Origin of the sequence: Paraburkholderia sp. GAS82 (assembly GCF_050436285.1) — a bacterium.
Taxonomy (GTDB): domain Bacteria; phylum Pseudomonadota; class Gammaproteobacteria; order Burkholderiales; family Burkholderiaceae; genus Paraburkholderia; species Paraburkholderia phenazinium_B.
In genome coordinates this window covers 1-55,222 of record NZ_JBNDLX010000015.1, presented here as the reverse complement: position 1 = coordinate 55,222, position 55,222 = coordinate 1, and the positions used below count along the sequence as shown (strand labels likewise).

Below are 55,222 nucleotides of genomic sequence, written 5' to 3'. Positions count from 1 at the left end.
GCCGATGCACCGTAAAGAGCGCGTGGAAGACTTCGCCAAGCGGCGTGTGGTCACGCGTGCGCAGACGCAAGCGGGTGAGCGGCTCGTCCATCGGCGGATGTCCGGCGCGGCGGAAGCGCGCTTCAATGTTCTCGACGATCGTGGTGGCTTCCGGCGCTTCACCGTGTGTGAGCAGCCAGCGCGGGCTTTCCGGCACCCAGACGCGCATCGGCAGAATCGCGAGCGCGAGCACCGCGCCGATTAAAAAGCACGCGCGCCAGCCCCAGTCGGCGGGTAGCAGATGTGGATCGAGCAACACGAGCGAGCCGGCCGCGCCGATTCCCGCGCCCACCCAGAATGTCCCGTTGATGCCGAGGTCGGTCCAGCCGCGTACACGCGCCGGCGTGAATTCCTGGATCGTCGAATTGATCGCCGTGTATTCGCCGCCGATTCCCGCGCCAGTCAGAAAGCGAAACAACAGGAAGCTCACCAGATTCCACGACAGCGCAGTGGCCGCGGTAGCTGTCAGATACAGCGCGAGCGTGATGAAGAACAGCTTGCGCCGGCCAAGCCGGTCAGTGAGCCAGCCGAAGCCGAGCGCACCGAGCACGGCGCCCGCGATATAGGCACTTCCGGCCAGACCTACGTCGCTGTTGGTAAAGTGCAGCGTTGGACTTGTCTTCAGCGCGCTGGCGACGGCGCCGGCCAGCGTCACTTCGAGCCCGTCGAGCAGCCAGGTGATGCCCAACGCGACCACGATCAGGGAATGAAACTGACCCCAAGGCAGACGATCGAGGCGCGACGGCAGATCGGTTTCGATCACGTTGCGCGGTTTTTCCTGCACTGCGGCGCTGACAGGCTCGGTCATTGCGGCAAGTCTCCACGTATGGGGTAATTTGAATGGCGTATCCTTCGCCAATGAGCAATTTCCGTTCCGTTGAACCCGTCCGTAGGGACCCGGTTGATACCCGCCGCGCTTTCGTGATACAAAGCCGGTCCACTTTCTGTCCGCGCCAGCCGTGAGCGGCGATTTACTGCCATGACCTATTGCGCGATTGACTTTGGCACATCGAATTCGGCCGTCGCCGTGCCCGACGGCGCGGCGCTGCGGCTTGCGCCGGTCGAAGGTGCCTACACGACGCTGCCCACTGCAGTGTTCTTCAATACGGACGAAAACACCCGCGACTTCGGCCGCGCGGCGCTCGAAGCGTATATAGACGGCTTCGACGGCCGCCTGATGCGCTCGATGAAAAGCATTCTCGGCTCGGCACTGGCGGAAAACTCGACCGACCTCGGCGACGGCTCGGCGATCAAATACACCGAGGTCATCGCGATCTTCGTCGATCACCTGAAGCGCTCCGCGGAAGCCAGCGCCGGTAGCTCAATCAGCCGCGCGGTGCTGGGCCGCCCGGTGTTCTTCGTCGACGATGATCCGCGCGCCGACCAGCTTGCGCAACAGCAACTGGAGGCGGCGGCGCGTTCGGTGGGCCTGCGGGAGATTCATTTCCAGTACGAGCCGATCGCCGCGGCGTTCGATTATGAGTCGCATCTGACCGAAGAGGGGCTCGTGCTGGTGGCCGACATCGGCGGGGGCACGTCTGACTTCTCGCTGGTGCGGGTCGGGCCGGATCGCATGAAGCGGGTCGAACGCAAGGACGACGTGCTGGCGCATCACGGCGTGCACGTGGCGGGCACGGACTTCGACCGCCGTGTCGAACTTGCCACCATTCTGCGCGAACTGGGTTATCAGACGCTCGATCCGGAAGGACGCGAGATTCCGAACCGCATTTACTTCGACCTTGCCACGTGGCACCTGATCAACACCGTCTACGGGCCCAAGCGGGTCAGCGAACTGACGCTGATGCGGCACCTGTTCACTGACGTGAAGCACCATGACCGCCTCACACGGGTCGTCGACCGGCGTCTGGGGCATGCCCTGGCGGCGCACGCGGAAGAGGCGAAGATCGGCGTTGCGGCCGGCGGCGAGACGATGATCGATCTGGAGCTGGTGGAAGACGACCTGCGCCTCGCCTTCGACGAAACGCAGCTCATCAAGGCGGGGCACGACGAGACGCTGCGTATCGTGCAGGCCGCGCGCGATACCGTGCAGGCGGCCGGCGTGGCGCCGCGCAACGTGGGCGCGATTTACTTCACCGGCGGTTCAACGGGTTTGGCATTTCTCTCCAGCGCGCTGTCCGCGGCCTTTCCGGACGCCCGGCCGGTATTCGGCGATCGCCTCGCCAGCGTGGCCACGGGCCTTGGCATTCACGCGCGGCGGCTATTCGGATAAACGCCGGTCGTCACGCGTATTACCGACAGACGTAAAAAAACCCCGCCTTGGCGGGGTTTTTTCTTTGCGTCCAGAAGGAAGCGTGCGCTTACACCGGCTTGATGTTAGCTGCTTGCTTGCCCTTCGGGCCCGTCTTCACTTCAAACGTAACCTTTTGGTTTTCTTGCAGCGTCTTGAAGCCTTCCGTGCGGATTTCCGAGAAATGCGCGAACAGATCTTCACCGCCGCCGTCGGGAGTGATGAAGCCGAAGCCCTTTGCGTCATTGAACCACTTGACGGTACCGGTTTCCATATTACTTGTTCCTAAAGATGGTAGATAAGGCCGAAGCCCGTTGGGTGCATGAAAATCAAGGAAGGGGGTAATGGGACCAACCGGAGTACCGTTGATGGGCGAACTACGAAAGACCAATTCACTCGCCGCTTGAAATCCTGCCCGAACGTTATACGGCGATTTCGAGAGAAGGTCAACACTCTCAGCACATCTTTACAAGGTTTTAGGGCCAGGCGCGACGGGCGCTTACGAAACTTGCGCTCCCCTTAATTTCTCGCTAGGGATAACCCTAGCTTCGCCTGCATTCTTTCGGTGCAACCGTTAAACTACGCGCCGCGCCAGGGTTGCACCTGATCCCAGGTATAAGCCTGCGCCCATCATGCCCGTCACCCCGTCTCCAGCGTCAAAGCATTGCCGCGGTGCCGACATGTTTTGACCTGACCGCATTCGCATGGGACCGGAGTGAGCGCTGAAGCGCGCTTACTCCGGTCGACCGCAACAAGTTGCATGGGGCCAGAGTAGGCGCTAAAGCGCCTACTCTGGTCGACAATAGGAGAAGACGTGAAAAGTTCTATTCAACGGAACATTGGCCCGTTCGCGCTGATGCTGACCGGCCTCGGCTCGATCATCGGATCGGGCTGGCTGTTCGGTGCGTGGAAGGCGGCAAAAATTGCAGGCCCCGCAGCGATCTGCGCCTGGATAATCGGCGCGGTGGTGATTCTGGCGATCGCACTCACCTATGCTGAACTTGGCGCGATGTTCCCGGAGTCGGGCGGCATGGTGCGTTACGCGCGCTATTCGCACGGCGCGCTGGTCGGTTTTGTTAGCGCATGGGCTAACTGGATCGCGATCGTGTCGGTGATTCCAATCGAAGCCGAAGCGTCGATTCAATACATGAGCACATGGCCATATCCATGGGCTCATGCATTGTTCGTGAATGGGTCATTAACCACGAATGGGTTATTGCTCTCTGCGATCCTCGTGATTATCTATTTCATGCTCAATTATTGGGGCGTGAAGCTGTTTGCACGCGCTAATACGACTATCACGATCTTCAAGTTCGTGATTCCCGCGGCAACGATCGCTGGTCTGATGGCGGCAGGTTTCCATCACGAGAACTTCGGCGAGGCGAGCACGTTTGCGCCGTATGGCTGGTCGGCAGTGTTCACGGCGGTGGCGACGAGCGGTATCGTGTTCGCGTTCAACGGCTTCCAGAGCCCGATCAACCTCGCGGGCGAAGCGCGCAACCCGGCGAAGAGCGTGCCGTTCGCGGTGATCGGCTCGATCCTGCTGGCACTGGTGATCTATGTGCTGCTGCAGATTGCCTATATCGGCGCGGTAAACCCGGCTGACGTGATGAAGGGCTGGAGCCACTTCAGCTTCGCGTCGCCGTTCGCTGAACTGGCGCTTGCACTGAACCTCAACTGGCTGGCGTTCCTGCTGTACGTCGATGCGTTCGTCAGCCCGAGCGGCACAGGTACGACCTATATGGCGACGACGAGCCGCATGATCTACGCCATGGAGCGCAACAACACGATGCCGAAGATGTTCGGCAACGTGCACCCTATCTACGGCGTGCCGCGTCAGGCGATGTGGTTCAACCTGCTGGTTTCGTTCATCTTCCTGTTCTTCTTCCGCGGCTGGAGTTCGCTCGCGGCAGTGATTTCGGTTGCGACCGTGATTTCGTACCTGACGGGCCCGATCAGCCTGATGGCACTGCGCCGCGCGGCGACGGATCTGGATCGTCCGCTGCATATCCCGGGCATGAAGATCATTGCGCCGTTTGCGTTCGTTTGCGCATCGCTGGTGCTGTACTGGGCGAAGTGGCCGCTGACCGGCGAAATCATCCTGCTGATGATCGTCGCGCTGCCGGTGTACTTCTACTTCCAGGCGAAGTCAGGCTTCAGCGGCTACGAGCGCGATCTGAAGGCGGCATGGTGGCTGGTGGCGTACCTGCCGGTGATGGCGGTGCTTTCGTTGATCGGCAGCAAGCAGTTCGGCGGTCACGACGTTCTGCCGTATGGCTGGGACATGCTGACCGTGATCGTCTTCGCGCTGATTTTCTATTACTGGGGCGTGCACACCGGTTATCGCACCGACTACCTCGATGAGCGCGATGTCCACGACGAAGTGCTCGAAGGGATGGGCGCGCATTGATCGTCCGCGCTGCTTGATGCCGGTCTGAATGCTGCGGTTGTGTTGCCCGCCGCGGGATTCCGGGACAAAAAAGCCGCCTGAGTTTCCTGCTCGTACCACAGAGGTGTTGGCGAACGGGCAGGCCTGGTTGGCGATTACGGCGAGCCTCTTCGGAGGCTCGCTTTTTTAGGCGCATTGAAAGCCTATACGGGCCTTGGCCATGCGAAAGCACGGGGTGCCGATACGCTTCACTATATGGCATCAAATTTCTCATAATTGCTTCATTTTAAGGAAGCAATTGTCTTGGATCTGATGCACAGCAAGCCATTGATTGCGAGGCAATTTGCTTCGAACGGCGCTCGCCCAGCCCGATATTGCCGGCAAGAAAAAGACCCGCAATCCCTCCAGGACGCGGGTCTCAGCGCTAATTAGCCCAAAAACCCGACACCGTTGTAGTCCGGATAGCTGAGTCTCCTCAGACGGGCTTTTACTATTCGGCGTGGCCGGCGCGGCGCATCGACGCTTACGCCGTGCCGCATTGACGCTTACGCCGTGCCGAATACGTAGTTCGTCATCGCCAGCGACTTCTGGAACGTCCCGAGCGACTGGATCGCGAGCGTGTAGTCGTCATCTGCCGCGCCGAGCGCAGCGAATACCGGCAACAGGTGCTCGTCGGTTGGGTGCATATACGTGGCGTGCGGCGCCTGGCGGCGATAGTCGAGCAGCGCGTCGATATCGTGCCCGGCCAGCTTCGTTTCGAACCAGTCGGTGAATTCGGTCACGCGCGGATCAGCGTCTTCCGGGCGCGCGGAGAAATCGGCGGCGCGCAGATTGTGCGTGATCTGGCCAGAGCCTGTCACCATCACGCCCTCGTCCCTCAGCGCCCGCAGCGCGCGGCCGAGTCGGAAGTGGTGGGTGGCGTCCATGTGCGGCTGGATCGACAACTGCGCCACCGGGACGTCGGCGTTCGGAAACATCAGCAGCATCGGTACCCAGGCGCCGTGATCGAGGCCGTGCGACTGCGTATCGGCGAGCAGGCCGTGCTCATTGAGCAGCGCGGCGGCGCGTCGTGCGATATCCGGCGCGCCCGGCGCGGGGTACTGGATATCGTATAACTGACGCGGAAAGCCGTAGAAATCGTGGATTGTCTCTGGATGCTCAGCGGTGCTCGCCAGCGGTTGAGCGGTGCCCCAGTGGGCCGACAGCATCAGGATGGCCTCCGGACGAGGCAACTGGGCCGACAGCGTGCCGAACTCGGCAGACGGCATCGAAGGGTCGATCGGCAACGTTGGCGCGCCGTGGGACAGGAAAAGCGACGGCATACGGTTCATGGCAGCGAAGTCCGCAGCAAGTGCGGCTCGTAAGTTGGGTTGCTACCAATATAAGGCCGCACTCCCGTTTGATAAACGGGTGAATCCGGATTTGATTGCGTCGCGCGGGTTGTCAATCGGCACGCTTCCCGCATGCCGCGCCGCAGATGAGCTATTCCGCTTGCGAGTTACGCAGCCCCACCCAGGCGGGCGAAAGCGAAGGCCCCAGCGCAAAAAGATCCAGCACGCGCGCTACCGTGTGATCGACCATCTCGTCGATCGAGGCAGGCTGGTTATAGAAGGCCGGCAGCGGCGGAAAGATCACGCCGCCCATCTCGGTGACGGCGGTCATATTGCGCAGATGCGCGAGGTTTAGCGGCGTTTCGCGCACCATCAGCACGAGGCGGCGTCGTTCCTTGAGCGTAACGTCGGCGGCGCGGGTGATCAGGTTGTCCGAGAGACCGTGGGCGATGCTCGCTAGCGTCTTCATGGAGCAGGGCGCGACGATCATGCCGTCGGTCGAGAACGAGCCGGATGCAATGCTCGCACCCACGTCGCGCACCGAATGGACGACATCCGCCAGCGGATGCACGTCTTCTTTGCTTAACTGGAGTTCGTGCTGGATATTAAGCCAGCCGGCGCTGGAAATCAGCAGATGGGATTCCACGCCGCCCAACCTGCGCAGCGTTTCAAGCAACCGGATGCCGTAGACGGCGCCGGTCGCGCCGGTGATCGCGATGATCAGCCGGCGAGGCGCCGCAGCGCGTGTTTCCATGGCTGGCGGCACCTGAGGTTCAGCTTCTGAAACGGCAGGCGGCGATCAGGCTGCAGCAAACAGCTGCTGCAGTTCGCCGTTCTGATACATCTCCATCATGATGTCCGAGCCGCCGATGAACTCGCCCTTCACGTAGAGCTGGGGAATGGTCGGCCAGTTGGAGAATTCCTTGATGCCCTGGCGCACTTCGTCGTCCTCGAGGACGTTAACGGTCTTGGGCGCGTCGACGCCGCAGGCCTTCAGGATCTGGATGGCGCGGCCCGAAAAGCCGCACATCGGAAACTGCGCGGTGCCCTTCATGAAGAGCACGACGGCGTTGTCGTCGACGATTTGCTTGATGCGTTGTTGCGTATCCATGGCTGACCTTGCGGTTCCGGAATGTGGTGGAGATAGAGTGAAATGATAGCGGATTTCGTTGCGACGGGCTGACGGCGGTGTTGGCGCGGATCTCGCGCAATCTTCGTTTATACGCCCGCTCGCCACTCGCCGCCGCTGATGCGTTCGATCCCGGCAAGATCGCATTCCGAGCGCACGGCTGCGAAACCGGCTTGAACCAGCAGCATGCGCACGGCTGCGGCCTGATCGTAGCCGTGTTCGAGCCAAAGCACGCCGCCGCGTTGTTCGTCGAAGCGAGTGTGCGCGCCGGCGATGATGGCGCGGATCGCGCTGAGGCCGTCCGCCTCATCGGTCAAGGCACCGCGCGGTTCGAAGCGCAAGTCGCCTTCCGTCAGATGCGGGTCGCCGCTGGCAATATACGGTGGATTACTAACGATCACGTCAAAGCGCAGCGCGCGCTCGAGCGCATCGTACCAGTCGCTGCGCACTAGCTGCACAGGGCCGCCGGGGCGCGCCGCGTCCAGCAGCCGGGCGGCATTGCGAGCGGCGACGGCCAACGCTTCACCTGAACGGTCGACGGCCCAGACCTGCGCATCGGGCCTGACCGAGGCGATGGCGACTGCGATCGCGCCGGTGCCCGTGCCGAGATCGAGCATACGCGGCCGCGCGATCCCGTCCAGCGCTGCCAGCGCGGTTTCGACCAGCAGTTCGGTTTCCGGCCGCGGGATCAGCACATCCGGCGTCACTTCGAAATCGAGCCCGAAGAATTCGCGCGCGCCGATCAGCTGCGCCACCGGTTCACCGGCGACACGCCGTGCCTCTAATGCCTGAAAACGCGCCACGGGTTCGGCGTCGAGCGGCTCGTCGCTGCGCGTGATCAACTCGGTGCGGCGCCAGCCGAGCGCGTGCCCGAGCAGGATCCGCGCTTCGAGCGGCGGCAGAGCCGAGGTGCGCAGCAGGGCGGCGACGTTATTCATGGGCATGGCGGTGGTTTCGCATCCAGCCAATGCGCTTAGTCCGCATCGCCGAGCGACGCCAGCAACTCAGCCTGATGCTCGCTGACCAGCGCGGCGATCAGTTCGTCGAGATCGCCGTCCATGATCGACTCGAGGCGGTACAGTGTCAGGTTGATACGGTGATCGGTGAGACGCCCCTGGGGGAAGTTGTAGGTACGGATGCGCTCCGAGCGGTCGCCCGAGCCGATCAGACTCTTACGGGTCGCGGCTTCCTTGGCGTGCTGCTCGTGATACTGCTTGTCCTTGATACGAGCGGCCAGCACCTTCAGCGCGCGATCCTTGTTCTTGTGCTGCGAGCGATCGTCCTGGCACTCCACGACGATGCCGGTCGGCAGGTGGGTCACCCGCACGGCCGAATCGGTCTTGTTGATGTGCTGACCGCCGGCACCCGACGCGCGGAACGTATCGATACGCAGATCGGCTGGATTGATCTCCACTTCGCCGATCTCATCGGCTTCCGGCATCACCGCGACCGTACATGCCGAAGTGTGGATGCGCCCTTGGGTTTCAGTCGCTGGAACGCGTTGCACGCGGTGGCCGCCAGACTCGAACTTGAGCTTCGAATAAGCCGCTTCCCCGGCGATACGCACGATCACTTCCTTATAGCCGCCCAGATCCGATTCGCTGGCCGACATCATTTCGACCTGCCAACGGTTGCGTTCGGCGAAGCGCAGATACATCCGCAGCAGATCACCCGCGAACAGCGCAGACTCGTCGCCGCCCGTGCCGGCGCGGATTTCGAGGAAGATGTTGCGATCGTCGTTGGGGTCTTTCGGCAGCAGCATTTTCTGCAGCTCGGCGCCGAGTTGCTCCATCCGCTCGCGGGCCGCGCGGATCTCTTCTTCGGCGAAATCGCGCATTCCCGCGTCCGCCAGCAGTTCCTGCGCGGTGATTGCGTCGTTGCTGGCCTGGCGCCACAGCGCGTAGTGCTCGACCACCGGCCCGAGCTCGGCGTGTTCACGCGTCAGCTTGCGGTATTGGTCGAGATTCGAGGTGACGTCCTCGCGGCTCAACAGATCGTTCAGTTCGGCCAGCCGGGTGGTGAGCTGGTCGAGCTTGCTTTGCATGCTCGTTTTCATCGGACGGTACGGAGCGGGCTCCGGAAAGGATGGCGTAACTGGGGAGGCGGGCGCAAGCCCTGGAGGTTGGCGCCGGCCTGCCTAAGCGAACTCACATGGCGAGGCGGCGCGCGGCGGCAGCGCCGCTAACGTTCCGAAGACCCGGAATGTTTGTAGAAACCGCCCATCAGTTCGATGAGCTTATCGCGATTCTCGCTGCTGGCGCGATTGAGTGCGTGCGTCGGACCATGGATCAGCTTGTTGGTCAGCGCCTGCGACAGCGCCTCGATCACGGCAGCCGGATCCTCGCCGCGCGCGAGCGCCTTTTGCGCGCGTTCGACTTCGGCCCGGCGCAGCAGATCCGCTTGCGTATGCATATGACGGATCACCGGCACGATGCTGCGCGCGTCGAGCCACTGCATGAAATTCTGCACCCGGGTTTCGATGATCGCTTCGGCCTGCGCGACCGCCGCCTGACGCGAGGCGTTGCCTTCACGCACGATGGCGCCGAGATCGTCGACGGTGTAGAGGAACACGTCCTGAAGCTTGCCGACTTCCGGCTCGATGTCACGCGGCACCGCCAGGTCGACCATGAAAATAGGCCGGTGGCGGCGCGCTTTCACCGCGCGCTCGACCGCGCCCAGACCGATGATCGGCAACGTGGAAGCAGTACACGAGACGATGATGTCGAACTCGTGCATCCGCGTGGGCAGTTCAGATAGCGGGATGGCCCGGCCGTTGAAGCGCTCGGCGAGTCGCGTGCCGCGCTCCGCGGTGCGGTTCGCCACCACCAACTCGCGCGGCTGCTGTGCCGCGAAGTGCGTCGCGCACAGCTCGATCATTTCTCCCGCGCCGATGAACAGCACGCGCTGGTTCGACACCTTGTCGAAGATGCGCTGCGCGAGCCGCACGGCTGCTGCTGCCATCGAAACCGATTGCGCCCCGATTTCGGTAGTGCTGCGGACTTCCTTCGCCACCGCGAAGGTGCGCTGGAACAACTGGTTCAGATAGGTGCCCAGGGCGCCGGCTTCCGAAGCCGTGCGCACGGCGTCCTTCATTTGCCCGACGATCTGCGTCTCGCCCAGCACCATCGAATCGAGCCCCGACGCGACCCGGAACGCGTGACGCACGGCTTCCGACTGCGGCAGTGCGTACACGTGCGGCGCCAGTTCACTGACCGACAGCTTGTGATACTGCGAAAACCACTGGATAGCTGCCTCGCGGACCGCATGATCGTCGGTCGCGCAATAGAGCTCGGTGCGGTTGCAGGTGGAGAGAATGGCTGCTTCAGGCGCGCTCCGGGCGGCGGGGCCGAGCCAGATGTCCTTGAAGGTTGCCAATGCAGGTTTGATCTGTTCGAGCGGAAACGCCACGCGTTCGCGCAAGGCGACGGGCGCGGTGTGGTGATTGATTCCGATCGTTAGAAGCTGCATGTGCGGGACTATGGTTTAGCCCAATATTATAGCGTTTTCGCATTTCTTTCAGTTCTACGGCCGCTTCAGGCTCCCACGGCGCGTTCCGGCGGGACTGCGTCGAGCTGGTAACCATAGCCGTAGAGCGGGGTCAGCAAATAGCCATGCTCAGGCCGCAACTGCAGTTTGGTGCGCACCCGCGACGCGTGCGTGTCGAGCGTACGCGATCTTACGTCACGCCTGCGGCCCCAGACCGTTTCGAGAATGTGCACACGCGATACCGGCCGCGACACATTAATAAACAGTAGAAGCGCGAAACGGAATTCCTTGGGGGTTAGTGCCACTGTCTGTTCAAGGAATGTAACGGTAAAGTGCGCGGCGTCGAATGCATAACCGCCGAACACATCGAGCCGGCGGTTGGGCGGACGGCGCAGTCCGGCGCGTCGCAGCAGCGCCTCGACACGGGCTAGCATTTCCGGCCCACGTACCGGTTTAACCAGACAATCGTCGGCGCCGGCATGAAGTGCTGCGACAATCTCACTTTCGCGCGGCGCCGACATCAGCATGATGACCGGCAAGCCTGGCAGAACGCTGCGCGCCCGAGGGATGACATCTTCGGCAGAGCGGTCGCCTGCCCAACTATCGGTCAACAGGAGATCGAAGAACTGGCTGGCCGCGTGCGCCAGGAACGGCTCGCTGGCGATGAAGTGTTGGCAGCCGTGGCCGCCGGCGAAGATCAGCCGGTCGACCAGTTCCGCGTGGCGCGGGTCAGGCTCGATGAGAGCGATTCGCATAGAACGCGATTTCAGCGTGGCGGGCGTGGGCGGCATTCCTTTCGGCTTGCCTAAATGTGACCCCGGCCCCTAAACTCGACCGCTATGCGGGAAGCGCCGTGCTGACCTTTATAATTAACGAGAGAAAAATGCTAGCTGTCCGAACGCTTTACGCATATGGGAAGAGTCCGAAAGTGAGTGAGGTCCCCTACTGATGGGTTGGCCTGGTATCGTGTTGCTGGGCGTGGCCGTCGGCCTTGCGGGCTGGTGGTTCCATCCGCTGCGGCGCGCGAGTCGGGCACGTATCTGGGTGGCGTTGCTGATGGGTGTGCTGGGCGCAGTGTTCGCCAGCCTGGCCGGCAACGTGACTGGTCTCTTCCATGATGGTGATACGCTCGAATGGCCGGTGTGTACGGCTGTTGCGTTGATTGCCGTTGCCGTGACGGTCGGCTTGTTCTCCCGTCGCTGAACTTTGCAGGTGAATCTGATGAATGCCCGACTTCCCGAAACCTCTTCCGTTCCCGAGCGGATCGCCCACCTGCGTGGCGCGATGACGCGCGAGGGCCTCGCGGCCTATCTGGTTCCGTCTGCCGATCCTCACCTGTCCGAGTATCTGCCGGGACGCTGGCAGGGTCGCCAATGGCTATCGGGTTTCACCGGCTCGGCCGGCACGCTGGTCGTGACAGACAGCTTTGCCGGCTTGTGGACCGATAGCCGTTATTGGGAGCAGGCCGAAGCGCAACTGGCCGGCACCGGCGTCGAGTTGATGAAGATGTTCGGCGGCCAGCAGTCGCAGCCGCACTTCGAATGGATGGCGCAAAACCTGCCGGCTGGCGCGACCGTCGGTGTCGACGGTGCGGTGCTGGGGCTGGCCGCCGCACGCTCGCTGACGCACGCGCTGAGCGCGTACGGCGTAAAGCTGCGCACCGACGTCGATCTGTTCGATGCCATCTGGCTCCAGCGGCCGGCGCTGCCCACCGAAAAGGTGTTCGAGCACACCGCGCCGCACGCCACCGTGGCCCGTTCCGAGAAGCTCGACCAGATTCGCCGTGCGATGCAGGACAAGGGCGCGCAATGGCACTTCATTTCGACGCTCGACGATCTCGCGTGGCTGTTCAACCTGCGCGGCGCCGACGTCAGCTACAACCCGGTATTCGTTGCGCATGCGCTGATCGGACTGGACCGCGTCTCGCTGTTCGTGGCCGACGGCAAGGTGCCGCGGGCGCTGGCTGAAGCGCTGGCGCGCGACGGCATCCATGTCGAATCGTATGGCAAGGCCGCCGCGGCCCTCGCGGGGTTGCCTGGCGGTGCGAGCCTGCTGATCGATCCGCGCCGGATCACGTATGGCCTGCTGCAGTCGGTGCCGACGACGGTGAACATCGTCGAGGCAGTGAATCCGTCCACCTTCCTTAAATCGCGCAAGACCGAGGCGGATGCCGAGCACGTACGCGCGACGATGGAGCAGGACGGCGCGGCGCTCACCGAATTCTTCGCTTGGTTCGAAGGCGCGCAGGGTCGCGAAACGATCACCGAGCTGACCGTGGACGAACGTCTGACGGCCGCTCGTGCCCGTCGTCCGGATTTCATTTCGCTGAGCTTTGCGACCATCGCCGGCTTCAACGCCAACGGCGCGATGCCGCACTATCGCGCGAGCGCGGCGTCGCATTCGACCATCGAAGGCAACGGCCTGCTGCTGATCGACTCGGGCGCCCAGTATCTGACGGGCACGACGGATATCACGCGGGTCGTGCCGGTCGGCACGCTGAGCGACGCGCAGCGACGCGATTGCACAGTGGTGCTGAAGGGGGTGATGGCGCTGTCGCGGGCGCGGTTTCCGCGCGGCATCCGCTCGCCGATGCTCGACTCGATCGCGCGCGCGCCGATCTGGGAAGCCGGGGCCGATTACGGTCACGGTACCGGGCATGGTGTCGGCTACTTCCTGAATGTGCACGAAGGCCCGCAGATCATTTCGCACTACGCGCCGGCCGAACCGTTCACGGCAATGGAAGAGGGCATGATCACCTCGGTCGAACCGGGTATTTACCGGCCGGGCAAGTGGGGCGTGCGGATCGAGAACCTCGTGCTGAACCGCGCGGCCGAGAAAACCGAGTTCGGCGATTTCCTCAAGTTCGAGACGCTGACGCTGTGTCCGATCGATACGCGCTGCTTCGACCTGTCGATGCTGCGCGAGGACGAGCGTGCATGGCTGAACGCGTATCACGAGATGGTGCGCACGCGGATTTCGCCGCATGTGTCGGGCGAAGCGAAGGCGTGGCTGGAGACGCGAACGCAGGCCGTCTAGGCGACGTGCGGGAGATAGCGCGTCGCGCGCCGTTGCGGTTCGATTCGATTACGAGGAGTGCTACAGATGACGGGCGTGGCAGTAGTGGTGATCGATGTGCAATATGCGTTCTTCTCCGGCCCGAACGCCGCGTATCGCGGCGCTGAGGTGATCGACGGCATCAACCGTCTGACGGCGGCGGCGCGCGCAGCGGGCGCGCCGGTCTTCATCGTCCAGCACGATGAAGAGGGCGACGAGGAAGTCGAGTACGGTAGCGAGGGCTGGCAACTGCCAGCCGACCTCGTGCGCACCGGCGGCGACACGCTCATCAGGAAATCGGTTGGCGATTCGTTTCACGAGACTCCGCTTAAAGCGCACCTGGACCGGCTCGGCATCGACCGTCTCGTGATCTGCGGTTACGCCACCGAGTTTTGCATCGACACCGGCGCGCGCCGCGCTGCCTTGCTCGGCTACCGGACGACAGTCGTCTCCGATCTTCACACCACCCAGCAGACTTCACAGCTCACGCCCGAACAGATCGTCGCGCACTACAACCGCGTGTGGGAGCATTCCTCACTGCAGGGCAACCGCGTCTCGGTTCGCCCGCTCGCCGACGTTCTCGCCACGGAGTTCGCATGAGCATCAAGGCGGTGGTGTTCGACTTCGGCGGCGTGCTGATCGACTGGAGCCCTGAATATCTGTTTGGCGAACTGATCCCGGACGAGACCGAGCGCCGCTGGTTTCTGACGCACGTCTGTTCGATGGAGTGGATCCTTCGTCAGGATGGCGGTCAGACGATCGCGGATGGCACGGCCGAACTGATCGCGCAGTTTCCCGATCATGAGCCGCTGATCCGCGCGTTCTACGAGCGCTGGCACGAGATGATCCGCGGCGTGCTCGAGGACACCGTGACGGTCCTCGACAAGCTCGATGCAGCGGGCGTGCCGCTGTTCGGTCTCACCAACTGGTCCGACGAGACGTTTCCGTATGCGTGGGAGAACTTCCCGGTGCTACGGCGCTTCCGCGACGTCGTGGTGTCAGGCCGCGTCAAAATGGTCAAGCCCGATCCGGCGATCTTTGCTGAAATGCAGCGGCGCATCGAGGTTCAACTGCCCGGCATCGAAGCGCAGGAACTGGTGTTTATCGACGATGTCACGAGGAACGTCGCGGCCGCGACTGCGCTCGGCTGGAACGCCATCCATCACACGTCTGCAGCGCAGACAGAAGCGAAGCTGCGCGAGCTCGGTTTGCCGGTTTAACCCAGCCGGCGCCGGGTAGCGCGCTGGCGCTCGCCTGATATCGGCCGCCGCTTACGCCACCAGATACCCGCCGTCGACCGGCACGATCGTGCCGGTGATAAACGCCGCAGCGGGCGAGCACAAGAACACCACCGCTTGCGCCACGTCCTCCGGCTCGCCCCAACGCCCGAGCGGCGTACGCTCCAGAATCGCCTGCGAGCGGCCTTCGTCGTCCTGTAGCGCCTGCGTGAGCGGTGTTGCGATCCAGCCGGGCGCGACTGCGTTCACGCGAATCCCGTCCTGCGCGTACGCCAGCGCGAGCGACTTGGTCAATTGCGCGACACCGCCTTTGCTCGCGCTATATGCCGGCACCAGACCGCCGCCAAAAAAGCTCAGCATCGACGCCGTGTTGACGATCGCCCCGCGGCTTTTGCCCAGCAGAGCGCGTGCTGCCGAGCAGGCGCGCATCGTTCCCGTCAGGTTCACATTAATGACCTGTTCGAACACGTCGAGCTGATGCTCCTCGACACGGCGGATCATTCCCGCGCAGTTGACCAGGATGTCGAGCGAGGCGAGTGGCGCGAACAGCGCGGCGACCTCGTCGTTCGAGCCGACGTCGAGCGCGGCCACTTCGATGTCGGCTCCGAGGGCGCTACGCTGCGCATCCGTTGGCGCGAGCCCTGCTGCAATCACGCGAGCGCCAAGCGCGGCGAGCTGGCGCGCGATTCCCGCCCCGATGCCTTGCGTGCCACCCGTCACCACAGCGGTTTTGCCTTGAAAAAGATCCTGCTGAAACGTCATGGCCAATGCTTCTCCGAGTGGGTGAAGGTTTCAGGGAACGTGCTCACGCGAGCGTAGCCGCCGCCGCGGTATCGGCGCGCTCGGCAATCGGCGCGCGCACCACGAACATGTAGACGAGCGCAGCCGCGAACGACACACCCGCGCTGATCAGAAACGCGTCGACGAACGAATGGGTCTGATCGACCACCACGCCCGTAATGAACGGCGCAAACGACCCGCCGAAATAACCGCCGAAGTTCTGGATGCTGCCGAGCGATGCCACCAGGTGCCGCGGCGCGGCCACGCTGACGAGCGCCCAGGCGCCGCCGCTCGCCATGTTGATGAAGTACATCGCGAGGCACAGATAGACGATGGCAAGCGTGGTATTTGGCGTATAGGCCGCCGGCACCGTGAACACGGCCGCGAAAATCAGCCCGGTGCAGATTGGCCACTTGCGGCTGCGGATCGGCGCGACGCCATGCGCCATCAGTCCATCGGCGACGAACCCGCTCGACAGCATGCCAAGCGTGCCGAACAGATACGGAATCGACACGATCCAGCCAGTCTTCGCAATCGACAGATGCCGTTCGTGTTCGAGATATGCAGGCAGCCAGGTCAGATACAGCCACACCATGTAGATCACGCCCATGAAGCCGAAGATCATGCCCCATGTGGTGCGCGACGCAAACAGCCCGCGCCATTCGGCCCCCGTCATGCGGCGCTCGGCGCGCATCTGCGGCTCCTCCTCGGTCAGGTGCGTGACCTCGTCCGCATTGAGTGTGACTTCGCCGCGATTGCGATACACGATGTACCAGCTGATCGACACCACAATGCCCATCACGCCCATCACGACGAACATCCAGCGCCAGCCGAACGCGAGCAGCAGGCCGGTGAGAATGGGTGGTGCGAGGCCCGGGCCGATCGTCGATGAGGTGGTAAAAATACCGGTGGGTCGACCGCGCTCGCGTAGCGCGTACCATTCGCTGACGACTTTCGCGCCCGCGGGAAACTGCGGCGCTTCGCCAATGCCGAGGCAGATCCGCGCAATCAGGAACTGCTGCAAGGTCTGCACGAGGCCGCCGAAGAACTGCGCCACCGACCAGACGAACATGCCGACGCCCAGCATCAGCCGCGCGCCGAAGCGATCGAGCAGCGCGCCCATCGGCAATTGCGCGAACGCGTACGAGAACGAGAATGCGGACAGCAGCAGACCCATCTGCGAGGCGGAGAGCCCCAGTTCGCCGCTCACCGAGTGATTGGCGATCGACAGCGTGCTGCGGTCGAGATAATTGACGAGGCCCGCGAGCGTCAGAAACGTCACTGCGACACATTGGATGCGCCGTAAGCGCGGTGTTTTTGCCTGCATGGTTTGTGTCTCCTCCTATGCTCTTTTTTGAAATAGCCTTGAGCGTCTATGGACGGAATGCTGCAACTGCCTGAGGCCCTGAAGGCCTACGCTACCTCACGAACTGGTCCACATAACTCGCGCCGAGCCCGACTTTTTCGAAGTGTGCGCGGCACATCTCCAGCTTGGTGAAGACGTCTTCGTACCCGGTGAAATTGCCGTACGGGTCGCAGTAGTACATCACGCCGTTCACCTGGAAGTAGGTGATCATTTCCTCGACGTCTTCCGGGACATACAGCGTATGGGTTTCGCCCGGCGGCTCGAAGACGTAGCTGCCTTCGGTGGCGATCCAGTCGTGTTCGAGATAGCGCCATTTGCCTTTGAGCACAAATCCGTGCACGGCGGCCGGATGACGGTGACGGCTCAACACCCCCGACTTGCGCACGCGCAGCAGATTCATCCAGTAGCCGGTGGAGACGTTCAGGCACAACGGCCGGAACCACACGTTATCGGCTTGCGGCACCCACAGGCGCTCGTCTTGAGGTATGGCCGATTCGACCACGATCTCGCGCAGCGCCTCGGGCGGGTTGGGGAGCTGATACGGCGTCATCGCGTCGGCGGCAGCGGTGGGTGCTGGCATGGCGTCTCCTTGATTGTCGAGTCTATGGACTTTACGGCTTACTGCCCAAGCAGGTTCTTCAATGCGTTGCCCAAACCTTTGACGGTGTCGCCTGCACCTTTCGCCACCCCTTCGACGCTGACGCCCATCGCCTGTGCGAAGCCAGTACCCAGCTTGGTCAGCAGATTTTCGTTCACCGAGAATTTCGGATCGCGCAAGTTGCCGTCCAGCACGAAATGCACGGTGATGTCACCGTTGCGCGTCTTCAACGCCGCGACCGCGGCCTTGGTGGGAATCGACAGGAAGGTGTCGAGCGGGTTGCCGTTGTCGGCCAGTTGCAGGTGGTGCAGGGTGATCGTGCCCGGCGCATGCAGATGATAGCTCGCGACCGTGGACTCCACCGTCAGGTCGACCGTGCCCCCGGCAATCTGGGTCTTGGCGCCGGCCTTCTTGAGCAGATACGGATCGAGCATGGCCACATCGACGCCGCGCAGCGTGCTGGTGGTCTGCGAATCCTTGCTGGCGATCTTGATCCAGCCGCCGAACGAGACCGTGCCGGTGTGCGCCGGACCGACGATCGATCCATTCACCGCGACGTTCGTCGGCTCCGTAAGCGCGGGCAGATGCAGGTGATCGACGGTGGCGCTCGCGTTGGTGACGGCCACCTTATAGGCCGGCTTGCTGACGGTCAAATCGTAGAACTCGAATGTGCCTTGCTGGAAGGCGATGTGATCGATGAGTTTCTCCTGCTGCACGGACACGTCGCCGACGCTCGCGCCGGTATCCGGCCGGCTCATCGATTCCTTGAGATTGGGTAACAGTTGCAACGTGCCATCTGCTTTGCGCACAACCGAAAGGTCGAAGCCGGTTACGACCGCCGAGCGGATATGTACCCGCTTCTGGAGCAGTTCGCGGACGTCGGGAACGATCGTGATCTGGTCGGCCCGCAGCGAGTCGGGCGCGGGCCAGCCTGGCGGCCCCTTGAGGCGGACGTTGGTCAGGCGTACGGAGGTCAGACCCACATCGATGCTATCAGCGCTGCCGAGCGGTCCGAGCACGGAGATGATCCGCTGTTTGACTTCGTATTGCGCGAAATAAAAACCGCCCAGGGCGATAACGAGCAGCACCAGAACGATACCGGCGACGGCAATGGCCACACGTCTTGCAGTCGACATCGCCATGCTTGCCTCCTCGTGGTCGCGCGACGCGCGGCCGGCCGTTTAAAGGTGAGCAAACCTCATGCCGCGCCGCCTGCCGGTTACCGGGCACAAACCGTGCAATGCACGGCCTGGCCGATAACCGGGACGTATGCGGCGAACGTCTTAACGCGCGATCGGTTTATAGCGCAGACGCTTCGGCCGGGCGGCTTCCTCACCCAGACGGTTGCGCTTGTCCGCTTCGTATTCCTGGTAGTTGCCGTCGAAGAACGTCACTTGCGAATCGCCTTCGAATGCCAGGATATGCGTCGCGATGCGGTCGAGGAACCAGCGATCGTGCGAGATCACCATCACGGAGCCGGCGAATTCGAGCAGGGCATCTTCGAGCGCGCGCAGCGTTTCGACATCGAGGTCGTTCGACGGTTCATCCAGCAGCAGGACGTTGCCGCCCGCGATCAGCGTCTTGGCCAGATGCAGACGGCCGCGCTCACCACCCGAAAGGTTGGAGACGATCTTCTGCTGGTCGCCGCCCTTGAAGTTGAAGCGGCCAATATAGGCCCGCGACGGCGTTTCATACTTGCCGACCGTCAGCACGTCGGCGCCGCCGGAAATCTCTGCGAACACCGTCTTCGAACCGTCGAGCGCATCGCGGCTTTGATCCACGTAGGCGAGCTTGACCGTCGGCCCTTGCACGATCTCGCCCGAATCCGGCTGTTCCTTGCCCGTGAGCATGCGGAACAGCGTCGACTTGCCGGCGCCGTTCGGCCCGATGATGCCGACGATCGCCCCCGCCGGAATCTTGAAGCTGACGTTGTCGAGCAGCAGACGATCGCCGTAGGCCTTCGACACATTCTTGAACTCGATCACTTCATTGCCGAGACGGTCGCCGACCGGGATGAAGATTTCCGAGGTTTCGTTGCGCTTCTGGTAGTCCTGGCTGTTCAGTTCCTCGAAGCGGGCGATACGTGCCTTCGACTTCGCCTGACGGCCCTTCGGGTTCTGGCGCACCCACTCCAGTTCCTTCTTGATTGCCTTCTGGCGTGCCGATTCCGACGCTTCTTCCTGCTTCAGGCGCTCTTCCTTCTGATCGAGCCAGCTGCTGTAATTGCCCTTCCAAGGAATGCCGTGGCCGCGGTCGAGTTCGAGAATCCACTCGGCGGCGTTGTCGAGGAAGTAGCGATCGTGGGTCACGGCGACCACTGTCCCCGGGAAGCGTGTCAGGAACTGCTCGAGCCAGTCGACCGATTCGGCGTCCAGGTGGTTGGTCGGTTCGTCGAGCAGCAGCATGTCCGGTTTTTCGAGCAGCAGCTTGCACAGCGCGACGCGGCGCTTTTCACCGCCCGACAGATGTTCGATTTTCGCGTCCCATGCCGGCAGACGCAGTGCATCCGCGGCGATTTCGATCTGCTGTTCGGCGCTGCCATCCGCGGTGGCGAGGATCGCTTCGTACTTGGCCTGCTCGGCGGCGAGCGCATCGAAATCCGCGTCCGGCTCGGCATACGCGGCGTAGATTTCGTCGAGCTTCTTCTGCGCGCCGAACACTTCGCCCAGACCCTCTTCGACCGCTTCACGCACCGTCTTTTGCGGATCGAGTTGCGGTTCCTGCGGCAGGTAGCCGATGTTCAGGTTGGGCATCGGCGTGGCTTCGCCTTCGATGTCCTTGTCGACGCCCGCCATGATGCGGATCAGCGTCGACTTGCCCGAGCCGTTCAGGCCGAGCAGACCGATTTTCGCGCCGGGGAAGAATGACAGGGAGATGTCTTTCAGGATTTGACGCTTGGGCGGCACGATCTTGCCGACCCGGTTCATGGTGAAGACGTATTGGGCCATTTTGCTTGCAGTAGGCGTTGACGCCGCCGGCCGCACAGAGGGCGGGCGGTCGTGGGTGGATGGGAATTCGGTGCCGCTGGTTTCCGGCCGGTGCGGCGTGAGCGTCGGTCGATCCTTACGATCGAAGCTTTCGGCATGAGAGCGCGCACGGCGGGAGAGGTGTCATTGTACTTCGGGGCGGGCGGCGCGGGCGTGCAGGGCGTGGCCTGGCGGAATCCGCCGGATAAGAGGGAGAGGTTTGCACGGCGCGGAGCGTGCGGTGACGGCGCACTGCAGGGGAAAGGTGTGCGCGCAGAAGCGCACGTATGACGGATGACTGGCCGCAGGCGCGATCCCTGTGGCCAGTCGTGCGTGGACCTGAGTCAGGCTATTTGGCGCCCGGCTGTTCCCTCCAGCGATACTGCTGCTTCCACCCAAGCAGGCGCTTCAGCTTTTCATTGCTCAACAGCGTTTCGAACTCGCCCAGCTGCTTTTTCACCGGCACGTTCGGATAGAAGCGTTTGAGCAGTTCCGCGGTCGGCAGATCTGAAGACACATCATCCGCGGCGACGTTCATCACCTCGAAGCCCAGACCATCCTTCTCGATGCCGAGGCGGCAGGCCGTCGCCAGATCGCGGCCGTCGATATAGCTCCACGCAATGCGCTTGCGGAGGATCGGATCCTTCAGCCAGGTGGGGAATTTCGCATAGTCGGCCGGATCGAGCACATTGCCGATCCGGAAGCAGTAAATGTCCGCTCCGGTGCGCGCATGAAACGCCTTGCCGGTCACTTCGTTGATGACCTTCGACGTCGCGTAGCTGTCCATCGGATCGACTGGATACTCTTCATCCAGCGGGAAATAGGCCGGGTCGCGGTGACGATGCGCGAACACCACCCCATAGGTCGTTTCGCTCGACGCGAGAATCACCTTCTTGATGCCGTACTTCGAGGCCGCGTCGAGCACGTTGTACGTCGCCATTACGTTGATGCGGAACACCTCGTTGTCGGTCGTGACGAGAATCCGCGGAATGGCCGCAAAGTGCACGATCGCGTCGATCGGCTTCGGCTCGATGTCGTCGTCGAACTCCTTCGAGGTCGTGCTCGAGGCAAGCGCGTTGAACACCTGGCCCGCGTCGGTCAGGTCTGTAATGAGGGTGCGGGCGGTTTGCTTTGCCATCGGCACGCGGTCGAGGTTCAGCACTTCATAACCGTGCGCGACCAGGTCTTCGACCACCCACTTGCCGGCCAGTCCGCTACCGCCGGTGACAATCACTCGCTTCGTCATCTGCCTTGCTCCTTGTCAGGTTCAGGTGAATCAGGGGGTTAAAACATCATAGACGTTTCCTGCCATGCGTTTCTGTGACGAACGTCATAGTCACGGGGCCGCATCCAGGCACTTCGGGAGAACCCCAATACGTATGTATGACTTTCGTCACAGTTTCCTGTGGCGCTCTGATCCTATGATCGGTGCCAGTCCCAAGGTGCGGCGCGTTGGCAGCAAGGCGCAGTCGTGCTCGAAACGCCGCGGGGTAAAAGCCGCTGGGCCGCAATGATCTGCATGGAGACGCCCTTTGAGAGCCATCTCGACCAAGACAGGGGAGCCGGCGCACGCCGGCGTGCTGGATACGATGCGCAACTGGCTGAAAATCCGCGAGCTCAACATCCTGTCGGTGCTGATCCTGGTCGGCATCGTCATCAGTATTTTCTCTCCGTACTTCCTGACGACGAACAATCTGATGGGGGTGTTCCGCTCGTTTTCGCTGGTCGGCATCATGTCGATCGGAATGATGCTCGTGATCATCACCGGTGGCATCGATCTGTCGGTCGGCTCGGTGATGGGACTGTCGTCGCTGATGACCGCGCTCGCCTTCCAGCACGGTTGGGGACCGCTGCCCGCGGTGCTGGCGGGCTTGTGCGCCGGATTGATTGTCGGCGCTTTCAACGGTGTCCTGATCACGTGGATCCAGTTGCCGCCGTTTATCGCGACGCTCGGCACGCTCAGCATCGGTCGCGGCCTGATGTACATCATCACCAAGGGCGTGCCGCTCACGCCCGATGTTCCCGACAGCTTCACGTTCATCGGCCAGGGCTATTTCGGCTTCGTGCCGGTGCCCGTCGTGATCATGCTGTTGCTGACCGTGTGTTTCTCCATCCTGATGCGGCGTACGCGCTTTGGCCGTCACGTCTATGCGACGGGCGGCAACGAAGTCGCGGCGCGGCTGAGCGGCGTGCGCACCCACCGCGTCAAGTTCACGGTCTATGCGTTGTCGGGTTTGATCGCCGCGCTTGCGGGCGTCGTCAGCTTTTCGCGTTTCGTGTCGGCGGAACCGGCGTCGGGTTTCGGCGCTGAACTCGACGTCATTGCGGCTGCCGCGATTGGCGGCGCGAGTCTCTCGGGCGGCGTAGGCAGCGTCGAAGGCGCGATCATCGGCGCGGCGCTCGCCGGGATCATCACCAATGGCGTCGTGCTGCTCAACATCGACACCTACGCGCAGCAGGCCATTACCGGCTGCGTGATCCTGATCGCGGTCAGCATCGATATCTGGCGTGTGCGGCGCAAAGGCCGCTAGACCGGAGATTTTCGTCACAAGCATCACTTCGCTAACACAAGAAAACAAGGAGACAACGTCATGAACACGAATGCTATGCCCCGCCTGCTGGCAGGCAGCCTGGCCGCAGTTGTACTGATGATGGGATACGGCGCCGCGCAGGCGAAGGATCCAAAGGACATCACGGTGGCGGTGATCCCGAAGGTGGCCGTGCCGTTCTTCGACGATTGCAACAACGGCGCGAAAGCGGCCGCCGAGAAGGCGGGCGTCGGCTATCAATGGGTCGTGCCGCAAAACACCCAGGGCTCGACCCAGGTGCAGATCATCGAGGATCTGATTTCGAAGCACGTCGACGGCATTGCGATTTCGGTCAATGAGCCGAAGTCGGTCGAAGGTGTGATGAAGCGGGCCGAACAGAGCGGCATCAAGGTACTGACGTACGACTCCGATTCGCCGAACAGCGGCCGTTCGATGTATATCGGCACCAACAACGAATCGGCTGGCGCGACGATGGCCGATTCCATGGCGAAGGCGCTCAACGGCCAGGGCGAGGTCGCGATCATTACCGGGCAGCTAGGCGCGGTGAACCTGAACCAGCGCATTGCCGGTATCAAAAAAGAACTCGTCAAATATCCGGGCATCAAGATCGTCGAAACGCAGGGCACGGAGGACGATCTCGCCAAGGGCGTATCGGTGACAGAGACGACGCTGCGGGCGCATCCGCAACTCAAAGGCATCTTCGGCGTGAGCCAGGTAGGCGGCCCAGCGGTGGCGAAGGTGCTCAACACGAAGGAATTCGGCGCGATGAAGGGCAAGCTGCAGGTGTTCGCGTTCGACGATCTGCCGGATACCTTGAAGGGGCTGAAGGAAGGCTACATTCAGGGAATCATGGTGCAGCGTCCGGTGACGATGGGGCGGCTTGCGGTGGAGCATCTGGTGGCTCAGGTGCAAGGGCAGGATAAGGACATCAAGGACATCGATACCGGGGTCACCGTGGTGACGAAGGACAACATAGGGAGCTATACGAAGTAACGCGAAGCATCCCGAAGTAATTTCCGTGTCCGCACGTGCAGGCAGGAGCGATTCGATGACGCCGTTTCTGGAGATGCGCAATATCTCGAAGACGTTTCCGGGCGTGAAAGCGCTCGATCGCGTCAACCTGCACGTGTCGCGCGGTGAAGTGCTTGGACTCGCCGGCGAAAACGGCGCCGGCAAGAGCACGCTGATGAAGATTCTGACCGGCGTCCTCTCGCACGATGCGGGCGGCAGCATTCTCGTCGACGGTCAGGAGATCGTGTTGCGCGACGGCAATCATGCACGCGCACTGGGTATCAACATCATTTACCAGGAACTCTCGGTTGTCGAAAACCTGACGATCGCGGAGAACATCTATCTCGCGAGGGAGCCGCTTAACCGTTTCGGTTTTCTGGACGTTACTCGCATGAACGAAGACGCGCGCACGGTACTCGAGACGATCGACATGAAGATCGATCCAACCACGCGCGTCAGCGAACTGAGCGTGGGCCAGAAACAGATGATCGAGATCGCCAAGGCGATCTCGTATCAGTCGGCGGTGATCGTGATGGATGAGCCGACGGCTTCGCTCAGCCATCACGAAACGCGTGTGCTGCTGGAGTTGATCAAGCGGTTGCGGCAGAAGGATATCGGCATCATCTATATCTCGCATCGTCTGGAAGAGGTGCTTGAACTCGCCGATCGCGTCACGGTGTTGCGCGACGGTTCGACTGTCGATACACAGCCGATCGCCGACGTGACGCGTGAATCGCTGGTGCGAAAGATGGTGGACCGCGAGCTGAGCGAGCTGTACGCGCCGCCCGTTTCCCATGCGACGAGCGAGGTCGTGCTCGAAGTGCGCGATCTGGCGATGCGGCATCCGCGCGCCGCCGACGTGCACATTCGCGACATCAGCTTCAGGTTGCATCGTGGCGAGATATTGGGGATCGCGGGCCTGGTGGGCTCGGGCCGCACCGAAATCATGGAGATGATTTTCGGCATCCGGCCGTGCACAGGCGAGATTTTCGTCGACGGCAAAGCGGTGACGATCCGCAAGCCGCACGAGGCGATTGCGCATGGCATTGGCTTTGTCACCGAAGACCGTAAGGCTCAAGGTCTCGTGCTGGAGATGAGTGTGCGCGAAAACTTCAGTCTTACGCATCTCGAAGCGTATTCGCCGTTTCAGTTCCTGCAGCGCGCGAAGGAAGATGAAATCTGCAAACAGTTCGTCCGCACGTTGAGCGTCAAGACGCCTTCAATCGAGCAGAAGGTGATCAACCTGAGCGGCGGCAATCAGCAGAAGGTCGTGTTGGCGAAATGGGTGGCACGCAATCCGCGCGTGCTGATCGTGGATGAACCGACGCGTGGCATCGACATTGGCGCGAAGGCCGAAGTGCACGCCTTGCTGGCGCGGCTCGCAGCGCAGGGGATCGGGATCATCGTGATTTCGTCGGATCTGCTGGAAGTGCTGGCCGTGAGCGACCGCGTGCTGGTGGTGCGCGAAGGACGCCTCAATGGCGAACTGACGCGCGCTGAAGCTACCCAGGAACGCGTGATGGCTGCTGCCACCGCATGACGGCTTTGCTTGCAACGGTCCGTTTTATGTTTTGTTTGTCTTGCGTTTGTCTCGATAGGGAGTGTTAGTGCAATGACCACGATTGTCGTAATTCACACCGGGCCGGTGACAGTGCAGCCGCTCAAGGATCAGTTCAAGGAACAGCTCGCCGATGCACGCGTGATCAATATCGTCGACGACAGCCTGTTAAATGACGTGCGCAGTGCCGGTCATCTGACGCCCGAGGTGACGAGCCGCATCTATAGCTACATGCAGAACGCGCAGTCGATGGGCGCCGACCTGATACTCAACGCCTGCTCGTCGGTAGGCGAGGCCACCGACCTGCTGCGCGGGATGATCCGCACACCCATCATCAAGGTGGATGAGGTTATGGCTGAAGAGGCAAGCCGCATCGGGCAGCGCGTCGGCGTGGTCGCGACGGTGTCGACGACGCTGGAACCGACGGTGCGATTGATCAGGAAGAAAGCCGCTGAAAACAAGCGCGACGTCACGGTCGTGGAGCGCATCGCCGACGGCGCGTTCGACGCATTGCTCGCCGGCGACGCCGCGCGCCACGACGACATCCTGAAGCGCACTATCGTTGCCCTGATGGACGAAGTGGATGTGGTCGTGCTCGCGCAGGTATCGATGGCGCGCCTCGTGCCCTTGCTCGGGTCGACCAAGGTGCCCGTGCTGGCGAGTCCGCAGAGCGGCGTCGCCGAGGTCAGGCGCGCGCTAGCGGCGCTTTGAGGCTTTCGGCAGCGAGCGAGCGGGCGCGCGCCAGCACCTGATTCGCCGCCGACGGCGCCAGATATTGACCGACGAACGCGGGTGTCAACACGATCTTGCGTTCGTGCGTGTCGACAAGACCCGCCGCTTTCAGATCACTAAAGTGCCGGTTCACCGATTCACGCGATGTGCCGATGAAATCCGCCAGCTTGTCCTGGGCAATCGTCAGGTCGATCAGGATCGCACCCGGCTCGTCGTGATACGTGAAATCGCAACCGATCTGCGCGGCGAACATGGTGAGGATATTGGTGAGGCGCTTACGGACGTCGTGCAGCGAAAGGTTTTCGATCAACTGCTGGGCTTCCTGCCAGCGCTGATAGTGGCTCTTGAGCACGAACTGGTTGATCACGTCGTAGCGCCGCAGCAGTTCCTTGAAATCCGGCTTGCGGATATAGCAGATCATGCTGGGCGCAAGTGTTTGCGCATAGTGCGAATAACTGGGCTCGTTGAGGACATCGCCGTCGCCGAAAATCATGCCCGCCTTGATGAACGACAGCGTGATTTCCTGGCCATCCTCGGTGAGCCGATACAGCCGGACGCTGCCTTTCTTCAGCAGATAGACGCAGTCGCTGCGGTCCTCCGGACGATAAACGGTGGTGTTCTTGCGTAGATGTCTGTGATCGCTGAACGCAGGCATTACCTCGTCGAGGCAATTCAGCTGGATCAGCGACAGCAACTCGCTTTTGCCGACGAACCACATCGCGTGTCTCCTTGACTCTGTTGGGTCAACGGGCCGCGTCGAGGCACATCGTCCGACGTGGCATCGCTTTATGTCATTCGGCTCATTCTACACATCGTCTTGTGGCGCCGCTTGCGAGGCCGCAGCGGCGCCAGACAGCGAGTCGGACCCCAAATCAGTTTGCCCGCTTGCCGCTCGCCGGATCGAAGAAATGCAGGTGTTTCGCAGGCAGCGCTACGGGCAGTACTTCGCCGTTGGCCGGCCGATGGGTGTGCGGCAGGCGCACGGTCACGTCGTGTTTGCCCCAGCGGCCATGCACGAGGTTGTCCGCACCGAGCAGTTCGCATGAATCGACCGCGATGCTCACGTGCGGTGCGTCCGGGAATCCCGGCGTCATATGCTCCGGCCGGATGCCGAGGACCCAATCGCGCCCGGCCGCTATCTCGCTACCGACGCACGGCACGCCCGCGAGCGGCAGCTTCGGACCGTTGCCGGCGACCTCGAAAGCAGCGCCGTCGTCCGATACGCGGCCTTCCAGCAGATTCATCCCCGGTGAGCCGATGAAGCTCGCAACGAAGACCGTCGCCGGCCGTTCGTAGACGTCGACCGGCGCGCCGATCTGCTCGGCGTGGCCGCGGTTCATCACGATCACACGCTGGGCGAGCGTCATCGCTTCGATCTGGTCATGCGTGACGTACAGGCTGGTGGTCGCGAGACGCGCGTGCAACCGCTGGATTTCGAGGCGCATCTGCACGCGCAGCCGGGCATCGAGGTTCGACAGCGGCTCGTCGAACAGAAACACGGCGGGCTCCCGCACGATCGCGCGACCCATTGCCACGCGCTGCCGCTGGCCGCCCGACAGCTCGCGAGGTTTGCGTTCAAGCAGCGGCCCGAGTTCGAGAATCTGCGCGGCGGCCTGCACGCGCCGGTCGATCTCTGCACGGTCCACGCCGCTGATCTTGAGCGCGTAGCCCATGTTTTGCGCCACGCTCATGTGTGGATAGAGCGCGTAGTTCTGGAACACCATCGCGATGTTGCGGTCTTTCGGCTCGAGCTGATTGACCACCTTGTCGTTGATCGAGATCGTGCCCTCGGAAATGCTTTCGAGGCCCGCCACCATCCGCAGCAAGGTCGACTTGCCGCAGCCCGACGGTCCGACCATCACGACGAATTCACCATCGGTCACGTCCACGTCGATGCCGTGCAGTACGAACTGTTTGCTGTCGTAGCTTTTCTTTACGCCCTTTAGCGTCAATGCAGCCATTCCATCCGCCTTTCTTTTTCATCTGCGGTTACGCTTGCCCCAAGAGCTGCGTGTCGCCGCGAAGTTATTCGGTTCCGGAGCCGGCTGTGGAGTCGCTCGTTGCGCCGGCACGGTCGGCTTATTTTTCAGAGTCCACGAGTCCGCGTACGAACCAGCGCTGCATTGTCAGCACCACCGCGAGCGGCGGCAACATTGCGAGCAGCGTCGCGGTCATCACGAGATGCCACTCAGTGGCGGTGTCGCCCGACGCGATCATGCTCTTGATACCCACCACCGCCGTGGTCAGCGATTGCTGGCTCGTGATCAGGATCGGCCACAGATACTGGTTCCAGCCGTAGATGAAGGTGATCACGAAGAGCGCGGCGATATTGGTTTTCGACAGCGGCAATACGATGTCCCAGAAGAATCGCAGCGCACCCGCACCGTCGATACGCGCAGCCTCCATCAGCTCGTCGGGCAGCGTCATGAAGAACTGCCGGAACAGGAACGTGGCGGTAGCCGACGCGATCAGCGGCAGCGTGAGTCCGGCGTACGTGTTGGACATGTGCATCGACGATACGACTTGCACGGTTGGGAAAATGCGCACTTCAACGGGCAGCATCAACGTGACGAAGATCAGCCAGAACGACAGATTCCTGAACGGGAAGCGGAAGAATACGATCGCATAGGCGGAGATCATCGAAATCGCGATTTTGCCGATGCAGATCACCAGCGCCATCACGAGGCTGTTCATCAGCATGCGGCCGAACGGGGCGGCCGCGTTGCCGCTGCCGTGCACCCAGACGTTAGCGATGTTCTCGAACAGATGCGTGCTCGGGATTAGCGAAAGCGGCACAGAAAAGATTTCGTGCTCATTCATGGTGGCGGCGCAAAACGCGACGTACACCGGGAACACGATTAGCGCGACGCCGATGATCAGCACCGCATGGCAGAAGAGGTCGAAACCACGGCGATTCTCGATCATGAGTATTGAACCCTCCGCTCGATGAAACGGAACTGCACGACGGTCAGCGCGATCACGATCAGCATCAGCACCACCGACTGCGCGCCTGAGCTACCGATGTCGAGGCCCTGGAAGCCCTCGGCGAAGATCCGGTAGATCAGCGTGCGCGTGGCCTGGGCCGGTCCGCCGCCCGTGGCGGCATCGATAATCGGAAAGGTGTCGAAGAACGCGTAGACCAGATTGATGGTGAGCAGAAAGAAGCTCGTCGGCGACAGCAGCGGTAGCGCGATGCCGAAAAAGCGCCGCACGGGTCCGGCGCCGTCGATGGCGGCCGCCTCGATCAGCGAGCGCGGAATGGCCTGCAGGCCGGCATAGAAAAACAGGAAGTTGTAGCTAACCTGCTTCCACACTGACGCCAGCACGACCAGGAACATGGCCTGGCCCGGATTGAGCGCGTGATTCCAGACGATGCCGTACTTCGCAAGCGCGTAGGTTACGAGCCCGATGCTCGGATTGAACAGGAACGACCACAGCACCGCGGCAATCGCGGGCGCGACCGCATACGGCCAGATCAGCAAGGTCTGATAGGCCTTCGCGCCGCGCGTCACACGATCGGCGCAGACCGCGAGCAGTAGCGAGATAACCAGTCCGCTGACGGTGACGAGCACGCAAAAGAACAGCGTAGTGTTAAACGACGCCAGATAAAGCGGATCGGCGAACAGTTGCTTGAAGTTGGCGAGGCCCACGAATTCGCTCGACGTGCCGAACGCATCCTGGCTTTGCGTGGACTGCCACAGCGCGACGCCGGCAGGCCAAAGAAAGAACACTAGCGTGATCGCCAGCTGCGGACCTACCAGCAGATAAGGCAGCACGCCAGTCCCGAAGCGGGATCGCTTTTCCATGAAGCATCTCTCTGAAGATAATGCTGGAGCGGCTCAGCTTTGCTTGTCCGCCCGGTGTACGAAGTGCGAGGCGACGGAACGAAACGCTCCGTCATACTAACGGACGCGCCTCGCTGAGGCGCGTCCGCCAGGTGGGGCAGGTCGACGCTTAGCTGCCGGCCTTCTCGAAGCGGCGCAGCAGTTCATTGCCGCGTTCGACCGCGGAGTCGAGCGCTTCCTTAGGCGTCTTCTTTCCGCTCCAGACCTGCTCGAGTTCCTCGTCGACCACCGTACGGATCTGCGGCATGTTGCCCAGACGCAGGCCCTTCGTGAACGGCAGCGGCGGCTTGTTGAGCATCTGCTTGATCGCGGTGTCGCTGCCCGGGTTCTTCGTGTAGAAGCCCTGCTGTTGCGTCAGCTGATAGGCGGCAGTCGTGATAGGCAGATAGCCAGTGTCCTGATGCCACTTTGCCGCAACTTGCGGCGTGGCCAGGTACGCGAGGAACTTTGCCACGCCCTTGTAGACGCTCGGATCCTTGCCCGACAGTACCCACAAACTTGCGCCGCCGATGATCGCGTTTTGCGGTGCACCCTTCACGTTGGCGTCGTAGGGCATCATGCCGGTGCCGAAGTCGAACTTGGCGTACTTCTTGATGTTGGCAAGCGAGCCCGACGAGTTCGTGATGATGCCGCAGTCGCCGCTATAGAACTTGGATACCGGTTCGTCCTTGCGGCCGACATAGGTGAACGAGCCTTCCTTCGCCATGTCCTGAAGGAACTGGATATGGGCGATCTGCTGCGGCTTGTTGAATTCGAGTTGCGCGTCGGCGCCATCGAAGCCGTTGTTCTCCGTCGCAAACGGCAGACCGTGCCAGGCACTGTAGTTTTCGAGCTGGATCCAGCTCTGCCAGCCCGATGAGTAACCGCACGACATGCCTGACGCCTTCAGCTTCTGCGCGTCCTTGCGCAGTTCGTCCCACGTCTTCGGCGGCTGGTTAGGATCGAGCCCGGCCTTCTTGAACGCATCCTTGTTGTAATACAACACCGGCGTCGAGCTGTTGAACGGCATCGAAATCAGTTCGTCCGTCTTGGAGTCGCTGTAATAGCTCGCGATGGTGGGCACGAAGGCCTTTTCGTCGAGCGGCACGCCGGCCTGCTTGAATACTTCGGATACCGGAATCACCGCTTTCTTCGCCTGAATCATCGTGGCCGTGCCGACTTCGTAGACCTGAAGGATCGCCGGCGCGTTGCCGCTGCGATAGGCCGCGATGCCGGCCGCGAGCGTCTGGTCGTAGGAACCCTTGAAGACCGGGACGATCTTGTAGTCGGATTGTGATGCGTTGAAGTCGTTGGCGATGTCGTTCAGATGCTCGCCGAGGGCGGCTTCCATGGCATGCCAGAACTGGATTTCCGTCGCGGCCTGAGCGGCCTGATTGACGCCGAGAGCGAGAACAGCCGCCGCGGCAAGCGTACGGAACAGGGGTTTGCAACTCATCAATGGTCTCCTTGGTCGGAAGGTGTGCAACTTGAGGTTGCGCGATTCTAATTGGACTCGATGACAGACAGAAGTTGAGCGTTGTTATGTTGTGCTCGCTATCGGTGCTGGCAATGGCCGGCTTCTGCGGTGCCGGAAGCCGCAATTTAACACCGGCAGAATTGAAACTGAAGCTAACTTTCGGAGACCGTCGCCTGGCGGGATTTTGATGCCTGCCGATGGCTGCTTTTGTGCTGGAGCCGCTTGCTTTGGCTTGTTTTGAGACCGTTGACCCGTAACATGGGTGGTTCGGTTTCGTCTGTTCTAGTCAGGAGTCCAGATGCCTCGTCTGATTTGCGCCGGGTTGGTTGTTGTGTTCTGTAGTGCTTTTTTGTCCGGTTGTGTTGCGCCTTCCGAGAGGCCAGTTGATACGTCCGCGTCTGACTCTGCGCTGCCGCAGATCATCGCGCATCGTGGCGGCACGGGCGATGCGCCTGAGAACACGCTGGAGGCGATTCGTCTCGCGCTCGCGCACCACGCCGACGCCATGTGGTTGACGGTGCAACTGAGCAAGGATGGCGTGCCGGTGCTGTACCGGCCGGCGGATCTGTCCGCGTTGACGGATGCCAGCGGGCCAGTCTCGGCGCGTACGGCGGCAGAGCTTGCCCATGTCAACGCGGGGTGGAGTTTTCGTCTGGCTGACGCTCAAGGGGCGGAGGCTTACCCGTACCGGAGCCGACCGGTTGGCATTCCTACGTTGCGCGAGGCGCTACGCGCTATCCCGGCTTCGATGCCGGTCGTCCTCGATATGAAAGCGCTGCCGGCGGAGCCGCAGACACGGGCGGTCGCACAGGTGCTGAGCGAAGAAAACGCCTGGACGCGGGTGACGCTTTATTCAACGGAGGCTGAATATCAGCGTAGTTTCGCGGCGTATCCGCAGGCGAAGGTCTTTGAATCGCGCGATGCGACGCGCACTCGTTTAGTGCGCGTTTTGCTTGATCAAGGGTGTCTGGACGCGCCGGCTGAACATGCTTCGGCCGCGTTCGAGCTGCATCGGGCGGTGACCGTGGTCGAGAGATTTACGCTTGGGGAAGGGCGCTCGGAGGTGAACGCGACGCTGTGGACGCCTGCAACGGTGGCGTGTTTTCGGACGCATCCGGACGTGCATATCGTCGCGATTGCGGTGAACGACGCGGATGATTATCGTGCCGCGGCGTGTCTCGGGATTGACGCGGTGCTGTCGGACTCGCCGGAGAAGATGACGGCGATTCGGGCGGGGATGGTGGGGGCGTTGCGGTGTGGCAGGTAGCGGGCACCAAAGATTAAGCGCGGTCGAATGTGGGCCTTGATAAAAATCGCAAATTGAGATATTTTGGTCTATGCGTGTTATTTCCAACAGGTCGTTGGTCGAGTTTGCCGAACGACACCCTGAGGCGCGAGTGGCGCTTCAAATGTGGCGCAAGACAATCGAAGCCGGCTCGTTTTCGAACTTCGCCAAGCTCAGGCAAGCGTTCAATGCAACGGATAGGGTTGGCGACTTTTATGTGTTTGATATCGGCGGCAACAAGTTTAGATTGGTCGCCGCGGTGCACTTTAATGTGCAGAAGCTGTACGTGCGTCATGTACTGACGCACAAGGAATACGACAAATGGAAGCCTTGATTTTCTCGTCGACGGAAGTCGCTGAACTTGCGGGTCATTTTGGTGCGTTGTCCGAAAAGGTGCCTTTGCGTCCCATTGCCGACGTTGCCGAATATGAAGAGGCGGTGCGAGTACTCAATGCTTTGCTGGACGTTGGCGCGGCGGATGAGACGCATCCTCTCGCGGGCCTCGTGACCGCGCTCGGCGAATTCATCGTCGACTTCGATGACGCTCACTATTCATTGCCCGACGCCATGCCTGCCGAGGTTCTTCGCGCGCTCATGGACCAGCACGGCATCAGGCAATCGGAGCTACCGGAGATTGGTAGTCAAGGTGTGGTGTCGGAGATACTCAACGGCAAACGCGAACTAAACGCGCGCCAGATTCGCGACGTTTCGAAGCGCTTTGGCGTCAGCCCCGCGGTGTTCTTTCCGGCGTAAATCTCAACGCGTTCGCTGCTCGCAGCGGCCCCCACAAAGAAAAACCCCGTAAGCGCCCAAGACGCTACGGGGTTTTACACATCGTGGCGCCACGCGCCAGTTAACGATCGCCGTTTACACGTTAAACAGGAAATTCATCACATCCCCGTCGTGCACGACATATTCCTTACCTTCTGCCCGCATCTTGCCGGCTTCCTTCGCGCCTTGCTCACCCTTGTAAGCCACGAAGTCATTGAAGCCAATCGTCTGTGCACGGATGAAGCCACGTTCGAAGTCAGTGTGAATCACGCCCGCAGCCTGCGGTGCCGTGTCGCCGATATGGATCGTCCACGCCCGCACTTCCTTCACACCAGCCGTGAAGTACGTCTGCAGACCGAGTAGTTTGAAACCGGCGCGGATCACGCGATTGAGGCCCGGCTCTTCCATGCCCAGGTCGGCGAGGAAAACCTGCTTGTCTTCGTCTTCCAGATCGGCGATTTCCGCTTCGATGGCCGCGCACACCGCGACGACCGGCGCCTTCTCAGCGTCCGCGAACTTGCGTACGGCGTCCAGATGCGGGTTGTTATCGAAGCCGTCTTCCTTCACGTTGGCGACGTACATCGTCGGCTTGGCGGTGATCAGGCAGAACGGCTTGAGGAGCACCTGCTCTTCGTCCGACAGGTCGAGCGCGCGCACCGGCTTGGCCTGGTCGAGCTGCGCACGGACCCTTTCCAGCACCGCGGCGAGCTTGATCGCTTCCTTGTCGTTGCCCGATTTAGCGGCCTTCGAATAACGTGAAAGCGACTTTTCGACCGTCGCCAGATCGGCCAGCGCCAGTTCGGTGTTGATGACTTCAATATCCGACAGCGGATCCACCTTGCCGGCGACGTGAATCACGTTATCGTCTTCGAAGCAGCGCACAACGTGCGTGATGGCGTCGGTTTCGCGGATGTTGGCGAGGAACTGGTTGCCAAGCCCTTCACCCTTGCTCGCGCCGGCGACAAGGCCGGCGATATCGACGAATTCCACGACGGCCGGCATGATGCGCTCGGGTTTGACGATGTCGGCAAGCGCTTTCAGCCGCGCGTCCGGCACTTCGACGATGCCGACATTCGGCTCGATCGTGCAGAACGGATAGTTTTCGGCGGCAATGCCCGCCTTGGTTAGCGCGTTGAACAGGGTGGACTTGCCGACGTTAGGCAGGCCGACGATGCCGCATTTGAGGCTCATGGGGTTTCTCTAGACTGATGCATGACGTGAATCACGGAATCCGCAATTGTAACCCTGTCCGGCGTCGCCTTCGCGCATCCACGATCCGGCCCCGCCACCCCCCGCAGCTATAATGCGGGCATGACTGCTCACCTCCAGACCTTTGACGTCGCCGTGATCGGCGGCGGGCTCGTCGGCAAGACTGCGGCGCTCGCGTTGGCGCAAGGCGGCCTGCGCGTCGGCCTGCTGGCGCAACCGTGTGCCCCGCTGCCAGCCGGTTCGATTTTCGATGCGCGGGTCTATGCGCTGTCCTCCAGTTCGCAGGCCCTGCTCGAGCGGCTGCGGGTCTGGCAGGCGCTCGACACCGCACGCCTCGGCCCGGTCTATGACATGCGGGTCTATGGCGATGCCCACGCCGAGCTGCACTTCTCGGCGTTTCAGGCGTCCGTGCCGCAACTGGCGTGGATCGCGGAATCGTCGCTGATCGAGCGCGCACTCGATGCCGCGCTGCGGTTCCAGCCGAGTCTCGAATGGATCGATTCGCGCGCCCAGGGGCTCGACGTGAAGCCGGGCGGCGCGACCATCGGTCTTGCCAACGGCAAAATGCTTGACGCGGATCTGGTGGTCGGCGCGGACGGCGCCCACTCCTGGGTACGTGCGCAGATCGGGTCGAAGGTCATCCGCCAGGACTATAAACAGACCGGCGTGGTCGCCAATTTCAAGGCCGAAAAACCGCACGGCGAAACGGCCTATCAGTGGTTCAAGGACGGCGAGATCATCGCGCTGCTGCCGCTGCCTGATGGACACGTTTCGCTCGTGTGGTCGGCGCGTACCGAGCATGCGCAGGAACTGCTCGCGCTCGATCCTGCGCAGCTCGCCGCGGAAGTCGAACGCATCACGGGCGGCCAGGTGGGCGCGCTTGACTGCGTGACCCCGGCGCAGGGTTTTCCGCTCGCGCTGCAAACCGTCGACCGGCTCGTTGCACCGCGGGTCGCCCTGGTGGGCGACGCCGCGCACCTGATCCATCCGCTCGCGGGACAAGGCATGAATCTTGGACTGCGCGACGTCGCGGCGCTCGCCGATACGATCGCCGGCAAGGAAGCGTTCCGTGATCTCGGCGACACCGTGCTGCTGCGGCGTTACGAACGGGCACGCCGCGAAGACATCCGCGCGCTGATGGTCGCCACCGATGGCCTGCAAAAGCTGTTCTCCGTTCCGGGCCCGGTTGCCCGCGTCCTGCGCAACACGGGCATGGCTTTCGTAGGCGCGCAGCCGCTAATCAAGCGCTGGCTCGTTTCGGCGGCTTTGGGCTAAGAGGGCACGGCGCGCGAGTATGATGAACGGGTGGGCCGCCCGCCTGTCCGAGACGTACCAAGCGAAGACGCGTGATGCGTGTTCGAATGAACCAGGATATCCAGTATGAAAAAGCACCTCCGAATCGCCGCGCTCACCCTTGCCGTGGCCGTCGCGACACTCGGCTGCTCCGCGCAGGCCGACCAGGCCACCGACAAACTCAAGGCGACCTTGCAGGCTCGTCTCGGCGACGACGCGACCATCAAGAGCATCTCGAAATCGCCGATTGCCGGGTTGTACGAGATCAACCTTGGCACGCAGATCGTCTATAGCGACGCGAACGGCGACTACCTGCTGCTCGGCGATATCGTCGACGCGAAGACCCGCAAGAATCTGACCGAAGCGCGCTTGTCCGAAACCAACCGCATCGACTTTGCGAGCCTGCCGTTCGCGAACGCGGTGAAGGTCGTGAAGGGCAATGGCAGCCGCAAGATGGCGGTGTTCTCGGATCCGAACTGCCCGTATTGCAAGCAGCTCGAAACCACGCTGAAGTCTATCGACAACGTCACCGTGTACACCTTCCTGTATCCGGTGCTGTCGCCGGATTCGACGGTGAAGTCGAAGTCGATCTGGTGTTCGTCGGACCGCGCCAAGGCCTGGGAATCGTGGATGCAGGACCGTCAGGCGCCAACCGCCGCAGGCACCTGTGACACAGCCGCCATCGAAAAGAATCTCGATCTTGGCCACGCCATGAACGTGGACGGCACGCCCACCATCTTCCTCGCCGACGGCCGCCGCCTGCCAGGCGCGGTGCCGGCCGACCGGCTGGACAAAGAACTCTCCTCGGTGCACTAAACAGCTCGCACCGTCAGACCGGAGGCGCACTTTGCGCCTCCTGCCATTTCTGGACCCCTGATTTTTCTAACCTACCCCGCCGATGAAGCCGATCCGCTACAGCATCGTTCCGAAGCAACCCGCCGCCCACCTGTTCGAAGTCACCATCACCGTCGCCGATCCTGATCCTTCTGGTCAGCGTTTCATGCTGCCGGTGTGGATTCCCGGCAGTTACATGGTGCGCGAATTCGCCCGCAATATCGTCACGCTGCGTGCGGTCAACGAAGCCGGGCGCAAGGTGCGGGTGGAAAAGACCGACAAGCAGACGTGGCAAGCCGCGCCGGTCAACGGTCCGCTGACGCTGCGCTACGAGGTGTACGCGTGGGATATGTCGGTGCGGGCGGCGCATCTGGACGATACGACGGGGTTCTTCAACGGCACCAGCGTGTTCCTTGCGGCCGTGGGCCATGAGGATGCGCCGTGTCTGGTGGATATCCAGAAGCCGGCCGGCCCGGCTTACCGGAGCTGGCGCGTCGCTACGGCGTTGCCGGAAGCGCGCGGTACCCGACGCTACGGCTTCGGTGAGTACAGCGCGCAGAACTATGACGAACTGGCCGACCATCCGGTGACGCTCGGCGAATTTGCGCTGGCGACCTTCAAGGCGCATGGCGTGCCGCACGACATCGTGATTGCCGGCCGCGTGGTCGCGCTCGATATGGCGCGTCTCGCCGCGGATCTGAAGCGCATCTGCGAAGCGCAGATTGCCTTGTTCGAGCCGAAATCGAAGAAGGCGCCGGTCGAACGCTATGTATTCATGACCCAGGCCGTGAGCGATGGCTACGGCGGACTCGAGCATCGCGCTTCGACTGCGCTGATCTGCAACCGGTCCGATCTGCCGGTTGAAGGCCGCCCGCAGACCACGGAAGGCTACCGGACGTACCTCGGCCTGTGCAGCCACGAATACTTCCACACGTGGAACGTGAAGCGCATCAAGCCTGCCGCCTTCGCGCCGTACGATCTGACGCGTGAGAACTACACCTCGCTGCTGTGGCTGTTCGAAGGGTTCACGTCGTACTACGACGATCTGATTCTGGTGCGCACCGGTCTTATTTCGCCGGAAGAGTATTTCGCGCTGCTCGGCAAGGTGGTGGGCGGCGTGATGCGGGGCAGCGGCCGCCTGAAGCAGACCGTCGCGGAAAGCTCGTTCGATGCCTGGGTGAAGTACTACCGGCAGGACGAGAATGCGCCGAACGCGATCGTCAGCTATTACACGAAGGGTTCGCTGGTCGCGCTGGCGTTTGATTTGACAATTCGAGCGCAGACCAACAACCGCAAGTCGCTCGATGACGTGATGCGCCTTCTGTGGCAGCGTTTCGGACGCGACTTCTATCGCGGCAAGCCGGTCGGTGTGACTGAGGACGAGGTCGAAGAGATTTTCACCGAGGCAACCGGCGCTGACCTTGGCGCGCTATTCGAACAGGCGGTGCGCAGCACGCGCGATCTGCCGCTCGAAACCCTGCTCGAGCCGTTTGGCATTTCGCTCGCTCCGGAGCGCGACAAGAACGCCAGGCCAACGCTCGGCGCCCGCGTGCGCGGCGGCGGGGATTGCACGCTCGCCGCCGTCCACGACGGCAGCGCAGCGCAGAAAGCCGGGCTTTCCGCAGGCGACGTGCTGGTGGCGATCGACGGTCTGCGCGTGACTGGCGCGAATCTTGATGCGCTGCTCTCGCGCTATCTGCCGGGCGCAAAAGTGGAAGTGCACGCGTTCCGCCGCGACGAGCTGCGCACCGTGCAAGTCAAGCTGGACGGCCCTGAGGTGTCGCGCTATTCGCTGACCGTCACCGACAGGCGCACGGCGGCGCGCAACTGGCGCGAGCGTTGGCTGGCGGCCTGAAAGCGGCGAAACGTCCTTACAGTCTGCTTAAATCGCGAGATTCGGCGTCGGATTGTTCTACCCATGCAACAATCCTTCGCTGCCGCACGGCTTTTTCGCGGGCCGGTAAAAAAACACAATGGCTCCACTCGCGCAACACTGCGCGCCCCTACTGGAGTCAACCATGACCACGATCCTGCAAATCAACTCGGCAGCCCGCTCGCAAGGCGCTCAATCGACGCTGCTCGTCAACGAACTGACTGAGAAGCTGCAACAATCGAATCCGGGCGCGCAAGTCGTCGTCCGTAACCTGCAAGCTGAACCGCTGCCCCACCTCGACGATGCGATCCTCGGCGCGTTCTTCACGCCGGCTGACCAACGCACGCCGGAACAGGCTGCCATCTCTGCCCGCAGCGAAGCGCTGATCGCCGAACTGCAAGCGGCCGACATCATCGTGATCGGCGCGCCGATGTATAACTTCGGTGTGTCGTCGCAACTGAAGACGTACTTCGACTTCATCGCTCGCGCTGGCATCACGTTCAAGTACACGGAAACCGGCCCTGAAGGCCTTGTGAAGGGCAAGAAGGTGTTCGTGGTTTCGGCTCGCGGCGGCAAATATCTCGGCACCCCGAACGACAGCCAGACGCCGTATCTGAAGGCCTTCCTCGGCTTCCTCGGCATGACCGACGTGAACTTCATCTACGCTGAAGGCCTGAATATGGGCCCGGATGCAGCGACCGCCGCTCTGGCCGGCGCACGCGAAGCGATCGCCGCGTTCTAAGGTCGCGTAGAGGTGATCCGTGTCGTCGCGTGTCGCCTTGCGTTACTAAGCGAGCGTCTGCGCTTCGTCGGGCAGACGCCAGTCGATCGGCTGACGCTTGTGTTCGGTGAGGTACTCGTTAGCGAGCGCAAAGTGCCCGCAACCGAGAAAGCCGCGATGCGCCGACAGCGGCGACGGATGCGGCGCCTCCAGCACGTAGTGTGATTTGCCGCCGAGCAACGCCCGCTTGGCTTGTGCATGCGCGCCCCACAGCATGAACACGAGGCCGTCGTGACGCTCCGCCAGCTCGTGGATCAGCGTGTCCGTGCACTTCTCCCAGCCGCGCTTCGCGTGACTTGCCGCCGAGTCGCGCTCGACGGTTAGCACGGTGTTCAGCAGCAGCACCCCCTGTTTTGCCCAGGCATCGAGGCAGCCATGACGCGGCGGCTCATGACCCAGACTCGCGGCAATTTCCTTGAAGATATTGCGCAGCGACGGCGGCGGACGCACAGCCGGCGGTACCGAGAACGCCAGCCCGTGAGCCTGCGGTGTGCCGCGATCTTCACCGTGGTAAGGATCCTGGCCGAGGATCACGACTTTGACCTCGTCCGGACTGGTGAGGCGCAGTGCGCGGAATACGTCGGCGGGATAAACCGTCTTGCCCGCAGCACGCTCGCCGTCGACGAAACGGCACAACGAGTCGTACGCATCGCTCTCGATGAACGGTCGCAGATGGGTTCGCCATGCAGGCGGCAACGCATCGAATTGGGCTTCGAGCGTGGGCGTAGACGTGGACTTCATGGATGACGTGGCCGGCGTTCGCGCTTCAGCAGGGTGATCGGACGATTCGTCGCCAAACAGCGAGGCTTGCGACGAGGGGGAACGGGTACGGGAGGCGGAGTTCATGACGCGCAAGTGTCGCAGCAAACTGGGCGTAGCTCAAGGCATGCGGTCAGAGGCCGTGCTGCGGCGTCAGGTCTCGCGCATTGCTCGATGTCACCGTTGAGGCAGGGCAAGGACGCTTACTGCTCCCGCAGCCGATACCCGCGTTGCGCCTTGCTGACATCGTCCGGCGCGAGTCCGGGGACCTTGGCGCGGAGTTCGTCCGCCAGCGCATGCAGTGCGGCTTCGTCTCCGCTTTTCAGCTCAAGTTCGACTTCGAGAATCGGTGCGCGACGTGTTTCACCATCGACCTCGGCGATCACGTCGCCCTGATCGATTGCCGCTTCCACCGTGGCGCCGCTGTGCGCCACCTGCCAGAGAGTGCGGGTGAAATTCGTACGGAACAGTTCGATCAGGTCCGGGGCGGCGCCGCGCAGCGCGGCGGCTACCGTGGGTTCGTCGCAGGCGTGCAGCAGCGCGTCGATCTCCAGCTTCTCGCCGGCTACCGGCATTTCCCACTCGTGTCGGCTGTGCATGCCGGCGCTTGCATTGCCGGCGGTCTTGAAGGTTTGCAGCCAGCCGTCCGGCGTGTGACGAAGGCGCAGCGCGCTTTTCGAGCGCGCCAACGTCAGAGCGGGCGTGTCGAAGTAGATATTGGCAAGCGCGATTGGACGGCCCGCGGTGCCGGTGCGTGCGACGAACCAGCGCGTCGCCGCGTCTATCTGGTCGGCGGCCAATGCCAGCTTGATTTCACGTTCCATGCCCATGGCGGTGTTTTCCTGGTTAGCTCAAAACGAAGCTCAGAAAAACATCCGCGCAAGTTCTGCGCCCGGTTCCTCGGCCCGCATGAACGCTTCGCCGACGAGGAACGTATGCACATCCATCTCGCGCAGGCGATCCACGTCCGCGCGCGCCAGGATGCCCGATTCGGTTACGACGATGCGATCCTCCGGGATCAGGTCGAGCATGCCGATGGTCGTTTCGATCGATGTTTCGAACGTGCGCAGATTGCGGTTGTTAACGCCGATCAGCGGCGTCTTCAGCGTCAGCGCTTCCATCAACTCGTTCCTGTCATGCACTTCGACGAGTACCGCGAGCCCCAGCGAATGCGCGAACGCTTCGAGATCCTGCATCTGCGAGGTCTCGAGCGCGGCGGCGATCAGCAGGATCGCGTCGGCGCCCATCGCGCGCGCTTCGACGATCTGATACGGATCGATGATGAAGTCTTTGCGCAGGACCGGCAGATCGCAGGCGGCGCGCGCTTGTTCCAGGTAGGCGGCGCTGCCCTGGAAAAACTGCACGTCGGTGAGGACGGACAGGCAGGCGGCGCCGTGCTTCGCATACGAACGCGCAATCTCAGCCGGCACGAAATGCTCGCGTAGCACGCCCTTTGAAGGGCTCGCCTTCTTCACTTCGGCGATTACGGCGGCCTGACCCAAGGCATGTTTGGCGCGCAGCGCGCCGACAAAGTCGCGCTTGTCGCGCGCCGAGGCTTCGAGGCGCAGTTCCTCGAGCGGTGCGCTCAGTTGCCCCGCGCGGACCTCCTGGCGCTTGACGTCGATGATGCGTTCCAGAATATCGCTCATAGATTTCTCGATACAGAATTTAATGCTTGAATTGCTGGGTGAAGCGAACCAGATCGTCGACCTTCGCCCGCGCCTTGCCGTTTGCGATCGCTTCGCGCGCCAGTTCGATGCCGTCCGCGATCGAGGCCGCCACATTCGCAGCATAGAGCGCTGTGCCGGCGTTCAGTGTGACAATCTCACGCGCCACGCCCGGTTTGTTATCGAGCGCTTCGAGCAGCATCAGTTTGGATTCGGTGGCATCAGCCACTTTCAGCGAGCGGTTCGAGACCATCTGCATGCCGAAGTCTTCCGGATGAATCTCGTACTCGAGAATTTCCCCGTTGCGCAGTTCGCCGACTTGCGTTGCCGCGCCCAACGAAACCTCGTCCATGCCGTCCATGCCGTAGACGACCAGCACGTGCTTGGCGCCCAGGCGCTGCATCACACGCACCTGGATGCCAACCAGGTCCCCATGGAATACGCCCATCAACTGGTTCGGCGCGCTGGCCGGGTTGGTCAACGGTCCGAGGATGTTGAAGAGGGTCCGCACGCCGAGTTCGCGACGCACCGGGGCGATATTCTTCATGGCCGGGTGATGGTTCGGCGCGAACATGAAACCCATGCCGGTTTCTGCAATCGAGGCCGCCACTTGTTCCGGCTGCAGATCGATATTGACGCCGAGCGCTTCGAGCACATCCGCGCTACCCGACTTGCTCGATACGCTGCGCCCGCCGTGCTTCGCGACCTTGGCGCCGGCCGCGGCCGTGACGAACATCGTCGCCGTGGAGATGTTGAACGTGTGCGCGCCGTCGCCGCCAGTTCCGACGATATCGACAAAGTTCGAGTTGTCCTGCACCTCAACGTGCCGGGCAAACTCACGCATCACCGTGGCGGCCGCGGTGATTTCGCCGATGGTCTCTTTTTTGACGCGCAGTCCCGTGATGATTGCGGCCGCCATCACCGGCGATAGCTCGCCGCGCATGATGAGGCGCATCAGATGCAGCATCTCGTCGTGGAAAATCTCGCGGTGCTCGATCGTGCGCTGCAACGCTTCCTGGGGGGTAATCGTCATGATTTCGCCTCGGGTGATCAAGCGTTGCGTTTCGCTGACGCGGCTTTCGACTGCTTCACGAAGTTCTCGAGCAGTGCGTGGCCGTGTTCGGACAGGATCGATTCCGGGTGGAACTGCACGCCTTCGACGGCCAGTTCCTTGTGACGCACGCCCATGATCTCGCCGTCGTCGGTCCATGCGGACACTTCGAGGCAATCGGGCAGCGACTCGCGCTCGATGGCGAGCGAGTGATAGCGCGTCACGACGAAGTGCTTCGGCAGGTCGGCGAAGACGCCTTTGCAGTCGGTTTCGATCGTGCTGACCTTGCCGTGCATGATGGTCTGCGCGCGCACGACACGACCGCCAAATGCTTCGCCGATGGCCTGATGGCCGAGACATACGCCGAGGATCGGGTACTTGCCCGAGAACTCGCGCAGCACGTCGAGCGTGATGCCCGCGTGTTGCGGGTTGCTCGGCCCCGGCGACAGGCAAATCCGCTCGGGATTGAGCTTCGCGATCTCGTCCAGCGTGATCTCGTCGTTGCGGTAGGTCCGAACGTCTTCGCCGAGTTCGCCGAAGTACTGGACCAGGTTGTAGGTGAATGAATCGTAGTTGTCGATCATCAGCAGCATGGTCTGTCTCCGGTCAGAAGTCGCTATCGAGGCCGTCTTGCACCTGCTCGGCGGCGCGCAATACCGCGCGCGCCTTGTTTTCGGTCTCTTGCCATTCGGATTCGGGCACCGAATCAGCGACGATACCCGCTGCCGCCTGCACATACAGATTGCCGTTGGCGATCACACCCGTGCGGATCGTGATGGCCAGATCCATTTCGCCGGTGAACGAGAGGTAGCCGACCGCGCCGCCATACAGGCCTCGCTTGACCGGTTCGAGTTCGTCGATCAGTTCCATCGCGCGGACCTTCGGCGCGCCGGACAGCGTGCCGGCCGGGAAGGTGGCGCGCAGCACGTCGAAATTGGTGGTACCGGGTTTCAGCTTGCCTTCGACCGAACTCACGATGTGCTGCACGTGCGAGTACTTCTCGATCACCATCTTGTCGGTGACGACCACCGAGCCGATCTGCGCGATGCGGCCCACGTCGTTGCGCGCGAGGTCGATCAGCATGACGTGCTCGGCGATTTCCTTCGGGTCGTTCAGCAGTTCGGTGGCGAGCTCGGCATCGCGCTCGGGCGTGTTGCCACGCGGACGGGTACCGGCGAGCGGACGGATGGTGACGATACGATCCTCACCGCGCTTTTCCTGACGCACCAGGATTTCCGGCGAAGCGCCGACCACGTGAAAGTCGCCGAAGTTGTAGTAATACATGTACGGCGACGGGTTCAGCGAACGCAGTGCACGGTATAGCGAAAGCGGATTGTCGCGATACGGTTTCGTCAGACGTTGGCCGACCTGTACCTGCATCAGCTCGCCGGCGGCGATGTATTCCTTCGCCTTGCGCACAGCGGTGAGGTAATCGTCTTTGGCGAATTCGCGGTAGGTTTCGGTGCGTACGCTCGCCGAAGTCACCGGCGGCTGCACGGTCGTGCGCAGGCGTTGACGCAGATCGCGCAGACGTTGTTTGGCGCGGGTGTAGGCCTCGGGCGTGGTTGGATCGGCGTAGACCACGAGGTATAGCTTGCCCGCGAGGTTATCGATCACCGCGACTTCTTCGGTCAGCAGCAACTGGATGTCCGGCAGGTTCAGGTCGTCTGGCGGCGCGCTGTGCGCAAGTTTCTTCTCGATGTAGCGGACCGCGTCATAACCAAAATACCCTGCGAGACCGCCTGCAAAACGCGGCAATCCCGGCCGTTGCGCCACTTTGAAGCGGCCCTGGAATTGCTGGATGAAGTCGAGCGGGTCGCCTTCGTGCGTTTCGACCACGCTACCGTCACGCACCACTTCCGATACCCCGTTGCGGGTGCGCAGCAGCGTGCGGGCCGGCAGGCCGATGAATGAATAGCGTCCGAACCGTTCGCCACCCACCACGGATTCCAGCAGGAACGAGTTGGCGCCGTTGCGCTCGGGTTGCGCGAGCTTCAGATACAGCGACAGCGGCGTTTCCAGGTCGGCGAGCGCTTCGGCGATCAGCGGGATGCGGTTATAGCCCTCGTTCGCGAGGGACTGGAATTCGAGTTCGGTCATGTTCCGATCCTGTTCATAGGTCCGTGCGCGGCGTGCGACGGACAAAGCGGGGCGATGCGCTGTCTACGTGGCCGGTTTGGGCGAAGCCTGGTCTGGCGATGCTTAAGACAAGGTTAGGCCAACCGGCGCGAGCTTTCCCACGAAGCGTGTACGGGACGGGCGGCGCCACGGTACCTAAGGTACACGACGGCCGCATGAACCGATGCGACGAGAACTACTGGGAAAGGCGCGTGAGCGCAGCGAAGCAAAAAACGGTGCCGAAGACGAGCTTCAGCGTACCTCAGGCGAGGTTAGCGCGACCAGCGACGCCAGGGCCAGGCTCCCCGGTCGATGCTGCTCAGACTCCGTTTTTTGTTCAGAAACATGAGGATGATGGACTTGTTAAGTCGATGTATGGTGAGCTGCGTGTTGCGCTGCAATGGCCTTGGCGGCTTCGAGCAGCGAGGCAACTATACCATCCGATTTTATTGTTTGTATAGCCTGGCCATGGTTGTATCCGTAGGGCACGGTTAGCGTCGCCATGCCCGCCGCGCGGCCGGCCAGCGCGTCGTTTTCGGAGTCGCCGATCGCTACCGTCGCCTCGGGCTCGACCTGCAATTGCGCGCAGGCGGTGAGCATCGGCAGCGGATCCGGCTTCTTTTTCGACAGACTGTCGCCGCCGAGCACGACGCTGAAATAGCTGGCAAGCCCGTATTGCGCCAGGAGTTCTACAGCGAATCGGTACGGCTTGTTCGTCACGCACGCGAGCTTGAGGCCGGCGTCGCGCATGGCTTTCAGGCCGGCCTCGACGTCCGGGTACAGTCGCGTATGGTGGCCGTTGATCCGCGCGTACTCTTCCTGGTAGATCGCGAGTGCCTCGTCGAAGCGGTCCTGTGCCAGGGCCGCCTCGAAGCGCGGCGCGAGCACGCTGCGGATCAGATGCTCCGAGCCCTTGCCGACATAACCCACCACTTCCTCGCGCGAGGTTTCCGCCGCATCGAGTTGGGCGAGCATGCCGTTCAGACCTGCCGTGAAGTCGTCGGCGGTGTCGACCATCGTGCCGTCCAGGTCGATGATCGCCGCGAGAATACGCGGGCCGCTGAACACTGGCGCGGCAAACTGTGGCGTTGCGCTTGCCGTCATACGTGCTGCTCAACTTTCGCCAGTTCGGCGCGCATCTCGGCGATGATCGTCTTGTAGTCGTGGTGGCCGAAAATGGCCGAGCCGGCTACGAAGGTGTCCGCGCCCGCTGCCGCGATCGCGGCGATGTTGTCGATCTTCACGCCGCCGTCCACTTCGAGATGAATCTCGCGGCCGGTTTTTTCCTTGTACGCGTCGATGCGCTTGCGGGCCTCTCGCAACTTGACGAGCGCTTCGGGGATGAACGACTGGCCGCCAAAACCCGGATTCACCGACATGATCAGCACCAGATCGACCTTGTCCATGACGTAATCGAGGTGGCTCAACGACGTGGCTGGATTGAACACGAGACCGGCCTTGCAGCCGTGATCGCGGATTAGCGACAGTGTGCGGTCGATGTGGTCCGAGCCTTCAGGGTGAAAGCTGATCACGTTGGCGCCCGCCTTGGCGAAGTCGGGCACGATCCGGTCGACGGGGCGCACCATCAGATGCACGTCGATCGGCACGCTGCAGTGCGGACGGAGCGCCTCGCAGACGAGCGGACCGATAGTCAGGTTCGGCACGTAATGGTTGTCCATTACGTCGAAGTGGATCCAGTCGGCGCCGGCGGCGATGACACTGCGGACTTCTTCGCCGAGCCGCGAGAAGTCGGCCGACAGAATGCTGGGGGAGATGCGAAATTGCGTCATGGCGGTGGCGGGCGGTAGGCGGAAAAACCCATTTTACCGTCTTGTGGGTTTCCGGGCCGTGTCCGGACGGGACGGCCGGGTTGCGGGCATGCCGTGCATAAAGCAGAATGCGGGACAATAATGAAGCCTTTGCCGGCGCGCCTGACGGCATGGGCGCCCGAGCCTCTCGCAGCCTTTCACGACACCGCTTCACCAGACCGGAATCAGGATGAGCCAGTACGAATTCAGCGTAGCGGCGCAGGTCCAGTACCTGCCCGACGAGTCGGACCCGGAACGCCGCCAGTATGCGTTCGCCTACACGCTGACTATCCGCAACAGCGGTCAGGTGCCGGCACAACTGATTGCGCGCCATTGGGTGATCACCGACAGCGACAAGCACGAGCAGGAGGTGAAGGGACTGGGCGTGGTCGGTCACCAGCCGCTGCTCAAGCCGGGCGAGCAATTCGAATATACGAGTTGGGCCGTGATTGCGACGCCTGTCGGCACCATGCGCGGAGAGTATTTCTGCGTCGCCGAAGACGGCGAGCGCTTTGAAGCGCCGGTGCCGGAATTTGTCCTGCGCATGCCGCGCACACTGCATTGAACCGGCGGCGTTGCTTGCGGTCTTTAAACAGCGCTAGCGTTGTTTGTCGCGGTTCGCTTTCTTCTTGCCGGACGACATATAGATAACGATGAAGACGACCAGGAAGAGCGCTATCAGCAATTCCGGTACGAGCATGAGCATCGGGTATTCGTCGAACAGATCAGACATGGCGGTTTCCATCAAGTACGAACATTGTAGGGGTTTTGTCCGCGCGGTCGGCGGCTGGCTGGGGGCGCTTTCAGTCGCGGTGATGCTGGCTTCGTGCGGAGGCGGCGGTGCGGTACGGCCGTCCGGGCCGCCGACCGGCGCGGCGTTTGTTCCTGGTCAGGTGGCTGCGGCGAGGCTCACGCAGGTAGCGTGGCAACAGGTGCCTGGCTGGCAGGATGACTCGCTGATCGGGGCGACGGCCGCGCTGCGGCAGAACTGCGTGCGGCTCGCGCGTCTGCCGAACTGGCAACGCGCCTGTGCGGCGGCGGCGCAGATCGACGATCTGGATCTGACGAGCGCCCGCGCTTTCTTCGAAGCCTACTTCACCCCGTTCCAGTTCTCGAATACCGACGGCACGCTCGATGGACTGGTGACCGGTTACTACGAGCCGTTGCTGCGTGGCTCGCGGACCCAGCATGGTGTTTATCAGACGGCGTTATATCGGTGGCCGGCGGGTTATCGTCCCGGCGCTGAGATGCCGAGCCGGGCACAGCTTGAGCGCTCGGGTGTGCTCAATGGCAATGAACTTGTCTGGGTCGACGATCCGATCGAAGCGTTTTTCCTGCAGGTGCAAGGGTCCGGACGCATCGTGATGGAAGACGGCAGCGTCATGCGGCTCGGCTTTGGCGGCACCAATAATCAGCCGTATAAGTCGATTGGGCGTTGGTTGCTCGATCGCGGTGAGTTGACGCCGTCTCAGGCCACGATGCAGGGGATCAAGGCGTGGGCGCGCGCTAATCCGACGCGTGTTGATACGCTGCTGGATACGAATCCGCGCTTTGTTTTCTTCCGTGAGATGCCTTCCGCGGAGGGTACTTCGGGCGGCGGGGCCGATGGTCCAATCGGCGCCTTGGGCGTGCCTTTGACACCGGAACGGTCGATTGCCGTCGACCCGTCTTCGATTCCGCTAGGGACGCCCGTGTTTTTGCAGACTACTCGTCCGTTGACCAATTCGCCGATGAACCGTCTGGTTTTTGCGCAGGATACGGGGTCGGCCATCAAGGGTGGTGTGCGGGCGGATTATTTCTGGGGTCTTGGTGATGATGCGGGCGATCTGGCTGGGAAGATGAGGCAGGCCGGGCGGATGTGGTTGTTGTTGCCGAATTCGTGATTTTTTGGGGTGGGGCGGCGGAGTGCGTGGATGGTTGTGGGCGATGCCGAGGCTGCTGGGCAGGTTGAGGTTGAGCGGTGTCGGGGCTGGAGCGCCAGGTCGCTAGAGCAGGCTTAGGCGGCTATCCACGACCGTCGGCACGCCCGCCTCGCTAGTACTGCCGCTACCTTCACCGCTACCTCCGTCCCGCGCTACCTCTCCCTCCGCGGACAACGCCGCCGGCGTTCTCAGACGCTCGCCTTACGCTTGTCCACGACACGCCGTGCTTTTCCCACCGAGCGTTCGATGCCGTTCACCGGTAACACGTTGACCACGGCGCTGATGCCGATCAACGCCTTGATGTCGTAACTCAAAGCCTGTTTTGCCGCGGCGAGCGCTGCAGTGTCGGGTGCTGTCTCGGGGCACGCTTCGACGTTCAGTGTCAGCACATCGAGCGGACCCTCTTTCGTCAGAACGATCTGATAGTGCGGCGCGAGCACGTGCCGTTTCAGCAGCAACTCCTCGATTTGCGTCGGGAAGACGTTCACGCCGCGCACGATCATCATGTCGTCCGAGCGACCGGTGATTTTTTCCATCCGGCGCATCGTTCGGGCAGTGCCGGGCAGCAGTCGTGTGAGATCGCGGGTGCGATAGCGGATGATCGGCAGGGCTTCTTTCGTCAATGAGGTGAACACCAGTTCGCCCAGTTCGCCGTCTGGCAGCACGTTGCCGGTTTCCGGATCGATGATCTCGGGATAAAAGTGATCTTCCCAGATGGTCGGGCCGTCCTTGGTCTCCGCACATTCCGATGCCACGCCCGGTCCCATTACTTCGGAGAGGCCGTAGATGTCGACCGCGTCGATGCCCATGCGTTTTTCGATCGCGCCGCGCATGTCGTTGGTCCACGGCTCGGCACCGAAGATGCCGATGCGCAGCGAACATTGGGCAGGGTCGACGCCCTGACGTTCGAACTCGTCGGCGATGGACAACATATAGCTTGGCGTCACCATGACGATGTCAGGGCGGAAATCCTGAATGAGCTGAACCTGCTTTTCGGTCTGGCCGCCGCCGAACGGAATCACGGTGAGGCCGGCACGTTCCGCCCCGTAGTGGGCGCCGAGTCCGCCGGTGAACAGGCCGTAGCCGTAGCTTATGTGCACCTTGTCACCGCGCCGCGCGCCGGCCGCGCGGATCGAGCGGGCCACTACGTTGGCCCATGTGTCGATGTCCCGCGCCGTGTAGCCCACCACCGTCGGTTTGCCGGTTGTACCTGAGGACGCATGAATCCGCGATACCTGCTCCTGTGGGACTGCGAACATTCCGAACGGATAGTTATCGCGCAGATCCTTCTTGGTGGTGAACGGAAAGCGCGACAGGTCCGCGAGCGTCTTCACCTCACCTGGATGGACGCCAGCCTCGTCGAATTTGCGCCGATAAACCGGCGAGTTCTCATAAGCGTGCGTGAGCGACCATTTCAGTCGTTCAAGCTGAAGTGCGGCGAGTTCGTCGCGGCTCGCCGTTTCGATCGGCTCGAGCGGGAGCGAGGTGTTCATCGAATGTCTCCTTGCTTCTTTCAGAATGGGTTGCGGTGCGCGCGACCGCCTTCGGCTTTGGGTATCGCGCGGGTTGCCGGTTCAGCTTTCTGTTGGAATCACACTGCCTCTAATCTGGGCAGATTTGCCGCGAAACATCGCTACGGTTTCGTCCGCGCGATTGGTGACACGAATGTCGTAAATGCCTGTTCGGCCGCTTAATGTCTGCTCGACGGCTTCGGCGGTCAGCACATCGCCGCCTTGTACCGGCCGCAGAAATTCGATCGAACAACCCGATGCCACCGTGCTGAGGTTGTAGCTGTTGCAGGCGAATGCGAACGTGGAGTCGGCCAGCGTGAAGATCAGGCCGCCATGGCAGATCTGGTGGCCGTTCAGGAAGTCGGGTCGCACCACCATGCGTAGACGCGCGTAACCGGGCCGGACTTCCAGCAGTTCCAGTCCTAGCGCGCGGCTGCAGGCATCGGCGGCGTACATGGCATCCGCGGTGGCACGGGCCAGTTCGTCGGGCGACAGCGCGGCGCCGCTGACCGGTCGGGGCGCGATGTTGACGGCTTGTTCGGGCTGTAAGGACATCTCAACGGCCCTCGAAGCGCGGTGCGCGTTTCTCGATGAACGCTTGCACACCTTCCGCGTAGTCATGGGATGCGCCTAGCTCGCGCTGCAAATCGCGCTCCAGGTCGAGCTGCTGATCGAGCGTTTGCGTGACGCTGGCGCGCATGGCGTGCTTGATCGCGGCGATTGCACGGGTGGGTTGTTGGGCGAGTTGGGCTGCCAGTTTGGCGGACATGGGGGCGAGGTCCGCGTCGTCGACGACTTGCCACACGAGTCCCCAGCTTTCGGCTTTCTCGGCGCTGAGTTTGTCGCCTGTCAGGGCGAGCCCGAGCGCGCGGGCCATACCGACGCGCTGCGGCAGGAACCATGTGCCGCCGGAGTCCGGCACCAGACCGATTTTCACGAACGCCTGGATAAAGCTGGCCGAACGTGCTGCGAGGACGATGTCGCAGGCAAGTGCGAGATTTGCCCCCGCGCCGGCCGCTGTGCCATTCACGGCGGCGATTACCGGCAGGGGCAACGCTTGCAGGCGACGGATCAGCGGATTGAAGTGAGCGTCAATCAACTCGCCCAGGTCGGTCATGGCGCCGGGTGTGAAGTCGAGGTCGGCAAGATCCTGCCCTGCGCAAAAGCCGCGGCCTGCACCGGTCAGCACAAGGGCTCGTGCTCCACCAGCGACGACTTCGTCGAGGGCGGCGCTCAGTTCCTGATGCATGGAGCGCGTGAAGCTGTTGAGCTTCTCGGGGCGGTTCAGCGTCACGGTGGCAACGCGGCTCGAAGCGTCGAAATCGACGCGGATCGCTTCATATGACATCGGCTTCTCCTGTCTCCTGCTAGCGTTTGAATGGCCATTGAGTGCGGTACAGCTGCTTCAGACGCGCTCAATGGCAAGTGCAATACCTTGGCATGTTAGGCGTGGTGGGCCGCGTATTCCATTCGGCCAAATGGCCTAGGACGCATCGACTCTTTCCGGCTTATGACTTTCAGCCGACTGCCGCCGGCGCCGCTTTCGGTTCAACATGAACACGACTCTGAACCACGCGGTAACGGTTTGCCACGAATGCTGCATCGGCGAGCGCTGCGTTGGCTGCCGGGTTTGCTCCTGTGCCGTGATAATCGGAGAATGCGGCCGACTGATTGACGAAAACACCGCCAGTCAGATTGATGGACAGCGCCACGCCGCCTTGGATCGAAGCTTCGTGAGCGGCTTCGATGACGGCTTCATCCGTGCTGTACACCGAGAGAGTAAGTGCGCCGTGCTCCGCGGCCAGCTTGCCGGCCAGCTGCAATGACTGCATCGTCGAGTCTGTCGCGACGACGAACGAGATTGGGCCGAACCATTCTTTGGAGAATTTCGCCGCGTCGGTGGCGGCGTCGAGTTGCAGGACAAGCGGCGTAAGCACGCGGGCGCCAGCAAAGGCAGGATGTTCGAGCGATTGGCTTTCCACCAGCACGCGGCCAAGCTTGCGAGCTTCGTCGACGCGCGTGGCGACGCCTTGATTCTGAATTGCGCCCAACAGTTCGACGGCGCGGGCGGGATCGGCAACCAGCTTTTGCACGGCTTCGGCGAGAGCCTGCGCGACCGCGTCAAAGCTGAGTGTGCCTTCGGCGATGCGGATGCCGTCACGTGGCACATAGATGTTTTGGGGCGCCGTGCACATCTGGCCGGAATAGAGCGCGAGCGAGAAAGCGATATTGCGCGCAACGGCCTTGATGTCGGCGACCGAGTCGATCACGATCTGGTTGACGCCGGCTTTCTCCGTGTACACCTGTGCCTGGTGTGCATGGCGTTCGAGCCAGGTACCGTTTTGCGTGCTGCCGGTGAAATCGATCAGCTTGATTTCAGGACGCAACGCGAGATCCTGGACCAGCGCACCGTCATCCGGGTTAGTAGCGAGCAGGGTGACGACGTTCGGATCGAAGCCGGCTTCCCGCAGAACGTCGCGCGCGATGCGCACGGTAATAGCGAGCGGCAGAATGGCACCCGGATGTGGTTTGACGACGACCGTGTTGCCGGTTGCGAGATCGGCGAACAATCCCGGATAACCGTTCCATGTTGGGAATGTGCAGCAGCCGAGTACGAGGCCGGTACCACGTGGCACGACGGTATAGCGCTTATGCATCGCAAGTGGAGGATTTTTGCCTTGCGGTTTTTCCCAGTGGGCGTCAGCCGGGATACGACGCAGTTGATCCCATGCATAGACGACGGCTTCGAGCGCGCGGTCCTGGGCATGGGGGCCGCCCGCCTGAAACGCCATCATGAACGCTTGCCCCGTTGTGTGCATGACGCTGTAACCAATCTCGAAGCTCGCGCGATTTACGCGCGCCAGAATTTCGAGGCTCACGCCGACCCACGCTTTCGGGCCGGCGGCGCGCCAGCTTGCTTGTGCGGCGGCAGCGGCGGCAAGCAGGGCGTCGGGGTCGGCTTTGGGGTAGCGGATGCCGAGCGGAAAGCCAAACGGCGAGATTTCGGCTCCGACGGTTGCGCCGGTAGTCGGTTGGTCCAGTTTGAAGGCCTGATTCAGGTGCGCCTTGAATGCCACCTCGCCATCGGCGTTCGCTGTTTCCCCGTACACTTTCGGACTGGGCATCTCGACGAATGGACTCCAGTAGCCGCGCGTTTCGATGGCGGCGAGCGCCTTTTGCAACGTGTCTTCGTGCTTGGAAAATAGCGGGTGTGTCATGGCGAAATGGAAGCTGGAGGTTAGGAGAAATCCTGTCGAATAATTGACCGACCGGTTGGTTGGTGAATGTTAGCATTATTAAGATCTCGGTGCGAAGCGTTTTCGCGCTACTCACTCTTCATACAAAGGAGGCTGCATGGCTTACGAGAATATTTTGATCGAGACCCGTGGGCGGGTCGGTCTTGTCACGCTGAATCGCCCGAAGGCGCTGAATGCGTTGAACGATGCGCTAATGGATGAGTTGGGCGCGGCTTTGAAGACCTTCGACGCTGACGATGAGATTGGAGCGATTGTCATCACGGGCAGCGAAAAGGCATTCGCTGCGGGTGCCGATATCGGCATGATGGCGACCTACACCTATATGGATGTGTACAAGGGCGACTACATCACGCGCAACTGGGAAACCGTGCGCTCTATCCGTAAGCCGATTATTGCGGCCGTTGCTGGCTTTGCGCTTGGTGGTGGCTGTGAACTAGCGATGATGTGCGACATTATCCTCGCGGCAGATACGGCCAAGTTTGGTCAGCCCGAAATCAAGCTCGGCATCATGCCGGGTGCGGGCGGTACGCAACGGTTGCCGCGAGCAGTGTCGAAAGCGAAGGCAATGGATCTGTGCCTGACCGCGCGCTTTATGGATGCGGCCGAGGCAGAGCGTGCAGGACTGGTGTCACGGGTTGTTCCCGCTGCGACATTGCTCGACGAAGCGGTTGCTGCCGCGGCGACGATCGCCGAGTTCCCCTTGCCCGCAGTCATGATGGTCAAGGAGTCGGTGAATCGCGCCTACGAAACCACACTTGCAGAGGGTGTCCATTTCGAGCGCCGACTGTTTCATTCGCTGTTCGCGACTGAGGATCAGAAGGAAGGGATGGCGGCCTTCGTGGAGAAGCGCAAACCGGTATTCAAGCACCGGTAATAAGGCTATCCAAATAACGCTTGCAAGCCATGTGCTGGGTCGCTAGAATCTCGTTCTTTCGCGCTTCGGACACCGGAGCGCGGGGAGCGGGAGAGCCAGCAGTGGCAAGGCTTTCGGCGGGTTGGGCAGGTCAGGCTGGTGCAAAAAACCTGTTGACGACGTAGCGGAAGTTCTTCATAATTTCGTTTCTCTGCTGCTGATGCAGCGACGCAGAACGAAGCGGTACCGAAGGGTTGTGAAGGTGATGCAACGTGGTGCCGGTTTGGTGGTGAATGCGTAACCGATCTTTAAAAATTAACAGCCGATAAGTGTGGGCGCTTGATGGCGACGCGGCGGTGGACCTTTCGGGGTTTGCCGCGAAAGCGAAAGTATCAAGTCTCACACAGTAATGAAAGGAAGGTTTTTTCATCGCAAGATGATTGAACAATTCGTCA

General features: G+C 62.0%; 55 protein-coding genes (1 of these 55 cut by a window edge). 20 read left to right on the top strand and 35 right to left on the bottom strand.

The window, feature by feature from the left end; all coding sequences use genetic code 11:
• On the bottom strand, window positions 1–847 hold the 5' portion of the coding sequence (locus P3T17_RS34400) for an MFS transporter (protein WP_429411399.1). 626 nt of this gene lie to the left of the window's left edge; the window shows 847 of its 1,473 coding nt (coding positions 1–847); the start codon lies at window positions 845–847; the stop codon falls past the left edge of the window.
• 171 nt (window positions 848–1,018) lie between these two features.
• Between P3T17_RS34400 and P3T17_RS34395 the strand changes: the two genes are divergently transcribed.
• Window positions 1,019–2,269 carry an Hsp70 family protein gene (locus P3T17_RS34395; RefSeq protein ID WP_429289341.1) on the top strand — a complete coding sequence of 417 codons (1,251 nt, stop codon included), beginning with the start codon at window positions 1,019–1,021 and terminating at the stop codon, window positions 2,267–2,269.
• Window positions 2,270–2,357: 88 nt separating this feature from the next.
• Here the strand turns inward: P3T17_RS34395 and P3T17_RS34390 are convergent, their stop codons facing one another.
• A complete protein-coding gene (locus P3T17_RS34390) occupies window positions 2,358–2,561 on the bottom strand; it encodes a cold-shock protein (RefSeq protein WP_007180251.1) in 204 nt (67 codons plus the stop codon).
• A gap of 540 nt (window positions 2,562–3,101) precedes the next feature.
• Between P3T17_RS34390 and P3T17_RS34385 the strand changes: the two genes are divergently transcribed.
• A complete protein-coding gene (locus P3T17_RS34385) occupies window positions 3,102–4,697 on the top strand; it encodes an APC family permease (RefSeq protein WP_074262614.1) in 1,596 nt (531 codons plus the stop codon).
• Window positions 4,698–5,221: 524 nt separating this feature from the next.
• On the opposite strand, the gene P3T17_RS34380 is transcribed toward P3T17_RS34385, so the two are convergent.
• From P3T17_RS34380 to P3T17_RS34350, 7 genes are all read right to left on the bottom strand, one after another.
• Window positions 5,222–6,007, bottom strand: coding sequence for a DODA-type extradiol aromatic ring-opening family dioxygenase (locus P3T17_RS34380; RefSeq protein ID WP_429411397.1), 786 nt, complete (start codon window positions 6,005–6,007; stop codon window positions 5,222–5,224).
• Window positions 6,008–6,158: 151 nt separating this feature from the next.
• Window positions 6,159–6,761 (bottom strand): UbiX family flavin prenyltransferase, encoded by a 603-nt coding sequence (locus P3T17_RS34375; protein WP_429411395.1) that lies wholly within the window; start codon window positions 6,759–6,761, stop codon window positions 6,159–6,161.
• A gap of 45 nt (window positions 6,762–6,806) precedes the next feature.
• Window positions 6,807–7,118 (bottom strand): Grx4 family monothiol glutaredoxin, encoded by a 312-nt coding sequence (gene grxD / locus P3T17_RS34370; RefSeq protein ID WP_074262611.1) that lies wholly within the window; start codon window positions 7,116–7,118, stop codon window positions 6,807–6,809.
• A gap of 107 nt (window positions 7,119–7,225) precedes the next feature.
• Window positions 7,226–8,074, bottom strand: a complete 849-nt coding sequence (gene prmC / locus P3T17_RS34365) for a peptide chain release factor N(5)-glutamine methyltransferase (protein ID WP_429411393.1) — start codon at window positions 8,072–8,074, stop codon at window positions 7,226–7,228.
• 35 nt (window positions 8,075–8,109) lie between these two features.
• Entirely contained in the window at window positions 8,110–9,192 is a 1,083-nt protein-coding gene (gene prfA, locus P3T17_RS34360) for a peptide chain release factor 1 (protein WP_074262609.1), read from the bottom strand.
• A 125-nt stretch (window positions 9,193–9,317) separates the two neighbouring features.
• Window positions 9,318–10,604, bottom strand: coding sequence for a glutamyl-tRNA reductase (gene hemA / locus P3T17_RS34355; RefSeq protein WP_429411391.1), 1,287 nt, complete (start codon window positions 10,602–10,604; stop codon window positions 9,318–9,320).
• A 65-nt stretch (window positions 10,605–10,669) separates the two neighbouring features.
• Window positions 10,670–11,377 (bottom strand): response regulator transcription factor, encoded by a 708-nt coding sequence (locus P3T17_RS34350; protein WP_429411389.1) that lies wholly within the window; start codon window positions 11,375–11,377, stop codon window positions 10,670–10,672.
• Between the two features lie 193 nt (window positions 11,378–11,570).
• Between P3T17_RS34350 and P3T17_RS34345 the strand changes: the two genes are divergently transcribed.
• The 4 genes from P3T17_RS34345 (at window position 11,571) to P3T17_RS34330 (ending at window position 14,896) form a co-directional block, all read left to right on the top strand.
• The gene (locus P3T17_RS34345; protein WP_074262607.1) at window positions 11,571–11,825 is read left to right on the top strand and encodes a hypothetical protein; all 255 of its coding nucleotides are present in this window, start codon (window positions 11,571–11,573) and stop codon (window positions 11,823–11,825) included.
• An 18-nt stretch (window positions 11,826–11,843) separates the two neighbouring features.
• Window positions 11,844–13,658, top strand: coding sequence for an aminopeptidase P family protein (locus P3T17_RS34340; protein WP_429411387.1), 1,815 nt, complete (start codon window positions 11,844–11,846; stop codon window positions 13,656–13,658).
• A gap of 66 nt (window positions 13,659–13,724) precedes the next feature.
• Window positions 13,725–14,276: an isochorismatase family protein gene (locus P3T17_RS34335; protein WP_429411385.1), complete on the top strand. Its 552-nt coding sequence runs from the start codon at window positions 13,725–13,727 to the stop codon at window positions 14,274–14,276.
• Window positions 14,273–14,896 (top strand): HAD family hydrolase, encoded by a 624-nt coding sequence (locus tag P3T17_RS34330; protein ID WP_074262605.1) that lies wholly within the window; start codon window positions 14,273–14,275, stop codon window positions 14,894–14,896. Before P3T17_RS34335 ends, P3T17_RS34330 begins: the two co-directional genes overlap by 4 nt.
• 51 nt (window positions 14,897–14,947) lie before the next feature.
• On the opposite strand, the gene P3T17_RS34325 is transcribed toward P3T17_RS34330, so the two are convergent.
• The 6 genes from P3T17_RS34325 to P3T17_RS34300 form a co-directional block, all read right to left on the bottom strand.
• The gene (locus P3T17_RS34325) at window positions 14,948–15,676 is read right to left on the bottom strand and encodes an SDR family NAD(P)-dependent oxidoreductase (protein WP_429411382.1); all 729 of its coding nucleotides are present in this window, start codon (window positions 15,674–15,676) and stop codon (window positions 14,948–14,950) included.
• Between the two features lie 43 nt (window positions 15,677–15,719).
• A complete protein-coding gene (locus tag P3T17_RS34320; protein WP_429411380.1) occupies window positions 15,720–17,021 on the bottom strand; it encodes an MFS transporter in 1,302 nt (433 codons plus the stop codon).
• A 91-nt stretch (window positions 17,022–17,112) separates the two neighbouring features.
• Window positions 17,113–17,640, bottom strand: coding sequence for a 2,4'-dihydroxyacetophenone dioxygenase family protein (locus P3T17_RS34315; protein ID WP_074262602.1), 528 nt, complete (start codon window positions 17,638–17,640; stop codon window positions 17,113–17,115).
• Window positions 17,641–17,678: 38 nt separating this feature from the next.
• A complete protein-coding gene (locus tag P3T17_RS34310; protein ID WP_074262601.1) occupies window positions 17,679–18,800 on the bottom strand; it encodes a DUF748 domain-containing protein in 1,122 nt (373 codons plus the stop codon).
• A gap of 141 nt (window positions 18,801–18,941) precedes the next feature.
• Complete coding sequence (gene ettA / locus P3T17_RS34305; protein ID WP_074262600.1) at window positions 18,942–20,606, bottom strand: energy-dependent translational throttle protein EttA; 1,665 nt, start codon at window positions 20,604–20,606, stop codon at window positions 18,942–18,944.
• Between the two features lie 367 nt (window positions 20,607–20,973).
• Complete coding sequence (locus tag P3T17_RS34300; RefSeq protein WP_429411378.1) at window positions 20,974–21,870, bottom strand: NAD-dependent epimerase/dehydratase family protein; 897 nt, start codon at window positions 21,868–21,870, stop codon at window positions 20,974–20,976.
• 343 nt (window positions 21,871–22,213) lie between these two features.
• Between P3T17_RS34300 and P3T17_RS34295 the strand changes: the two genes are divergently transcribed.
• The 4 genes from P3T17_RS34295 to P3T17_RS34280 all read left to right on the top strand — a co-directional run bounded on the left by P3T17_RS34295 (window position 22,214) and on the right by P3T17_RS34280 (window position 26,453).
• Complete coding sequence (locus tag P3T17_RS34295) at window positions 22,214–23,155, top strand: ABC transporter permease (RefSeq protein WP_074265848.1); 942 nt, start codon at window positions 22,214–22,216, stop codon at window positions 23,153–23,155.
• Window positions 23,156–23,272: 117 nt separating this feature from the next.
• Window positions 23,273–24,166: a sugar-binding protein gene (locus P3T17_RS34290; RefSeq protein WP_254368882.1), complete on the top strand. Its 894-nt coding sequence runs from the start codon at window positions 23,273–23,275 to the stop codon at window positions 24,164–24,166.
• 55 nt (window positions 24,167–24,221) lie between these two features.
• The gene (locus P3T17_RS34285; RefSeq protein WP_429411376.1) at window positions 24,222–25,724 is read left to right on the top strand and encodes a sugar ABC transporter ATP-binding protein; all 1,503 of its coding nucleotides are present in this window, start codon (window positions 24,222–24,224) and stop codon (window positions 25,722–25,724) included.
• 72 nt (window positions 25,725–25,796) lie between these two features.
• Window positions 25,797–26,453, top strand: a complete 657-nt coding sequence (locus tag P3T17_RS34280; protein ID WP_074262597.1) for an aspartate/glutamate racemase family protein — start codon at window positions 25,797–25,799, stop codon at window positions 26,451–26,453.
• On the opposite strand, the gene P3T17_RS34275 is transcribed toward P3T17_RS34280, so the two are convergent.
• From P3T17_RS34275 to ugpB, 5 genes are all read right to left on the bottom strand, one after another.
• On the bottom strand, window positions 26,428–27,192 hold the full coding sequence (locus P3T17_RS34275; protein WP_429411373.1) for a Crp/Fnr family transcriptional regulator: 765 nt from the start codon (window positions 27,190–27,192) through the stop codon (window positions 26,428–26,430). The two genes, P3T17_RS34280 and P3T17_RS34275, sit on opposite strands and share 26 nt — an antisense overlap.
• A gap of 154 nt (window positions 27,193–27,346) precedes the next feature.
• The gene (locus P3T17_RS34270) at window positions 27,347–28,435 is read right to left on the bottom strand and encodes a sn-glycerol-3-phosphate import ATP-binding protein UgpC (protein WP_429411371.1); all 1,089 of its coding nucleotides are present in this window, start codon (window positions 28,433–28,435) and stop codon (window positions 27,347–27,349) included.
• A 118-nt stretch (window positions 28,436–28,553) separates the two neighbouring features.
• Complete coding sequence (ugpE, locus tag P3T17_RS34265; RefSeq protein WP_074262594.1) at window positions 28,554–29,399, bottom strand: sn-glycerol-3-phosphate ABC transporter permease UgpE; 846 nt, start codon at window positions 29,397–29,399, stop codon at window positions 28,554–28,556.
• A complete protein-coding gene (ugpA, locus tag P3T17_RS34260; RefSeq protein WP_429411369.1) occupies window positions 29,396–30,280 on the bottom strand; it encodes a sn-glycerol-3-phosphate ABC transporter permease UgpA in 885 nt (294 codons plus the stop codon). The genes ugpE and ugpA overlap by 4 nt, the downstream gene beginning before the upstream one ends.
• Window positions 30,281–30,428: 148 nt before the next feature.
• Complete coding sequence (gene ugpB, locus P3T17_RS34255; protein ID WP_074262592.1) at window positions 30,429–31,754, bottom strand: sn-glycerol-3-phosphate ABC transporter substrate-binding protein UgpB; 1,326 nt, start codon at window positions 31,752–31,754, stop codon at window positions 30,429–30,431.
• A 319-nt stretch (window positions 31,755–32,073) separates the two neighbouring features.
• Between ugpB and P3T17_RS34250 the strand changes: the two genes are divergently transcribed.
• From P3T17_RS34250 to P3T17_RS34240, 3 genes are all read left to right on the top strand, one after another.
• Window positions 32,074–33,042: a glycerophosphodiester phosphodiesterase family protein gene (locus tag P3T17_RS34250; protein ID WP_429411367.1), complete on the top strand. Its 969-nt coding sequence runs from the start codon at window positions 32,074–32,076 to the stop codon at window positions 33,040–33,042.
• Between the two features lie 142 nt (window positions 33,043–33,184).
• Window positions 33,185–33,394, top strand: a complete 210-nt coding sequence (locus P3T17_RS34245) for a type II toxin-antitoxin system HigB family toxin (RefSeq protein WP_217272793.1) — start codon at window positions 33,185–33,187, stop codon at window positions 33,392–33,394.
• Window positions 33,382–33,813 carry a helix-turn-helix domain-containing protein gene (locus tag P3T17_RS34240; protein WP_074262589.1) on the top strand — a complete coding sequence of 144 codons (432 nt, stop codon included), beginning with the start codon at window positions 33,382–33,384 and terminating at the stop codon, window positions 33,811–33,813. The genes P3T17_RS34245 and P3T17_RS34240 overlap by 13 nt, the downstream gene beginning before the upstream one ends.
• A 114-nt stretch (window positions 33,814–33,927) precedes the next feature.
• Here the strand turns inward: P3T17_RS34240 and ychF are convergent, their stop codons facing one another.
• Window positions 33,928–35,022 carry a redox-regulated ATPase YchF gene (gene ychF / locus P3T17_RS34235; protein WP_074262588.1) on the bottom strand — a complete coding sequence of 365 codons (1,095 nt, stop codon included), beginning with the start codon at window positions 35,020–35,022 and terminating at the stop codon, window positions 33,928–33,930.
• Between the two features lie 120 nt (window positions 35,023–35,142).
• Here ychF and P3T17_RS34230 point away from each other — a divergent pair, with 120 nt between their 5' ends.
• The 4 genes from P3T17_RS34230 to P3T17_RS34215 all read left to right on the top strand — a co-directional run bounded on the left by P3T17_RS34230 (window position 35,143) and on the right by P3T17_RS34215 (window position 39,782).
• On the top strand, window positions 35,143–36,315 hold the full coding sequence (locus P3T17_RS34230) for a UbiH/UbiF family hydroxylase (RefSeq protein WP_429289320.1): 1,173 nt from the start codon (window positions 35,143–35,145) through the stop codon (window positions 36,313–36,315).
• Between the two features lie 105 nt (window positions 36,316–36,420).
• On the top strand, window positions 36,421–37,149 hold the full coding sequence (locus P3T17_RS34225; protein WP_074262586.1) for a DsbC family protein: 729 nt from the start codon (window positions 36,421–36,423) through the stop codon (window positions 37,147–37,149).
• Window positions 37,150–37,231: 82 nt separating this feature from the next.
• On the top strand, window positions 37,232–39,022 hold the full coding sequence (locus tag P3T17_RS34220; protein WP_429411364.1) for a M61 family metallopeptidase: 1,791 nt from the start codon (window positions 37,232–37,234) through the stop codon (window positions 39,020–39,022).
• A 163-nt stretch (window positions 39,023–39,185) separates the two neighbouring features.
• Entirely contained in the window at window positions 39,186–39,782 is a 597-nt protein-coding gene (locus P3T17_RS34215) for an FMN-dependent NADH-azoreductase (RefSeq protein WP_429289318.1), read from the top strand.
• Between the two features lie 45 nt (window positions 39,783–39,827).
• On the opposite strand, the gene P3T17_RS34210 is transcribed toward P3T17_RS34215, so the two are convergent.
• The 8 genes from P3T17_RS34210 to rpe all read right to left on the bottom strand — a co-directional run bounded on the left by P3T17_RS34210 (window position 39,828) and on the right by rpe (window position 47,206).
• Window positions 39,828–40,667, bottom strand: coding sequence for a uracil-DNA glycosylase (locus P3T17_RS34210; RefSeq protein ID WP_429411362.1), 840 nt, complete (start codon window positions 40,665–40,667; stop codon window positions 39,828–39,830).
• Between the two features lie 116 nt (window positions 40,668–40,783).
• Window positions 40,784–41,410, bottom strand: coding sequence for a CYTH domain-containing protein (locus tag P3T17_RS34205; RefSeq protein WP_429411360.1), 627 nt, complete (start codon window positions 41,408–41,410; stop codon window positions 40,784–40,786).
• A gap of 33 nt (window positions 41,411–41,443) precedes the next feature.
• Window positions 41,444–42,229 carry an indole-3-glycerol phosphate synthase TrpC gene (gene trpC, locus P3T17_RS34200; RefSeq protein WP_074262581.1) on the bottom strand — a complete coding sequence of 262 codons (786 nt, stop codon included), beginning with the start codon at window positions 42,227–42,229 and terminating at the stop codon, window positions 41,444–41,446.
• 19 nt (window positions 42,230–42,248) lie between these two features.
• Window positions 42,249–43,280: an anthranilate phosphoribosyltransferase gene (gene trpD, locus P3T17_RS34195; protein WP_074262580.1), complete on the bottom strand. Its 1,032-nt coding sequence runs from the start codon at window positions 43,278–43,280 to the stop codon at window positions 42,249–42,251.
• A gap of 17 nt (window positions 43,281–43,297) precedes the next feature.
• The gene (locus tag P3T17_RS34190) at window positions 43,298–43,891 is read right to left on the bottom strand and encodes an aminodeoxychorismate/anthranilate synthase component II (RefSeq protein ID WP_074262579.1); all 594 of its coding nucleotides are present in this window, start codon (window positions 43,889–43,891) and stop codon (window positions 43,298–43,300) included.
• 13 nt (window positions 43,892–43,904) lie between these two features.
• Window positions 43,905–45,398: an anthranilate synthase component I gene (gene trpE / locus P3T17_RS34185; RefSeq protein WP_429411358.1), complete on the bottom strand. Its 1,494-nt coding sequence runs from the start codon at window positions 45,396–45,398 to the stop codon at window positions 43,905–43,907.
• 381 nt (window positions 45,399–45,779) lie between these two features.
• The gene (locus P3T17_RS34180; RefSeq protein WP_429411356.1) at window positions 45,780–46,520 is read right to left on the bottom strand and encodes a phosphoglycolate phosphatase; all 741 of its coding nucleotides are present in this window, start codon (window positions 46,518–46,520) and stop codon (window positions 45,780–45,782) included.
• Complete coding sequence (rpe, locus tag P3T17_RS34175; RefSeq protein WP_429411354.1) at window positions 46,517–47,206, bottom strand: ribulose-phosphate 3-epimerase; 690 nt, start codon at window positions 47,204–47,206, stop codon at window positions 46,517–46,519. Before rpe ends, P3T17_RS34180 begins: the two co-directional genes overlap by 4 nt.
• 208 nt (window positions 47,207–47,414) lie before the next feature.
• Between rpe and apaG the strand changes: the two genes are divergently transcribed.
• Entirely contained in the window at window positions 47,415–47,789 is a 375-nt protein-coding gene (apaG, locus tag P3T17_RS34170) for a Co2+/Mg2+ efflux protein ApaG (RefSeq protein ID WP_074262575.1), read from the top strand.
• 33 nt (window positions 47,790–47,822) lie between these two features.
• Here the strand turns inward: apaG and P3T17_RS34165 are convergent, their stop codons facing one another.
• Window positions 47,823–47,957 (bottom strand): hypothetical protein, encoded by a 135-nt coding sequence (locus P3T17_RS34165; protein ID WP_302050847.1) that lies wholly within the window; start codon window positions 47,955–47,957, stop codon window positions 47,823–47,825.
• Between P3T17_RS34165 and mltA the strand changes: the two genes are divergently transcribed.
• Window positions 47,956–49,107 (top strand): murein transglycosylase A, encoded by a 1,152-nt coding sequence (mltA, locus tag P3T17_RS34160; protein WP_429411352.1) that lies wholly within the window; start codon window positions 47,956–47,958, stop codon window positions 49,105–49,107. The genes P3T17_RS34165 and mltA overlap by 2 nt on opposite strands.
• A gap of 227 nt (window positions 49,108–49,334) precedes the next feature.
• On the opposite strand, the gene paaK is transcribed toward mltA, so the two are convergent.
• From paaK to paaN, 4 genes are all read right to left on the bottom strand, one after another.
• The gene (paaK, locus tag P3T17_RS34155) at window positions 49,335–50,639 is read right to left on the bottom strand and encodes a phenylacetate--CoA ligase PaaK (RefSeq protein ID WP_074262573.1); all 1,305 of its coding nucleotides are present in this window, start codon (window positions 50,637–50,639) and stop codon (window positions 49,335–49,337) included.
• Window positions 50,640–50,720: 81 nt separating this feature from the next.
• Window positions 50,721–51,113 (bottom strand): hydroxyphenylacetyl-CoA thioesterase PaaI, encoded by a 393-nt coding sequence (gene paaI / locus P3T17_RS34150; protein WP_429411489.1) that lies wholly within the window; start codon window positions 51,111–51,113, stop codon window positions 50,721–50,723.
• A gap of 100 nt (window positions 51,114–51,213) precedes the next feature.
• Window positions 51,214–52,005, bottom strand: coding sequence for a 2-(1,2-epoxy-1,2-dihydrophenyl)acetyl-CoA isomerase PaaG (paaG, locus tag P3T17_RS34145; RefSeq protein WP_074262572.1), 792 nt, complete (start codon window positions 52,003–52,005; stop codon window positions 51,214–51,216).
• 169 nt (window positions 52,006–52,174) lie between these two features.
• Window positions 52,175–53,875 carry a phenylacetic acid degradation protein PaaN gene (paaN, locus tag P3T17_RS34140; protein ID WP_429411349.1) on the bottom strand — a complete coding sequence of 567 codons (1,701 nt, stop codon included), beginning with the start codon at window positions 53,873–53,875 and terminating at the stop codon, window positions 52,175–52,177.
• Window positions 53,876–54,011: 136 nt separating this feature from the next.
• Between paaN and P3T17_RS34135 the strand changes: the two genes are divergently transcribed.
• Window positions 54,012–54,788, top strand: coding sequence for an enoyl-CoA hydratase (locus P3T17_RS34135; protein ID WP_429411347.1), 777 nt, complete (start codon window positions 54,012–54,014; stop codon window positions 54,786–54,788).
• 130 nt (window positions 54,789–54,918) lie between these two features.
• On the opposite strand, the gene P3T17_RS34130 is transcribed toward P3T17_RS34135, so the two are convergent.
• A partial coding sequence (locus P3T17_RS34130; RefSeq protein ID WP_429411345.1) for a hypothetical protein occupies window positions 54,919–55,222 on the bottom strand: 304 nt, incomplete at its 5' end.

Bases quoted from the DNA above. Each gene is read 5' to 3' on its own strand.
- P3T17_RS34215 (WP_429289318.1), top strand. From the start codon at position 39,186: ATGACCACGATCCTGCAAATCAACTCGGCAGCCCGCTCGCAAGGCGCT.
- ugpB (WP_074262592.1), bottom strand. From the start codon at position 31,754: ATGAGTTGCAAACCCCTGTTCCGTACGCTTGCCGCGGCGGCTGTTCTC.
- prfA (WP_074262609.1), bottom strand. From the start codon at position 9,192: ATGAAAACGAGCATGCAAAGCAAGCTCGACCAGCTCACCACCCGGCTG.
- mltA (WP_429411352.1), top strand. From the start codon at position 47,956: ATGGCGGTTTCCATCAAGTACGAACATTGTAGGGGTTTTGTCCGCGCG.
- ettA (WP_074262600.1), bottom strand. From the start codon at position 20,606: ATGGCCCAATACGTCTTCACCATGAACCGGGTCGGCAAGATCGTGCCG.
- P3T17_RS34245 (WP_217272793.1), top strand. From the start codon at position 33,185: ATGTGGCGCAAGACAATCGAAGCCGGCTCGTTTTCGAACTTCGCCAAG.
- P3T17_RS34180 (WP_429411356.1), bottom strand. From the start codon at position 46,520: ATGACGGCAAGCGCAACGCCACAGTTTGCCGCGCCAGTGTTCAGCGGC.
- P3T17_RS34350 (WP_429411389.1), bottom strand. From the start codon at position 11,377: ATGCGAATCGCTCTCATCGAGCCTGACCCGCGCCACGCGGAACTGGTC.
- P3T17_RS34390 (WP_007180251.1), bottom strand. From the start codon at position 2,561: ATGGAAACCGGTACCGTCAAGTGGTTCAATGACGCAAAGGGCTTCGGC.
- P3T17_RS34225 (WP_074262586.1), top strand. From the start codon at position 36,421: ATGAAAAAGCACCTCCGAATCGCCGCGCTCACCCTTGCCGTGGCCGTC.
- P3T17_RS34270 (WP_429411371.1), bottom strand. From the start codon at position 28,435: ATGGCTGCATTGACGCTAAAGGGCGTAAAGAAAAGCTACGACAGCAAA.
- ugpE (WP_074262594.1), bottom strand. From the start codon at position 29,399: ATGATCGAGAATCGCCGTGGTTTCGACCTCTTCTGCCATGCGGTGCTG.
- P3T17_RS34295 (WP_074265848.1), top strand. From the start codon at position 22,214: ATGCGCAACTGGCTGAAAATCCGCGAGCTCAACATCCTGTCGGTGCTG.
- P3T17_RS34275 (WP_429411373.1), bottom strand. From the start codon at position 27,192: ATGTGGTTCGTCGGCAAAAGCGAGTTGCTGTCGCTGATCCAGCTGAAT.
- apaG (WP_074262575.1), top strand. From the start codon at position 47,415: ATGAGCCAGTACGAATTCAGCGTAGCGGCGCAGGTCCAGTACCTGCCC.
- P3T17_RS34310 (WP_074262601.1), bottom strand. From the start codon at position 18,800: ATGGCGATGTCGACTGCAAGACGTGTGGCCATTGCCGTCGCCGGTATC.
- P3T17_RS34230 (WP_429289320.1), top strand. From the start codon at position 35,143: ATGACTGCTCACCTCCAGACCTTTGACGTCGCCGTGATCGGCGGCGGG.
- P3T17_RS34330 (WP_074262605.1), top strand. From the start codon at position 14,273: ATGAGCATCAAGGCGGTGGTGTTCGACTTCGGCGGCGTGCTGATCGAC.
- paaI (WP_429411489.1), bottom strand. From the start codon at position 51,113: ATGTACGCCGCCGATGCCTGCAGCCGCGCGCTAGGACTGGAACTGCTG.
- P3T17_RS34290 (WP_254368882.1), top strand. From the start codon at position 23,273: ATGATGGGATACGGCGCCGCGCAGGCGAAGGATCCAAAGGACATCACG.
- P3T17_RS34165 (WP_302050847.1), bottom strand. From the start codon at position 47,957: ATGTCTGATCTGTTCGACGAATACCCGATGCTCATGCTCGTACCGGAA.
- trpD (WP_074262580.1), bottom strand. From the start codon at position 43,280: ATGACGATTACCCCCCAGGAAGCGTTGCAGCGCACGATCGAGCACCGC.
- P3T17_RS34325 (WP_429411382.1), bottom strand. From the start codon at position 15,676: ATGACGTTTCAGCAGGATCTTTTTCAAGGCAAAACCGCTGTGGTGACG.
- paaK (WP_074262573.1), bottom strand. From the start codon at position 50,639: ATGAACACCTCGCTCCCGCTCGAGCCGATCGAAACGGCGAGCCGCGAC.
- P3T17_RS34240 (WP_074262589.1), top strand. From the start codon at position 33,382: ATGGAAGCCTTGATTTTCTCGTCGACGGAAGTCGCTGAACTTGCGGGT.
- paaN (WP_429411349.1), bottom strand. From the start codon at position 53,875: ATGACACACCCGCTATTTTCCAAGCACGAAGACACGTTGCAAAAGGCG.
- P3T17_RS34285 (WP_429411376.1), top strand. From the start codon at position 24,222: ATGACGCCGTTTCTGGAGATGCGCAATATCTCGAAGACGTTTCCGGGC.
- P3T17_RS34210 (WP_429411362.1), bottom strand. From the start codon at position 40,667: ATGAACTCCGCCTCCCGTACCCGTTCCCCCTCGTCGCAAGCCTCGCTG.
- prmC (WP_429411393.1), bottom strand. From the start codon at position 8,074: ATGAATAACGTCGCCGCCCTGCTGCGCACCTCGGCTCTGCCGCCGCTC.
- rpe (WP_429411354.1), bottom strand. From the start codon at position 47,206: ATGACGCAATTTCGCATCTCCCCCAGCATTCTGTCGGCCGACTTCTCG.
- P3T17_RS34135 (WP_429411347.1), top strand. From the start codon at position 54,012: ATGGCTTACGAGAATATTTTGATCGAGACCCGTGGGCGGGTCGGTCTT.
- P3T17_RS34335 (WP_429411385.1), top strand. From the start codon at position 13,725: ATGACGGGCGTGGCAGTAGTGGTGATCGATGTGCAATATGCGTTCTTC.
- P3T17_RS34220 (WP_429411364.1), top strand. From the start codon at position 37,232: ATGAAGCCGATCCGCTACAGCATCGTTCCGAAGCAACCCGCCGCCCAC.
- grxD (WP_074262611.1), bottom strand. From the start codon at position 7,118: ATGGATACGCAACAACGCATCAAGCAAATCGTCGACGACAACGCCGTC.
- P3T17_RS34340 (WP_429411387.1), top strand. From the start codon at position 11,844: ATGAATGCCCGACTTCCCGAAACCTCTTCCGTTCCCGAGCGGATCGCC.
- P3T17_RS34250 (WP_429411367.1), top strand. From the start codon at position 32,074: ATGCCTCGTCTGATTTGCGCCGGGTTGGTTGTTGTGTTCTGTAGTGCT.
- P3T17_RS34190 (WP_074262579.1), bottom strand. From the start codon at position 43,891: ATGCTGCTGATGATCGACAACTACGATTCATTCACCTACAACCTGGTC.
- trpE (WP_429411358.1), bottom strand. From the start codon at position 45,398: ATGACCGAACTCGAATTCCAGTCCCTCGCGAACGAGGGCTATAACCGC.
- trpC (WP_074262581.1), bottom strand. From the start codon at position 42,229: ATGAGCGATATTCTGGAACGCATCATCGACGTCAAGCGCCAGGAGGTC.
- ychF (WP_074262588.1), bottom strand. From the start codon at position 35,022: ATGAGCCTCAAATGCGGCATCGTCGGCCTGCCTAACGTCGGCAAGTCC.
- P3T17_RS34315 (WP_074262602.1), bottom strand. From the start codon at position 17,640: ATGCCAGCACCCACCGCTGCCGCCGACGCGATGACGCCGTATCAGCTC.
- P3T17_RS34280 (WP_074262597.1), top strand. From the start codon at position 25,797: ATGACCACGATTGTCGTAATTCACACCGGGCCGGTGACAGTGCAGCCG.
- P3T17_RS34380 (WP_429411397.1), bottom strand. From the start codon at position 6,007: ATGAACCGTATGCCGTCGCTTTTCCTGTCCCACGGCGCGCCAACGTTG.
- P3T17_RS34320 (WP_429411380.1), bottom strand. From the start codon at position 17,021: ATGCAGGCAAAAACACCGCGCTTACGGCGCATCCAATGTGTCGCAGTG.
- P3T17_RS34205 (WP_429411360.1), bottom strand. From the start codon at position 41,410: ATGGGCATGGAACGTGAAATCAAGCTGGCATTGGCCGCCGACCAGATA.
- P3T17_RS34395 (WP_429289341.1), top strand. From the start codon at position 1,019: ATGACCTATTGCGCGATTGACTTTGGCACATCGAATTCGGCCGTCGCC.
- paaG (WP_074262572.1), bottom strand. From the start codon at position 52,005: ATGTCATATGAAGCGATCCGCGTCGATTTCGACGCTTCGAGCCGCGTT.
- hemA (WP_429411391.1), bottom strand. From the start codon at position 10,604: ATGCAGCTTCTAACGATCGGAATCAATCACCACACCGCGCCCGTCGCC.
- ugpA (WP_429411369.1), bottom strand. From the start codon at position 30,280: ATGGAAAAGCGATCCCGCTTCGGGACTGGCGTGCTGCCTTATCTGCTG.
- P3T17_RS34345 (WP_074262607.1), top strand. From the start codon at position 11,571: ATGGGTTGGCCTGGTATCGTGTTGCTGGGCGTGGCCGTCGGCCTTGCG.
- P3T17_RS34300 (WP_429411378.1), bottom strand. From the start codon at position 21,870: ATGACGAAGCGAGTGATTGTCACCGGCGGTAGCGGACTGGCCGGCAAG.
- P3T17_RS34375 (WP_429411395.1), bottom strand. From the start codon at position 6,761: ATGGAAACACGCGCTGCGGCGCCTCGCCGGCTGATCATCGCGATCACC.